This is a genomic window from Nocardioides sp. Root240 (genome assembly GCF_001428825.1).
Classification (GTDB): domain Bacteria; phylum Actinomycetota; class Actinomycetes; order Propionibacteriales; family Nocardioidaceae; genus Nocardioides.
Map to the genome: position 1 here is coordinate 176,343 of NZ_LMIT01000010.1, position 57,671 is coordinate 234,013.

Below are 57,671 nucleotides of genomic sequence, written 5' to 3' on the forward strand. Positions count from 1 at the left end.
AGGTTCCCCCACTGCACCAGACCAGCAGCCAGGTGCGACCTCGACCACGCCACCCCACACGGTGAGGGCGGACCCACGTGTCCGTGCAACCTCGTCCCCCTCTGCCGCCGACACCACCGCGCCAAGACCCACTCCGCGTGGGACTACGAGATCACCAGCCCCGGCCACTACCAGTGGACCCGCCCCACCGGCCTGACCTTCACCGTCACCCCCGACTCCTGACCACCCAGCCCCGCACCCCGCCGATCCGGCGGGGCCAGCGGCATCCCTGTGCCGGAAAAGCAGCGACCCGCAGGAGTGGTCCGGGAGGACCGCGCCCGGTGGATGGTCCGGGCTCACCTGCGGGTCGGGTGGCTGCTGTGGTTTCGCGACGCAGCCGAAGTGGTTCGTACTGCTGGGCTGCTAGCGGGCAGCCACCTCACGCATCCGATGAGAAATCATTCTTCGGACCACCTCCTTTCCCGTGTGCGACAACGGTAGGTCGCCGATCGCGGCCAGACAACGGATTAATCGACCCTTGTTGTGACCCAGCCGACGTACCTCCCGGGAATGTCGAGCAGTTTGGTGTCATTAAGTCAGTCATGTCCGACGAGATCCCCCTGATCGAAGCCCCCCGATCCCGCCGCCCACTGGTCATCGGCGTGGTCGTCCTCGTGCTCGCCGTCATCGGTGCGGTGGCCTTCCTCGCCACCCGCGGCGACGACACGCCCCGGGCGACCGGCGACGGCAAGTCCACCGACCTCTCCAAGGACGACCCGGTGAAGGTCGTCCTCGGCACCGTCGGCGCCAGCGACCCGTACTGGAAGACGCTGGAGGACGCCGCGGCCGACGCCGGCATCGAGCTGGAGATCCGCGACTTCGACTCGTACCCGCTGCCCAACCCGGCGCTCGCCGAGGGCGAGCTGGACGCCAACCAGTTCCAGCACATCGTCTACCTCGCCGAGTACAACGTCGCCAACAACGACGACCTCGTTCCGCTCGGCTCGACGGCGATCTACCCGCTCGGGCTCTACTCCCAGAAGTACGACGACGTGGCCGACATCCCCGACGGCGAGACCGTGATCGTCCCCGACGACGACTCCAACCAGGCCCGCGGCCTGCTCGTCCTCCAGTCGGCCGGCCTGATCCAGCTGAAGGACGGCGGCTCGATCTTCTCGACCGTCGCCGACGTCGACACCGCCGCGTCACGGGTCAAGGTCAAGGCCCTGCAGGCCGACCTCACCGCCACCTCGCTGCCCGACGTGGCCGCCGCCGTCATCAACAACGACTTCGTCGAGGACGCCGGCCTGAAGTTCGAGGACGCCATCGCGGTCGACGACCCGAGCGACCCCAAGGCGATCCCCTACGTCAACATCTTCGCCGTCCGGGCCGAGGACAAGGACAACCCGGTGCTGAAGAAGCTCGTCGAGGTCTACCAGCAGACCCAGGCGGTGCTCGACGGCGCGGACGAGGCGTCCGGCGGCACGGCGCAGTTCGTCACGATCAGCCAGGCCGACCTCGAGGCGAGCCTGCGCGAGGTCGAGGCGCAGATCCGCGACCAGAAGTGACCATGGCACTGGTCGAGCTGCACGACGTCGTCAAGGAATTCCCGGGCGCTCGTCGCGGCGACCCCGTCCACCGCGCGGTGGACGGGGTCGACCTGCGCGTCGAGCAGGGCGAGATCTTCGCGATCATCGGCTACTCCGGCGCCGGGAAGTCCACGCTGGTGCGGCTGGTGAACGCGCTCGAACCGATCACGTCGGGCCGCGTCGTCGTCGACGGCGTCGACGTGACGACCCTCCCCGAGCGCGGCCTGCGCGCGCTGCGCCAGGGCATCGGCATGATCTTCCAGCAGTTCAACCTGATGGAGTCGCGCACGGTCTGGGGCAACCTCGCGTTCCCGCTGACCGTGGCCGGCGTACCGAAGGCGGAGCAGCAGCGGCGGATCTCCGAGCTGCTGCACTTCGTCGGCCTCGCCGACAAGGCGCACGCCCACGTCACCGAGCTCTCGGGCGGACAGAAGCAGCGCGTCGGCATCGCCCGCGCGCTCGCGACGAACCCGCGGCTGCTGCTCGCGGACGAGGCCACCAGCGCGCTCGACCCCGAGACCACCCGCGACGTCCTCGACCTGCTGGCGAAGGTCAACCGCGAGCTCGGCACCACCATCCTGCTGATCACCCACGAGATGGACGCGGTACGACGCATCGCCCACCGCGTCGCGGTGATGGAGCAGGGACGGGTCGTCGAGACCGGCCCCGTGCTCGACGTCTTCGCGGACCCGCAGCACGCCGTGACCCGGCGCTTCGTCGGCACCGTGGTGGACGACCTGCCGCCGGCCGACGTGGTCGCGGCACTGCGCGCGACCCACCCGGGTCGCCTGGTCCGGCTGGCCTTCCGAGATCCCTCCGTCCGCCAGTCGGAGGCCTTCGCGACGCTGCTGCGCCACGACGTCTCCTTCGAGCTGGTCTTCGGCGGCATCGAGGAGATCCAGGGCAACAGCTTCGGCAACCTGACCCTCGCCCTCGACGGCGACGACGCCGCGATCGACGCGGCCCTGGCCGAGGTCGCCGTACCGTGGACGGAGGTCGCCCGATGAGAGCGCTCACATCGGACACCCGCCTGTTCGACCTGCAGCCGGAGTTCTGGTCCGCCGCCGGCGAGACCGTCGTGATGGCCTCGACCGCACTGCTGCTCGGCGGCGCGCTCGGCCTCGCGCTCGGCCTGGGCCTCCACCTCACCCGCAAGGGCGGCCTCTTCGCGAACCGCCCGGTGTCGGTGGTGCTGAACGTGCTCGTGAACTTCTTCCGGCCGATCCCGTTCATCATCTTCATCGCCGCGCTGCAGCCGCTCGCGCGCCACGTCGTCGGCACCGGCATCGGCATCCGCGCCGCCACCTTCGGCATCACGATCGCCGCGCTCTTCGGCATCAGCCGGATCGTGGAGCAGAACCTGGTGACCGTGAACCCCGGGATCATCGAGGCGGCCCGTGCCATGGGCGCCAGCCGGACCCGGATCACGCTGACCGTGCTCGTCCCCGAGGCGCTCGGCCCGCTCGTGCTCGGCTACACCTTCGCGTTCGTCGCCATCGTCGACATGACGGCGATCGCGGGCGTGATCGCGGGCGGCGGCCTGGGCTCGTTCGCGCAGCGCTTCGGGTTCCGGCAGTTCGACCAGGTCGTCATGTGGGCCGCGATCCTCGTGCTGGTCGCGATGGTGATGCTGATCCAGGTCGGCGGCAACCTGCTGGCCCGGAAGGTGCTGCGGCGCTGAGCCCGGAGGGAGCCCCGGCGAACCAAACGGCACCCGCCGGCATCACACCCCGCAGACGCCCCTCACCGTGACGGGCACCTGACTCGGGAGGTCCCGTGCTCCGCTTCGTCGTCCCCCTCGCCCTCGCTGCCGTGCTGACCGCTTGCGGCACCGACGACTCACCCGACGCCGAGGATCCCACGACCGCCGCGACCAGCCCGGTCACGACCAGCACGGCGGCGGACCCGACCACCGACCCGACCACCGACCCGACCACCGACCCGGCCACCGACCCGGCGTCGGGCTGGACCCCGCCGGCGGCGTACCCGACGCCCGTGACCATCCGCCCCGGGCAGGTCGGCAAGGTCCGCGTCGGCATGTCCCTGGCCGAGGGCCGGGCGACCGGACAGCTCGAGGACGGGGCCGCGCTGTGCGGCGAGCTGGTGCGCTGGACCGGCAACCCGGACGGCTTCCTCGTGCTGAACGACCGGAGCCGGCGGATCTCCCAGATCACGGTCAGCGTCCCCGGTCCACGGACCGAGCGCGGCGGGATCCAGGTTGGTTCGACGTACGGCGAGCTGCGCGCCGCCTTCCCCGGCCTCACCAAGCCGGTCGCCGACGGCTGGGACGGCGCGTCGGTGTACCCGCCGGGCGAGGAGGACGGCCGCGCGTACCTCGGCTTCCTCCTCCTCGTCCCGCCCGCGCAGGTCACCGACCGCACTCCGGTCATCGCGATCGCGGCAACCGGCGGCGACAAGCCCTACTTCCAGTACGACTGCTGATCCGGTCAGACCGAGGCGGCCGCGAACTGCGCGGCGTGCAGCCGGGCGAACGCACCGTCGCGCTCGAGCAGCTCGGCGTGCGAGCCCTGCTCGACGATCCGGCCGTGCTCCATGACGAGGATCAGGTCTGCGTCGCGGATCGTGGAGAGCCGGTGGGCGATCACGAAGGACGTCCGGTCGGTGCGCAGCGCCGCCATCGCCTGCTGCAGCAGCAGCTCGGTGCGCGTGTCCACCGACGAGGTCGCCTCGTCGAGGATCAGCAGCGCGGGCTGGGCCAGGAACGCCCGGGCGATGGTGATCAGCTGACGCTCGCCGGCCGACAGGTTCGAGCCCTCGTCGTCGACGCGGGTGTCGTAGCCCTCGGGCAGCGAGTGCACGAACCGGTCGACGTACGTCGCCCGTGCGGCCTCGCGGATCTCGTCCTCGCTCGCGCCCGGACGGCCGTAGGCGATGTTGTCGCGGATGGTGCCCTCGAAGAGCCAGGTGTCCTGCAGCACCATGCCGATCCGGCTGCGCAGCTCGGCGCGCGAGAGCTCCTTCACGTCGACGCCGTCGAGCGTGATCCGGCCGCCGTCGAGCTCGTAGAAGCGCATGATCAGGTTGACCAGCGTGGTCTTGCCGGCACCGGTGGGTCCGACGATGGCGACCATCTGGCCGGGGTGCGCGACCAGGGAGAGGTCCTCGATGAGCGGCTCGTCGGCGTCGTACGAGAACGAGACGTGCTCGAAGGCGACCTCGCCCCGCGTCGTGGTCGAGCGCTCCGGCTCGGTCGAGAGCGACGACGGATCGACCTCCTCCTCGGCGTCGAGCAGCTCGAAGACCCGCTCGGCCGAGGCGACCCCGGACTGCAGCAGGTTCGCCATCGACGCGATCTGCGTGATCGGCTGTGTGAACATCCGTGAGTACTGGATGAACGCCTGCACCTCGCCGAGACTGAGCGAGCCGGAGGCGACCCGCAGGCCGCCGACGACCGCGATCACGACGTAGTTGAGGTTGCCGATCAGCATCATCATCGGCATCACTAGGCCGCTGATGAACTGGGCGCGGTACGACGACTGGTACAGCTGCTCGTTGGCGTCGTCGAACTCGGCCTCGACCGTGCCCCGCTGGCCGAAGACCGTGACCAGCGCGTGCCCGGAGATCGACTCCTCGACCTGCGCGTTGAGCCGGCCGGTCTGGCGCCACTGGTTGATGAACTGGCCCTGCGACCGCTTCATCACGCGGCCGGTCGTGAACATCGCGATCGGCACGGACACCAGCGCGATCAGCGCCAGCAGGGGCGAGACCCAGAACATCATCCCGAGCACACCGACCACCATCAGGATCGAGGTGAGCAGCTGGCTCATCGTCTGTTGGAGGTTCTGCGCGACGTTGTCGATGTCGTTGGTGACCCGGCTGAGGAGCTCGCCGCGGGGCTGGCGGTCGAAGTACGACAGCGGGAGCCGGTGGACCTTCTCCTCGACGTCGGTACGCATCCGCCGCACCGTCGCCTGGACGATGTCGTTGACGAGGTAGCCCTGCAACCAGCCGAGCACCTGGCCGCCGACGTAGATCATCAGCGTGATCAGCAGGATGTGGCCGACCTTGTCGAAGTCGACGCCCTGGCCGGGCACGAAGTCGAGGCCGCGCAGGAAGCCGGCCATCCCGTCGTCACCCTTGGCCTCTGCCTGGGCGACCACCTCGGCCTTCGTGACGCCGGGCCGGATCTGGCCGCCGATGAGGCCGCTGAAGACCGCGTCGGTCGCCTTGCCCATGAGGTACGGACCGACCGCCACCGAGGCGACCGAGCCGATGCCGAGCACCAGGACGGCGATCGCGCGGCCGCGCGCGGGCCGGAGCAGCCCGAGCAGGCGTCGACCGGACGACCCGAAGTCGTCGGCCTTCTGGCCGACCATGCCACCCATCGGCCCCCGTCCCGGACCGCCCTGCTGGACGATCCGCTCGGTGGTCCTCATCGTGCCCTTCTGCTGACCCGTCTGCTCGGCCATCAGGCTGCCTCTCCCTCGATCACGCCCTGCGACGCGGCGATCTCCCGGTACGTCTCGTTGCCGGCCAGCAGCTCGTCGTGGGTGCCCTGGCCGACCACCTCCCCGTCCTCGAGCACGAGGATCAGGTCGGCGTCGCGGATGGTGGCGATCCGCTGCCCGACGATGAGCACCGTCGCGTCGCGGGTCACCGGCCTCAGCGCCGCTCGCAGCCGGGCGTCGGTGGCGACGTCCAGCGCCGAGAAGGCGTCGTCGAACAGGTAGATCTCGGGGCGTCGTACCAGGGCCCGGGCGATGGCGAGCCGTTGCCGCTGCCCGCCGGAGACCGTCGTACCGCCCTGGGCGACGGCGGTGTCGAGACCGTCGGGCATGTCGCGGACGAAGTCAGCTCCCTGGGCGATCTCGAGCGCCGCCCACAGCTCCTCGTCGGTCGCGTCCGGCTTGCCGTAGCGCAGGTTGGACGCGATCGTGCCGGAGAACAGGAAGGCCCGCTGCGGCACCAGGCCGATCTTCGACCAGAGCAGCTCGGGGTCGAGGTCGCGCACGTCCACGTCGTCGACGCGGACGACGCCCTCGGTCGCGTCGAGCAGGCGCGGCACCAGGTTCACCAGTGTGGTCTTGCCGGCGCCGGTCGAGCCGATCAGCGCGATCGTCTGGCCGGGTCGCGCTGAGAAGGTCACGCCCGAGAGGACGGGCGCCTCCGCGCCCGGATAGGTCAGCCCGACGCCCTCGAGGTCGAGGTGGCCGGACACGTGGACCTCGGTGACCGGGGCGGTCGGCGCCACGACGCTGGTGTCGGTCGCGAGGACCTCGCTGATGCGGTCGGCGCTCACGGCGGCGCGCGGCACCATCATCAGCATGAAGGTCCCCATCATCACCGACATCAGGATCTGCATCAGGTAGGAGAGGAACGCCGTGAGCGCTCCCACCTCCATCTGGCCGCTGTCGACGCGGTGCCCGCCGAACCAGATCACGCCCACGCTGGCGATGTTCGAGACACCCATCACGAGCGGGAACATCAGCGCCATCCATCGGCCCGCCCGCAGCGAGACCTCCGTCAGGTCGCCGTTGGCGTCGTCGAAGCGCTTGGTCTCGTAGGGCTCGCGGACGAACGCGCGGACCACGCGGATGCCCGTGATCTGCTCGCGCAGGACCCGGTTGACGTCGTCGAGGCGCTCCTGGACCGAGCGGAACGCCGGCACCATCTGCGAGACCACGATGCCGATGCAGAGGAAGAGGACGGGGACGACGGCCACGACCAGCCACGAGAGGCCGAAGTCCTCGCGCATCGCCATGACCACGCCGCCGACCATCATGATCGGGATGGTCACGGCCATCGTGCAGGTCATCATCGCCAGCATCTGCACCTGCTGGACGTCGTTGGTCGCGCGGGTGATCAGCGACGGCGCACCGAAGCCGGACACCTCGCGGGCCGAGAAGCTGCCGATCCGCGCGAACACGCGCTTGCGCACGTCGCGCCCGAAGGCCATCGCAGCCTGTCCGCCGAACCAGGCCGAGGTCATCGAGCACGCCGCCTGCACCAGCGCGATCGCCAGCATGACGGCGCCGATCCTCAGCACGTAGCCGTTGTCGCCCCGGGCGATGCCCTTGTCGATGATGTCGGCGTTGAGGTGCGGCAGGTAGAGCATCGCCACGGTCGAGGTGAGCTGCAGCAGCACGAGCGCGGTCAACCAGCCGCGGTACGGCGCGAGGTGGGTGCGCAGGAGTCGGATGAGCATCAGGCGTCGCTCCGGTTCGGGTTCCTCGCGACACCGTTCAGCACGGTGTCGACGATCTGGGCGGGGGTCAGCAGGTCGTTGTCGGCGATCTCCCGGTGGGAGCCGGCGAACGTGAGCAGGCGCCACACGTGCAGCACCTGCTCGGGGGGCATCGTCAGGTGCTGGGCGTCGGGCTCGATCAGGGCGAGCAGCCGGCGTCGTACCTCGGCGAGGCCGTCGGCGATCTCGGGTCGGTCGTGCAGGTGCCGCGGCGGCCCCACCGCCCCCAGCGCCCTCATCAGCTCGAAGATCGCGAGGAAGCGCTGCTGGAGGATCGACGTCATCGCCAGCATCCGGTCCCGCAACGGCAGGGCCGGGTCGATCTCGTCGAGGCGCGTCAGCACGTCACCGGGCTCGAAGGCCCGGGTGATCGTCGCGTCGATCAGGTCGTCCTTGGAGTCGAAGACCCGGAAGATCGTGCCCTCCGCGACGCCGGCTGCCTCGGCGATGAGCTTCGTCGTGACCCGCGTGCCGTGCTCGTAGAGGAGCGGTCGGGTGGCCCGGATGAGGGCCTCCCGCCGGTCCTCGGGGGACAACGGCGCGGCACGGGGTGGCATGGTCGCCAGTATGAATGAGTGAGCACTCACTCACAAGTGATTTACGGAGCGAGCGAGAGCGCACTCCCCGGCAGCACCGGCACCCGCAGCCGCGCGCCGTCCGCGCCACCGAGCCGCACCGTGTGCAGGGCGGGCAGCGCGAGCGGCGAGGCCAGCGACGTGCCGACCAGCTGCACCCGGATCCGGTGGCCCGCGCCGAAGCGGTTGCCGACCGGCCAGAGCTCGACCTGGTAGCGCCGGAACGCACCCGGAGCAGCCGGCGAGGCGTGGGTGTAGTCGCCGTACGGCTGGACGACGCGGCCCTCCTGGTCGACCAGGGACCGGGCCGCGACGATGCCGGGGTGGCTCGTCGAGAGGCGGCCGACGGTGAGCGGGTTCGAGGTGCCGTCGGGCGCGACGTCCGAGAGCACGGCCCACAGGGCCGAGCCGGGGGTCGTGGTCGCCAGCGTGACGTCGAGGGCGACCGGACCGGCAAGGTCCGCGGGCGAGGCGAGCGGCGCGGTCGTGAAGGTCTGGCCGGTCAGCCCGTCGATGCTCGCGAGGTTGGTCTGCGCGAGCAGCGGCAGCGCGCCGGTGAGAGCGTTCACACCGCCGGCCTCGAGCAGCGCGATGTTCGGGACGTCGGTCATGGTCGGCAACGACGGGAGCGTCAGGTACGACGCCAGGGACCGCGTGGCGGGCGGCGTCGTCGTGAGCGTCCTGCCCGGCGCGAGGGCCAGCTCCGCCCACTGCGTGCCCGGGACCGGCCAGTCGTCGGCCGTCACGGTCACGTGCGACCCGGCCAGGTACGACGCCCGCGAGCCCTGCGCGAGCGTCAACGAGACGCGGGGGCTGTCCTCGATCCCGTTGTCGACGCCGCGGACGAAGTGGTCGAGCCAGGCCGCGGCCTCGCCGGCACCACCGTCGGTGCCGGCCGGGACGCCGTCGTGGCCGCCCTCCATGACCAGGTGGGCGCCGTCCCCGCGCAGCGCCCGGAAGGCCTGGAACACACCGCGCGACTCCACGTCGTAGAAGCCGTTGATCATCAGCACCGGGATGTCGTTGGCGTCTCCGCGCCACCCCCGCTCCTGCCACCACCCGTCGAGGGTGGGGTGCGCGAGGACGCTCAGGCCGGTCGTGAACAGGCCGCCGACGACGTCGAGCGAGGATGCGGGATCCCGCTGGAGGCGGTCCGGGCCCTGGAGGAGTGCGGGCGCGCCGATCAGCGCCAGCACGCCCGCGCCGGGCAGCAGGTTGAGGACGCCGCCGGGGACGAGCAGGTCGCGGTAGAGCTCGAAGGTGCCCGACTTGAGGATCGCCGCGTCGACGCAGGGCAGCTCCTGGTGCCAGGAGTTGTAGAGCATGATCGCGCTCGCCGAGAACCCGTTGAGCGCGAGCCGGCCGTCGCTGAACGGCTGGTGGCACGCCCAGTCGAGCACCTCCACGACGTCCTCCTGGGTGCGCGGACCGAGCGCGTCGAACGACCCGTCGCTGTCCCCCGTGCCGCGGACCTGCACCAGCAGGAAGTTGTAGTCGGCGCTCACGTCGAGGGTCTCGCTCCCCCGGCCGTAGGGCGAGAACTCGACGACCGTCGGCCTCGCGGCGACCGGTCCGGTGCTGGTCAGCGTCGTCTGCAGCTCGACGCCGTCGGACGTCGTGAACCGCTGCTGGACGACCACCGGTGACGGGTCGTCGGCGAGTGCGGCGTGCGGCGCCGCCACCAGCCCCGCCGTCCCGATCGTCAGCACGAGGACGAGTCTGGTGAGGGTTCGCGGGGCCATGTGAGCACAACGACACCGCCGCCCGCGGGCTATGTGACCGGCCGCCCCGGAGAATGGAGGCATGGCTCGCGTCGCACTCGTCCTCGGCTCCGGTGGCGCGCGTGGCTACGCCCACCTGGGCGCCGTCGAGGAGCTCCGCTCCCGCGGCCACGAGATCGTCGCTGTGTCCGGTACGTCGATGGGCGCGCTCGTCGGCGGCCTCGTCGCTGCCGGCAAGGACCGCGAGTTCGCCGACTGGGCCTCGACCCTGACCGGTCGCCGCGTGCTGCGCCTGGCCGACCCGACCTGGGCCGGCGGGGGCGCCGCGACGGCCGAGCGGCTGATGACCACCCTCGACGAGCTGGTCGGCGACGTGATGATCGAGGACCTCCCGATCCCCTACACCGCGGTCGCCACCGACCTGGTCGCCCGCCGCGAGGTGTGGTTCCAGCGCGGCCCGCTCATCCCCGCGATCCGGGCGTCCATCGCGATCCCCGGCCTCTTCACCCCTGCGGTCGTCGACGGCCGGATCCTCGTCGACGGCGGTCTGCTCAATCCGCTGCCCCTCGACCCGACCGCCGCGGCCGCCGCCGACTTCACCGTCGCCGTCTCGCTGCAGGGCCCGCGCGAGCCCCACGAGCCGGCCTCCCCCGCCCGCGGCTTCTCGGTCCGACGCGCCGAGTGGGCCGCGGACCTGCGCCGCCGCTTCCGCCGCAACGAGGGTCTCGTCGCGGTCGACGAGGACACCGACCTGGCCGACGTGGTGCCGATCGCCGCGCCCGAGGCGCCCGCCGAGATCGGGCCCGACGTCGACGTACGCCCCGACGTACGGACCTCCGAGGTCGTCTCGCTGTCCTTCGACGCGATGCAGAGCCTGATCACGCGCTACCGGCTGGCCGCGCTGCCGCCCGACGTGTTGGTCACCGTTCCGCTCGGCGCCGCGCGCACCCTCGACTTCCACCGGGCCGAGGAGCTCATCGAGCTGGGCCGCCAGCTCACCAAGACCGCGCTGGACGACGCCGACCGGTAGCCGGACCGGATCCCGCGGCGCGGGAGTTTCACCGGCCGGCCGGTGTTTCTCCCGCACCTGGACGACGAAACTCACGCTGGGACGACGAAGCTTCATCGTCCCAGCGTGAGTTTCACCGGCCGGCCGGTGAAACTCATTCGCCCTCGCCCCGCCGACTATCCTCCGAACATGCCAGCCCAGTCGCCCGCTCGGGGGCCACGCGCGCTCCGCATCCTCGGCACCGGCGCGGCGGTGCCCGACGAGGCGCTCACCAGCGCCGAGCTCGACAGGCGGCTCGGCCTGCCGGCCGGGACGGTGGAGGAGAAGACCGGCGTCCGGGTCCGGTACGTCGAGCGCGGCAGCGCCGCCGAGCTGGGCGCCCGCGCTGCCCGCAAGGCCCTCGCCGCGGCCGGCATCGACCTCGACGACGTCGACCTGGTCATCGGCGCCAGCGCGACGCCCGACCAGCCGCTGCCCTGCAACGCGGCGCTGATGCACGAGGAGCTGGCGCCCGGCCGCCCGATCCCCGCGTGGGACGTCAACGCCAGCTGCATGAGCTTCCTCGTCGCCCTCGACCTCGCGGCGACGCTGGTCGACGCCGGACGCCACGAGCGGATCCTCATCGTCTCCAGCGACCTCGCGTCGGTCGGCCTCGACTGGAGCGACCTCGGTGCATCGGGGATCTTCGGCGACGGCGCCGCCGCCGCGGTCGTCGGCCACGCCGGGACGGGCGGCTCGGCGGTCCTGTCGACGGGCTTCCAGACCCACAGCGAGGGCGCGCACAGCTGCGAGATCCGCGGCGGCGGCTCGCGGTACGCACCCGACCGGGTCGAGGGCGAGTACGCCGACTGGGGCCGCTTCCGCATGGACGGCGGCGCCGTCTTCCGGCTGGCCTTCCGCCACCTGCCGGCGTTCGTGGACGGGCTGCTGGACGAGGCCGGTGTGACGATGGACGAGCTGCCCGTCGTCGTACCGCACCAGGCGAGCCACCACGGCCTGGAGTGGGTGCGCCAGCAGTTCGGCGTCGGCGAGCGCCTCGTCGACATCTACGCCGACCACGGCAACCAGGTCGCGGCGTCCCTGCCCTCGGCGCTGCACGCCGCGATCGAGAGCGGCCGGCTGCGCCGCGGCGACCGTGCGCTGCTGCTGGGCACCGGCGCCGGGATCAGCCTGGGCGGAGCGGTGCTGTGCTACTGAACGACCAGCCGGAGGTCGCCTTCCACTGGCTCCGCGTCGGCCACTGCAAGGGCCCGGAGGCGATGGCCCGCCAGGGCGGGCGGCTGCGGATCATCGAGTTCCCGTCGTACGTCGGCGCGCTGCACCACCCGACGCACGGGTGGACGCTCTTCGACACCGGCTACTCGCAGCACTTCTTCGACGCGACCAGCCGGATGCCGGAGCTGCTTTACCGCAACACCCTGCCGGTCTCCCTGCCCGACCACGAGCACCTGCCGCGCCAGCTCGCGGCGCTCGACATCGACCCCGCCGACGTCCGGCGGATCGTGGTCTCGCACTTCCATGGCGACCACGTCGGCGGCCTGCTCGACCACCCGCGCGCCCGGATCATCGCCGGGCTCGCCGGAGCCGAGCACGCCCTGTCGCTGCGCGGGTTCAACGCCACCCGGCACGCGATCCTGCCGGCGTTGCTGCCCGACGACCTGCGCGACCGGCTCGACCCCGTCGACGGCTTCCCGCGCGTGCAGGTGGGACCGCTGACCGCGTGGGACCTGCTCGGCGACCGCAGCCTGCTCGCGGTCGACCTGCCGGGCCACATGCCCGGCCACCTGGGCCTGCTGTTCACCTCGGGTGGCCGCCAGGCGCTCCTGGTCGGCGACGCGGCGTGGACCTCGCGCTCCTTCAAGGACCTCAAGCCACCGTCCCGGCTGGCCAAGGGGGTCATGCACGACTGGCCCACCACGGTCCGCACCCTCGGTGTGCTCCACGAGCTCGACGCCCGCCACGACGACCTGCTCGTCCTGCCGGCGCACTGCCCCGAGGGGCACGCGGCCTGGTACGCCGAGCGCTGATGGGCGGGTCCCAGGCGGCGGTGGCCGCCGCGTTCGCCCGCGAGCGCTGGCTCCTCCCACGCCGGTACGACGCCGCGCGGGCCCGCGCCCTCGAGCGCTTCCTGCGCGAGGACCTGCCCCGCGCGTCCTTCTACGCACCCCACGCCGGGCGCGCGCTGCACGAGCTCCCGGTCGTCGACAAGCGCACCGTGCTCGCGGACTTCGCCGCGTTCAACCGCTACGGCATCGGCCTGGAGCAGGCGCTCGCCGTCGCGGAGGCGGCCGAGCGCTCCCGCGACTTCACCGACACGCTGCCGGGCGGGGTGACCGTCGGCCTGTCGTCCGGCACCACCGGCACGCGCGGCGTCTTCCTCGTGTCGGAGGAGGAGAGCCGCCTGTGGGCAGGGATCCTGCTCGGCCAGATGATGGCGCCGGCGTCCCTGAGAGCGCTCACATCGCGTCCGCTCCGGGTCGCGCTCTTCCTGCGCGCCAACAGCAACCTCTACGAGACGCTCGACAGCCGCCGGGTCCGCTTCTCGTGGCACGACCTGACCCAGCCGGTCGAGGACCACCTGCCCGACCTGCCCGGCACCGACGTCCTCGTCGCCCCCGCGAGCGTGCTGCGCCGGATCGCCGCGGCGAAGCCCGCGGGGCTGCGCCCGATCCAGGTCATCTCCGTCGCCGAGACCCTCGAGCCCGACGACGAGGCCGTGATCCGCGCGGCGTTCGGGCGTCCCGTCGAGCAGATCTACCAGGCCACCGAGGGCCTGCTGGCCGTGAGCTGCCCCACCGGCCGGCTGCACCTCAACGAGGGCCACGTCCACGTCGAGCCGCAGTGGATCGACCACCGCCGCTTCCACCCGGTGGTCACCGACTTCACCCGCACCACCCAGCTCGTCGTCCGGCACCGGCTCGACGACGTGCTGCTCGCGGCGCCCGGCCCGTGCCCGTGCGGCCGGCCGGGCCGCAGCATCGCGGCCGTGCTCGGCCGGGCCGACGACGTGCTGCTGCTCGGCGACGTGCCCGTCTACCCCGACGTGCTGCGCCACGCGGTCGCGCTGGCCGGCGAGCTCGGCGACTACCGGATCGAGCAGCACGGCGACGAGTGGCGGGTCGCCGTCACCGGGGCGCAGGCCGGGATCTCCCGGGTCGGGGCGGAGGTCACCCGGCTCGCGGAACGCCTGCGCGCGGCCCCGCCCGTCGTCGTACCCATGGCGTGGCCGGCCGAGGCGCCGGACCAGAAGAGACGACGGATCAGGAGAGTGTCGTGAGCAGCTCGACGATGAGGCTGTTGGTGACCGGTGCGTCCGGCTTCGTCGGCGGACGCCTGGTGGAGATGGCGCGCGCCGAGGGTCACGAGGTGTTCGGCATCGGCCGCCGGCGACTCGACCGCGACGACTACGCCAGCGTCGACCTCGGCCGGGTAGCCGCCGCCGACCTGCCCGAGCTGCCCTGGCAGCCCGACGCCGTCATCCACTGCGCGGCCCGCGCGACGCCGTACGCCAGGCGGGCGGACTACGAGCGGGACAACGTCGTCGCCACCCGGACCGTCCTCGACTGGTGCGCACGGCTCGGCGAGCCGCGGCTGGTGCACGTGTCGTCGTCCTCCGTGCTCTACCGCGACGGCGACCAGCTGGACCTCACCGAGGACACCCCGCTGCCGGCGGACTTCGCCAACGACTACGCCCGGACGAAGGCGTCGTCCGAGCGCATCGTCGGTACCTACGGGGGTTCCTGGGTGATCGCCCGGCCACGCGCGGTGTTCGGCCCCGGGGACACCGTGCTCTTCCCGCGGATCATCGCCGCGGCGAAGGCCGGCCGCGTTCCGCGCCTCACCGGTCGCACCGAGCCCGCGGTCGGCGACCTCATCTACGTCGACAACCTCGCCGACCACCTGCTCCAGCTGGCCCGTCGGCCCGAGCTGACCGGTGTCTACCACCTGACCAACGCCGAGCCCGTCGAGATCCAGGCGATGCTGCTCGACGTGATCGCCCGGCTCGGGTTCGACCCGCCGTCGCGGGAGGTGTCGCTCACGACCGCGATGCGCGCGGCGACCGTGCTGGAACGGACGTGGCGGCTGCTGCGGCTGCCCGGGGAGCCGCCGATCACGCCGTACGGCGTCGGGGTGCTGAGCTGGTCGAAGACCTTCGTGCCGGACCTGATGCTGCGCGACCTCGGCGCGCCGAAGGTGTCGGTCGCCGAGGGCGTGGACCGCTTCGTCGCGTGGCAGAGGGAGAACCTGTGAGCCGGCGACTGACGACGCTCGCCGGGGTCGGCTACCTCGCCCTGCAGGCCGGCAAGGCCGCCGTCACGTTGCGGGCCGCCTCGCGGGCGCCGGCGGCCACGGCCCCGACCGACGAGGCGATCGCGAAGGTCGTCGTGGTGCAGCCGATCCTGTCGGGCGATCCCGGCCTCGAGGACGCGCTGCGCGACAACCTGCTCTCGCTCGACGGGGCCCGCTTCTGCTGGCTGGTCGACGAGGACGACGCCGAGGCGCAACGCGTGGTCGACCGGATCGGCGCGGTCGACCGGGTCGAGGTCGTGCTCTGCCCGCCCGCCCCCGACGGCGTGAACCCCAAGCTCGCGAAGCTCCAGCCCGCGCTCGATGCCGCCGCCCCGGACGAGGTGTTCCTGGTGCTCGACGACGACACCCGGCTGCCCCGGGAGAGCCTGGGCGCGCTGCTCGCCGGACTCGAGCGGGCGACGTTGGCGACCGGGCTGCCGGCGTACCTGCCGGGCGGGACGGTGTGGGCGCAGCTGGTCGAGCAGTTCGTCGACAACAACGCGGCGATGACCTACCTGACGCTCGACCCGGTGACGATCAACGGGATGACCTGGGCGATGCGGGTCGGCGACCTGCGCGAGCTCGGCGGCTTCACGCCGGTCCTGCGCAACCTGACCGACGACCTCGCCGTCGCGGGCGCGGTGCTGCGCAGCGGCGGGACGATCTGCCAGACCGCGTCGCCGCAGTGGATCACGACGACGGTCGCAGGCCCCGGCCCCTACGTCCGGCTGCTGCACCGCTGGATGCTGTTCGCCAACCTGCTGCTGCGGCGCCAGCCCCTGCGCACCGTCGCCGCGATCAGCGTCCTCCACGGCACCCACCCGAACCTGCTGTGGGCGACCGTCGTGGGGTCCGTCCGGACCCGCCGTCCCGCCTTCCTGCTCGCCGTCCTGTGCGGACGGGCGCTGCTCCTGCGGCACGTGCAGCGCCGGGTCTACGGGCGTCCGCTGCACCGGCCCGCGGTGTCGCTGGTGTCCGAGCTCGTGCAGCCGGCCCACCTCGGGCACGGCGCCGTGCAGCGCACCATCCGCTGGCGGACCCGGACCTACCGGGTGCGCTCCGACGACGACTTCTCCCCCGTCCGGTGAGCAGCCTGCGGCTCCAGGTGCTGCACCTGACCGGGCAGAGCGACCCGCGCAGCTGCGGCCTCTCGCCGGTCCAGCACGCCTTCCTCGACGCGCTGCCGGTCGCCGACGACGCCAGGGTCCGGCTGAACTTCCCGTACGACGCCACGCTGCGCCCCTACCGCCCGGTCCCGCTGTGGCTGGGCAGCCTGCGCCACCTCGGGCTCTTCGTACGGATCCGGCTGCGGCGCGCCGCCTGGGCCCGGCGGAACCGGTCGTCCGTCGAGTCGCAGCTGCGGCGGGCCGAGCAGACCCTCGTGCTCGCCGGCTCCATCGGCCTCGACCTGCTGGGCCGCCTCGACCTCCCCCGGGACCTGCTCGACCGCCTCACCGTGGTCGCGTACGGCGCTGTCGCCACCCGGCCGCCCCACTGCCGCACGATCCGCGTCGCCAGCCGCACCGACCACCTCGCGCGGTGGTGGGGATGTGACGTCGAGGTCACCTCGGGACACCTCGCCTACCTGGGCTCCCCCGAGCTGGCCGCGCTCTGCGCGCAGGTGGCGCGCGACCTCGCGGCGGAGGCCGCGTGAAGCGCGTCGACCTGGTCACGCCACCCATGGCCGGCCACCTCCACCCACTCCTCGGCATCGCGGCCCGGCTCGCCGACGAGCCCGGCCTCGAGGTCCGCGTGATCAGCACCGCGGCTGCCCTCGCCGTCACCGAGTCGGCCGGGTTGACGGGCGTCGCGCTGCTCACCGGTGCGGACGAGGTCATCGAGACGGTGGTCAACCCGCCGTACCGGATCGGGAGCCACCCGCGGAAGTTGTTGCGCCAGTTCCGCGCGGCCGTCGAGCTCCAGCGCGACTTCCAGGCCGAGCTGGCGGCGCTGTGGTCGGCGGAACCGCCCGACCTCGTGCTCGCCGACTTCACGATGGGTGCCGTCGGGCCCGCCGCCGACGCGATCGGCGTGCCGTGGTGGACGACCCACCCCTCCCCGTGCGCCATCGAGGGCCGGAGCGGCCCGCCGTCGTACCTCGGTGGGTGGCGGCCGGGCCGGACCGCGCTCGGACGGGCCCGCGACGCCGTGGGGCGCCGGTGGGTGCGGCGCTTCAAGCGGGTCGCCCCGCGGCTGGCGGGCGTCGACCTGACCACGGTGGGGCTCGGCCCGATCCACCGACCCGACGGCTCGGAGGCGATCTACTCCGCCGACCGGACCTTCGCGTTGACCCCGGCGTCGATCGAGTACCCGCGCGACCTGCCGAACGCCGTCCGGTACGTCGGACCGGTCCTGTTCACGCCGCCCTCGACCGCGTCGGAGCCGGCGCTCACCCCCGGGCACCGCCACGTGCTGGTCACCGCCGGCACCCACCTGCCGTGGCACAAGCAGGCCCTGCTGGACGCGGCGGGTCGTGCGGCGGCCGAGCTGCCGGCCGACGTGCGGGTGCACGTGAGCCTGGGCGGCTCGGACGGGGCGTTCACCGTGCCGGCGGGCGTCACCGCCCACGGGTACGTCAGCTACGAGCGCGACCTGGCCCGCTTCGACGCGGTCGTGCACCACGGCGGCGCCGGCGTGCTCGGCCACACCCTCGCCTCTGGACTGCCCGCCGTGGTGTGGCCGGTGGACTACGACCAGTACGACCACGCCGTACGGCTGGTCGACGCCGGGGTCGCGGTCCGGGTGTCGCGGGCCGACGGGCTGGCCGACGCCCTGCGCCGGGTGCTCGACGAGCCGTCGTACCGATCGGCGGCGGAGCGGATCGCCGCCACCATCGCCGCCGAGCCCGCCGTGGAGGCGGTCGCACGGGAGGTGCGAGCACGCCTGGAGCTGCCGGGAAGCAGGTGACCGGTTATCGGATTCGGCCACGAAATCGGTGGCCGACGAGGCATCATGCGCGCATGGACATGGGGGAACCGTCGATCGCGCGCGCCCAGCTGGACGCGCTCATCGCTGCGGCCGCACCCGCCCCGCTCCCGGCCCGCCAGGCCATCGCGCTGCTCAAGCAGCTGGGCGAGACGGACGCCGCAGTCCTCGGGAGACTCGCCTACCACGCACTGACCGGTGTCGCGCCCGGCGAGGGTGAGCCGGACTCACCGGTCGACGTGGCCCCCGGCTTCCCGCCGTTCGCGGCGGAGGTGCTGATGCGCGCCATCGCCGGCCCCGACCACCGCCGGCCGACCGCGCAGGCACTGCTGATCGTGCTCGACACCGTGCCCGCCGCGTCGTGGCCGACCGACGGGCTGCCCGAGGTCGAGCTGCCCGAGGTCGAGCTGCCCGACGACGAGCTGCCCGAGGTCGAGGAGGTCGAGGAGCCCGAGCCGGATCCGGTCGCGGAGACTGTCGACCCCGAGCAGGTCGCCGAGCCCGTCGCTGCGGCCGTCGAGGTCGTCGCGCCGGACCCCGAGCCCGTGATCGTGCCCGAGGTCGAGGTGGACGAGGAGGTCGAGGAGCACGCCCCGCAGCGCTCGGTGGCCCGGGCCCTCGAGCACCAGCAGTTCCGCGACCTGCTGACGCCCACCCGCTCGATCCCCCGCTTCGACCCGCTCACGGACCCGCTCACCGCGCCCTGGTACCCCGACAACGAGGACGGGCCCTTCACCCCGCCCGCGCGCGACCCGGAGCCCGAGCCGGAGTCCGTCGCCGAGCCCGTCGTCGAGGCCATCGAGCCGGTCGAGCCGGACCCGGAGCCCGAGGCCGTCCTCGAGGTCGAGCCGGAGCCCGTCGACGCGCCCGGGCCCGAGATCGTCGAGGAGCCCGAGACCGTCGAGGAGCCCGAGGCTGTCGTCGAACCGGAGGCCGTCGTCGAACCGGAGGCCGTCGTCGAGCCCGAGCCGGTCAGCCCGGTCCGGGGCATGCACGACGAGTTCCGGGACTTCGCGTCCCCGAGCTTCGCGGTCCCGCAGTTCGAGCCGCTCGAGGGCGAGCTGCCGGCCGGCAGCGACCGGGTCCGGCGCCGCAGGGGCCGCGACTCCTCCGACGTGCCGGCCGAGCCCGTCGCCGACGAGCCGAAGGTCAAGGCGCCGAAGGTCAAGGAACCGAAGGAGCCGCGGGAGCCCAAGGTCGCCAACGCGGCCTCGCACGATGACCGCCACCAGACCCTGCTGCTGGTCGCGATCATCGCGGTGCTGATCCTGGTCGGCGTGCTCTACGCGACGTCGCGTGACTCGGAGGAGACGCCGGGCGACGGCGGCGGCCCTCAGGGAGCCAGTCGGTCGATGGCCCAGCCCTCGTCGGCGGCGGTGTAGCGCAGCCGGTCGTGCATCCGGCCCGGCCGGCCCTGCCAGAACTCGAAGCGGGCCGGGACGACGCGGTACCCGCCCCACGTGGGCGGCACCGGCACGTCCTGCCCGGCGAAGCGCTCCTCGACCTCACGGTAGCGCCGGTCCAGCTCGTCGCGACCGGTCACCACCTGCGACTGCGGTGACGCCCAGGCACCGAGCTGGGAGCCCCGGGGTCGGGAGGCGAAGTACGCCGCGACGTCATCCTCCTCCAGCGGGACCGCGACGCCGTCGATCCGCACCTGGCGCTCGAGCGGGTGCCAGGGGAACAGCAGCGCGCAGCCCGGCTCCTCCGCGAGAGCCGTGCCCTTGCGCGAGGCGGTGTTGGTGAAGAACCGGAAGCCGTCGGGCCCGACCCCCTTGAGGAGCACGGTCCGCGACGACGGGCCGCCGTCGGGGTCGACGGTGGCGACGACCATCGCGTTGGGCTCGTGGATCCCGGCCGCGACGGCGTCGTCGAACCAGCGCCGCCACTGGACCCACGGGTCCGGGTCCGCACTGGTCTCGTCGAGCCCCGCGTCGCCGTACTCCCGCCGGAGGACGGCCAGGTCCGCCTGCTGCTCACTCGCCATGCGTCCAACCTAGATGCTCATCCAGGGGGACGCCGTAGCGCTGGTTACGTCGTGCGGCAGAATGCGGTTGGCCCGCGGCCTGCCGTGACCCGGCGGTGCCGCCCGAAGCACAGAAGGAGACGCCGATGGTTGAGGTACACCACGGACTGGAGGGCGTCGTCGCCTTCGAGACCCAGATCGCGGAGCCCGACAAGGAGGGCTCGGCGCTGCGCTACCGCGGCGTCGACATCGAGGACCTCGCCGGCCGGGTGCCGTTCGAGAACGTCTGGGGCCTGCTGATCGACGGCTCGTTCACCCCGGGCCTGCCGCCCGCCGAGGCGTTCAGCCTGCCGGTCCACACGGGCGACGTCCGGGTCGACGTGCAGGCCGCGATCGCGATGCTCGCGCCGGCGTTCGGCTTCGGGCAGACCTACGACATCACCGACGAGCAGGCCCGCGAGGACCTCGCCCGCGTCGCGGTCATGGTCCTCTCGTACGCCGGCCAGTCTGCCCGCGACCTCCACCTCCCCGTCGTCCCGCAGCGGCTGGTCGACGAGGGCAGGACGCTGGCGGAGAAGTTCCTGATCCGCTGGCGCGGCGAGGCGGACCCGAAGCACGCGCACGCCATCGACGCCTACTGGTCCTCGGCCGCCGAGCACGGCATGAACGCCTCGACCTTCACCGCCCGCGTCATCACCTCCACCGGTGCCGACGTCGCGGCTGCCTTCTCGGGCGCCATCGGCGCGATGAGCGGCCCGCTGCACGGCGGTGCCCCCTCCCGCGTGCTCGGCATGATCGAGGAGGTCGAGAAGTCCGGCGACGCCCGTGCGTACGTCAAGGGCCTGCTCGACTCCGGCGAGCGGCTGATGGGCTTCGGCCACCGCGTCTACCGCGCCGAGGACCCCCGCGCCCGCGTGCTGCGTCGGACCGCCAAGGAGCTGGGCGCCGCCCGCTACGAGGTCGCCGAGGCGCTCGAGCAGGCCGCGCTGACCGAGCTCCGCGAGCGCCGTCCCGACCGCGTGCTCGAGACCAACGTGGAGTTCTGGGCGGCCATCGTCCTCGACTTCGCCGAGGTGCCGGCCAACATGTTCACGTCGATGTTCACCTGCGCCCGCACCGGCGGCTGGTCGGCGCACATCCTCGAGCAGAAGCGGACCGGTCGCCTGATCCGCCCGTCGGCCGTCTACACCGGCCCGTCGACCCGCCCCGCGAGCGACATCGAGGGCTGGAACGACGCCTGGGCACAGTGAGCTGCCGGTGATCCGTCCGTAGGACGGACCATCCTGGGAGGGGGAGCTGCCGGAAGGCGGCTCCCCCTTCACTCATTTCCGGCGACCGGGCTGCGGTCAGCGCTCCGCCCGCGCTGGTCGTCCTCCGCTGGAGCGGGAGCCGAAGCTTTCGAAGCCACTCCTCTGTCTCTCCTGACACGCCCGTGGTCGGTTACGTGCTGGATGCCTCTAGGGCTGCGGTGTGGCGGGTTGTGGGGTTCTCAAGCGGCAGCGACGAGGGCTGGGAGCGTGGCTGGGTCCGCCGGTCGGGTGGCGGTCCGGCGGCGCGCGAAGACCCCCTCGAGTGGGCACGAACCGCAGATTTCGCGGCCGTTTTTCTGCGGTCTGTGACCAATCGGCACCCCATCCGATCCCAGCAGGAACCGTTCGTGCAGGGCGGCCGCGTCAGCGGCGGCCCGGACGAAGTCCGCGCCGACAACCGCGCCGCCCAGCCGACCGACAGGGCCCCGGGGTCAAGGCNNCAGCGAGCGCCTTGACGCCGGGGGTCGGTCGGCTACCGCGCGGCCGCCGGAGCCACCGCAAGGAGACCCCGAACAAGGAATTTCAGCCGCAGCAGATCCTCGGCCCCAGCGGACCCGTCCGCGCCTCCATCCGCGGCACGTACCAGGAGGTCAGCCCCGCAGCGCCCGCCCGCGAGATCGACACGTGCAGGTGGTCCTGGTGCCGCAGGGTGCGCGAGCAGCGTCGCAGCGTGGGGCAGGAGGAGCTGAGGTAGGGCTCGGCACGGAAGCCGTTCCAGGCCGACCAGATCCGGTCGTTCCAGATGACGTACATGATCCCCATCCGCCGTGCCCGCGCGTGCCGGTTGCCGGCGGCGTCGGTGGCGAACAGGTCGGCGAACAGGCGGCGGACGCGGGCCCGGTCGGCCGGACGTCGTACGTCGACCGTCCAGTCGAACGCGCGCCCCTCGTGGTGCTCCGACCGACTGCCGCCACAGGGCCGGACGGTCGAGCCGAAGCGGCCGCCGTACCCGCGGACGATCCAGCGGCCGAGCAGCACGGTGCCGGGCTGGGCCACGCGTCGGCAGGCGGTGGCGGGCTCGTACGTCGCGTAGTCCTCCACCGGGTTGGTGCGGGACCAGGCGGCGGGGACGAGGGCGAGCAGGACGGTCGCGGCGACGAGGACGACGAGGACGGGACGTGGCACGGGGACTCCAGATGGCGTGATCCCTGCCCATCGGCCCTGCCCCGGGCGACCTGAACGGTCAGCGCACGGGCACCCCGATCTGCGCGAGGAGGGCCGCCGCGGCGGGCGCCGGGCCGAAGCCGCTCCAGATCACGTGCTCGCCCCGCGAGGGCGCGCCCTGCACGGGCAGCGTGACGAGGTCGGGTACCTGCGCGACGTACCCGGACGGGAGCAGGCCGACCGCGAGCCCGGACCGGACCAGCCGGGCCATCAGCAGCATGTCCATCACCTCGAAGACGACCTCGCGCGCCAGCCCGGCGGCCGCGAAGGCGCGGTCCGACTGCTCGCGGCCCGCGGTGCCCGAGGGGAAGTCGACGAAGGGCTCATCGGCCAGGTCGGCGAGGCGCAGCCGGCGTCGTACGGCGAGCCGGTGGTCGGGCGCGAGGACGGCGAGGTGCCGGTCGCGGCTGAGCAGCTGGTAGCCGACCCCGGTCACCTCGCGCCCCTCGGGCAGCCCGAGGAAGGCGACGTCGAGCGCACCCTCGGCGACCTGGCGCAGGAAGTCGTCGCTGCCGCCGGTCTCCAGCCGCAGCCGGACCTGCGGGTGTTGCTCGCGGAACTCGCGGAGCACCACCGGGACGTCGATCGCGGCCACCGTCGGGACCAGGCCGACGGCCAGCGTTCCCCTGATCTCCCCCGTCGCGGCGGCGACCTCGGCGACCGCGCGCTCCGCGGCGTCCAGGCACTGCCGCGCGACCGGCAGGAAGGCCTCCCCCGCCGGGCTCAGCCGGACCTGGCGGCTGGTGCGGTGGAAGAGCCGGGTGCCGAGCTCCTCCTCGAGCCGTGCGACCTGGTGGGAGAGCGCGGACTGGACGACGAAGCACCGCTCGGCAGCCCGGGTGAAGCTCCCCAGCTCGGCGACGGCGACGACGTAACGCATCTGCTGCAGCTCCATGAGATCCATCGTGTATCACGATCGATCCCATGAAAAGCATGTGTTGGACTCATCGACCGCAACGGCGGACGCTGGACGCATGACCACCCGGACCACCGTCACCACGGCCCTCGCCCCCATGGTGTGGGGCACGACGTACCTCGTCACCACCGAGCTGCTGCCCGCCGGGCACCCGCTGTTCGCCGGCCTGCTGCGCGCCCTGCCTGCCGGCCTGCTGCTGCTCCTCGTGCTGCGGGTCCTGCCGCAGGGCGTGTGGTGGTGGCGCGCGCTCGTCCTGGGCGCGCTCAACATCGGCTTCTTCTTCCCGCTGCTGTTCATCGCCGCCGAGCGGCTGCCCGGCGGCGTGGCCGCGACGGTCGGAGCCGTCCAGCCGTTGCTGGTGGTCCTGCTCGCGCTGCCCGTGCTGGGTGAGCGACCGACGCTCGGCCGCACCGGTTGGGCGCTGGCCGGCGCCGGTGGCGTCGCGCTGGTGGTGCTGACGCCGCAGGCCGACCTCGACCCGGCCGGCCTCCTCGCCGGCGCGGCCGCCGCGCTGTCGATGGCGGCCGGGATCGTGCTGACGAGACGCTGGGGCCGCCCGGAGGGCGTCTCCTCGCCGGTGCTCGTCAGCTGGCTGCTCACCGCCGGCGGACTGGTGCTGCTGCCGCTCACGGCCCTGCTGGAAGGCGCCCCGGCGACCATCGACGCGGCCGCCGCCGGTGGCTACCTGTGGCTCGGCGTGGTGGGCGGGCTGGCGGCGTACCTCGTCTGGTTCCGCGGCCTCGGCCTGCTGCCGGTCACCTCGACCGCGCTGCTCGGGCTGCTGTCGCCGGTGGTCGCCGCGGGGCTCGGCTGGCTGGTGCTCGACCAGGCGCTGCGGCCGGTCCAGCTGCTCGGGTTCGCGATCGCGCTGGTCGCCATCGTCGGCGGTCAGCACAACGGCCAGCACAACGGCCAGCACAACGGCCAGCACAGCGGCCGGCGCAGCAGCGCGGCCTCAGCTCGCGACGTGGTCGAGCAGCTCGGTGCTGGCGTCGGCCGCACCGTCGGCGTCGCCGCGGCGGATCGCCTCCAGGACCGCGTCGTGCTCGGCGGTCATAGGGTCGTGCCCGTCGGCCGGGTCGGCGATGCTGGCGCGCAGGGTCTCGGCCAGGCCGTCGTAGAGCTCGGAGAGCAGCGGGTTGTGGGCGGCCGCGACGACCGCGACGTGGAAGGCGACGTCGGCGGTGACGAAGGCGGCGCCGTCGCCGGCATCGAGGGCGGCGCGGCGCTGGGCGGTCAGGTCGTCGAGGACCGCCAGGTCCGCGTCGGTACGACGACCGGCGGCCAGTGACGCGGCCCGTACCTCGATCGCGTGCCGCACCTCGAGCAGGTGGGCGAGGTCGACCCGCTCGGCCTGCCGGCGCATCAGGGCCTGCACCTCGGTGGCCGCCGAGACGTAGGTGCCGTCGCCGCGTCGTACCTCCAGCACGCCGACGTGGGCGAGGGCCTTGACGGCCTCACGCACGGTGTTGCGGCTGACGCCGAGCGACGCGGCGAGGACCGGCTCGGGAGGGATGCGGTCGCCGACGCTCCACTCGCCGGAGGCGAGCAGCGTGCGCATGCCGTCGATCGCCTGGTCGACCAGGGAGGCGGGGGCAGCAGGGGCTAGCGGCATCTTTCATCCAATCATCCGATGTCTGCAATACTAGGGGCCATGGTCGCCGTCGTCCACGCACACCCCAGCGGTGCCACCACCCCATCCTCGCAGTCGCGTCGGCGCGCGGGCGCGGGGCTGACCGTGGCGGTGCTGCTGGTCGCGTTCAACCTGCGGATCGCCGTCACCAGCCTCGGCGCGCTGCTCGACCACCTCGGCGACCTCGGCGTCTCGGCCACGACCCAGGGCGTCCTGACCTCGCTGCCGGTGCTCTGCTTCGCGCTCGTCGGCGCGACCGCGATGGTCGTGACCCGCCGCTTCGGCGTCGACCGCGGGCTCGCGCTCGCCCTCGTCGTGCTGACCCTCGGCCTGGTGCTGCGCGTCCTCGACGGCACCCCGGCCCTGCTGGTCGGCACCTTCGTCTCCTGCTCCGGCATCGCGCTCGGCAACGTGCTGATCCCCGCGATCGTGAAGGAGCACTTCCCCGGCAAGGTCGGCACGATGACCGGCGCCTACACCGCCGTGCTCTCCCTCGGCTCCGCCGCGGGCGCCGCCCTCACCGTCCCGCTCACCAACGCCACGGGCACCTGGCGCCTCGGCCTCGGCCTGTGGGCGGCCGTCGCCGTCCTCGCCGTGGTCGCGTGGGCGCCCTTCGCCCGGGGCGCCGTCGAGCGCCGTTCCACCGAGCGCGGTACGCCGCTGTGGCGCAACCGCACCGCGTGGGCGGTCACCGTCCTGTTCGGCACCCAGTCGACCTTCGCCTACGTGATGATGAGCTGGCTCCCGAGCCTGTACGCCGACGCCGGCTTCAGCGACGAGACCGCCGGCCTGCTGCTGGCCGTCAGCATCACCCTGGGCGTCCCGTTCTTCTTCCTCGCACCGCGCCTCGCCGGCCGGATGCACCAGCAGGGCCACCTCGTCGCCGCCTGCACCGTCCTCACGATGGTCGGCTGGGCCGGCCTCGGCCTCGCCCCCGAGGGCGGCGCGTGGCTCTGGGCCGCACTCCTCGGCGCCGGCGGTGCGGTGTTCCCGATCGTGCTGCTCTGCTTCGCGCTGCGCACGACGAGCTCCGTCGACACCGCCGCCCTGTCCACGATGGCGCAGAGCGTCGGCTACCTCCTCGCGGCGGGCGGTCCCTTCCTCGTCGGCAGCCTGCACGATGCGACCGACAGCTGGGCGCTGCCCTGCACGCTGCTCGTCGGCCTCGGGTTCGTGCAGGTCACCGCCGGCTACCTCGCGGGGCGTCCGGTCAAGATCGGCGCAGCCCACTGACCAGCGCGTCGAGCGCGAGGTCGAGCTCGTCGTCCGTCGGTCCCCCGAACCCGACGACCAACCCACTGAGCCGCGCCGTGCGGCAGTAGTCGCGCAGCAGGTTCACCCGGAAGCCCGCCTCCTCCGCGGCAGCACGCGCCCGCACGGCGCGCGCGTGCGGGAGCAGCCACGTGGAGTACATGCCGGCGACCGGCCCCGCGAGCTCGGCGTACGGCTCGAGGGCCGCGACCACCCGCGGCGCCCGCTCGGCGTAGGTCCGGCGCGCGGAGCGGACGACCGCGTCGACGTACCCGTCGCGGAGGAGGGTGACCAACGCTCGCTGGACGGGCCACGGCGGCGCGTCGTGGGTGAGCGCACGGTGGGCGTCGAAGCGGTCCAGCACCCGGTCCGGTACGACGGTCCAGCCCAGCCGCAGCGACGGCAGGATCGACTTCGAGGCGGTGCCCAGGTAGGCCACCCGGTCGCGGTCGAGGGAGGCCAGCGCGGGCACCGGCGCGACGTCGTAGCGGAACTCCGAGTCGTAGTCGTCCTCCACCACCAGCGCCCCGTCGCGCCGCGCGGTCGCGAGCAGGGTCAGCCGGTCGGCCGCCGGCATCACCCGGCCGAGCGGGTGCTGGTGGGCCGGGGTGACGTACGCCGCCGCGCAGCCCGCGAGGTCGGCGACCGGCTCCAGCGCGGGGAGGTCGCGCACCGACCGCCCGGACTCGAGGACCATCGCGACGGCCGCGCGGTAGCCCGGGTCCTCGACGGCCACCGGATCGCGCGGCAGCACCGCGAGCAGGTGGCGCAGCCCGGCGCCGGTGCCGCTGGTGATCCGCACCGCGTCGCCATCGACGGCCAGGCCGCGCGTGCGCCCGAGCCGCTCGGCGACGAGGGCCCGCAGCTCGGGGAGGCCGCGCGGGTCGTCGTACCCCCGCGGGGGCGTGGCGGTCGAGACCTCGCGCCAGGCCCGGCGCCAGACCGCCTCGTGGCGCGGGTCGATCCACGGCGTACCGGCGTCGAGCATGACCAGGGCCCGCTCCACGACAGGGGTACGACGCCGCGCAGGTCGCGACCGCGCCCCCGACCGGCCACCCGCGACCCACGTGCCCGCGCCCTGGCGGGCCTCGATCCAGCCCTCGGCGAGCAGCTGGTCGAAGGCCTGCTCGACGACGGACCGCGAGACGCCGAGGTCGGTCGCGAGGCGCCGCGACGCCGGCATCCGGTCGCCGCCCGCGAGCGCACCGGACAGCACCAGCGCGCGTATCTGGTCCGCGAGCTGGCTGCCGAGCGGACGGGGATCGGCACGGTCGAGCCGGACCGGAAGCATCGGAATTGGCCTGTTCAAGTCGATGAGAACTGGCCCGTGCGCACAGGCCACTTGTCACCCACGATAGACCCATGAGCGTTGCCGAAGCGGTGTGTCCCCGACCTGGTTTGCCTGTTCACGTGCTCAGAGTGCGTGCAGCGCAAGGCGGCGGCGCGCAGGCATACCGGGTCGTATTCCCAGCGTCGCCAACGCGGCGAGGTGCGTGCACTGGGCGCGTGAAGTGGTGAGCCAGGTCGGGGACGCGCCGCTTCAGCCCACCGACCGCACCCGGATCAACCGGGGCCGCAACCGCGCCGTCGCCGACCGCGCCGAGCTGCTGGCGCTGCTCGCCGACGGCCTGGTCGCGCACCTCGGCATCGAGGCCGGGGGCCACCCGGTCGTGCTGCCGACCGCCTACGCCGTCGACACCGACGGACCCGACGAGGGCGGCACGCTCTACGTGCACGGCTCCGTGGCGGCGCGGTGGTTGCTCAACTCGGTCGATCGAACGGTGTGCGTGACGGTCACCGAGCTCGACGGCCTGGTCGCCGGCCGCTCGGCCTTCCACCACTCGATGAACTACCGCTCCGCGGTCGTCATCGGCACGGCCCGGCTCGTCGACGACCCCGACGAGCGGCAGCACGCGCTCGACCTGGTCGTCGACCACATGCTCCCCGGCCGCTCCGCCACCCTGCGGCCCAGCACCCGCAAGGAGCTGGCCGCCACGGCGGTGCTCGCCGTACCCCTGCACGAGGCGTCGATGAAGGCGCGCTCGGGTGGGCCGGTCGACGAGCCGTCGGACGTGGAGGCGAGTGTGTGGGGCGGGCACGTCCCGGTCCGCCGGGTGATCGACGTACCGGTGCCGGCGGAGGACAACCTGCCGGGACTCAGCGTCCCGGCGGACGTCGCAGGCCGGACTCGATAGCGAACACCACCAGCTGCGCGCGGTCGCGCGCCTGCAGCTTCACCATCGCGCGGCTGACGTGCGTGCGGACGGTGTCCGGGCTGACCACCAGCGCCCCGGCGATCTCCGCGTTGGACATCCCGGTCGCCACCCAGCCCAGGATCTCCCGCTCGCGCTCGGTGAGGTCGCCCAGGCGCGGGTGCGGGCTCTCGGCGCGGCTGGCGCCGAAGTGGTCGATCACCCGGCGGGTGACCGACGGTGCGAGGAGCGAGCCTCCGTCGGCGACCACGCGGACCGCGTCGAGCAGCGCGGTCGGCTCGGCGTCCTTGAGCAGGAAGCCGCTGGCGCCGCTGCGCAACGCCTCGAACACGTACTCGTCGAGCTCGAAGGTCGTCAGCACGACGACCTTCACCCCGGCGAGCGAAGGGTCCGCCGCGACCTCGGCGAGCAGCGCGAGCCCGTCCATCACGGGCATCCGGATGTCACAGAGGACCACGTCGGGCTTCGTACGACGCAGCAGTGCCAGGCCCTCGCGCCCGTCGCCGGCCTCCCCCGCCAGCTCCAGGTCGGGCTCGGCGGCGACCAGCGTCGCCAGGCCCATCCGGACCAGCGGCTGGTCGTCGATCAGGGCGACCCGGATCGGCGCGGGACGGCTCATGCCGGCAGCACCGCGGTGACCTCGAAGCCCCCACCGTCCGCTGGGCCCGCGCGGAAGGTGCCGCCGATCGCGGCCACCCGTGCCCGCATCCCGCCGATGCCCATGCCCTCATCCTGCACCGCGCCGCCGCGTCCGTCGTCGGAGACGCGCAGCGCGACCGAGTCCGCGCCCCGCTCCCAGGTGATGGTGGCGGTGCTCGCGAAGGCGTGGCGCAGCACGTTGGTGAGCGCCTCCTGGAGCACGGCGTACGCCGTCTCGCCGACCGCCTGGTCGAGCACCCCCGGGTCGCCGAGGACCTCGATCCGCAGGCCCGCGGAGCGCACCCGGTCCACCAGCGCGGGGACCGACTCCGCCCCCGGGGCGGGCCGGCGCGGCGCGGGCTCCCCCGCGATCGTCGCCAGCTCGGTGCGCAGCGCGTCGAGCGCCTCGCGGCTGGTCGTCCGGATCGCCTCGAGGCTGGTGCGAGCCGCCGCGGGGTCGCGGTCGAGGACGTGCAGCGCGACCCCTGCCTGCATCGCGATCACGGCGAGGCCGTGGCCCACGCCGTCGTGCAGGTCCTGGGCCATCCGGAGCCGCTCCTCGGCGGCCGCGCGCGACGTGCGGTCCGCCCAGGCGGCGCGGCCCTCGCGCATCATCGTGCCGATCGCGGCGGCCGACGAGACCAGCGCGCCGATGCCGATCGACTGCCACATCCCCACCGACAGCTCGTCCCAGCGCAGGCCCCGCACCAGCAGGCCCGCCCAGATCAGCACCGCGGCGACGAGCAGCAGCGGGAACCAGCTGCGGAAGGGCCGGCGGGTGGCGAGCACGAAGGAGGCCACGATCAGGGCGAAGAAGATCGGGCCGTTCTCGCCGCCGACCGCGAAGTAGCCGCCGCTCAGCGCCCCGGTGCCGACCAGCGCGACCGGCCAGCGGTCCAGCGTGAGCAGCGAGAGCGCGGCCCCCGCGGCGAGGACGACGGACAGCACGCGGCCGAGCACGCCCGCGTCGACGCTGCCGTCGTGCCCGAGGTTGACCGCGACCGAGCCGCCGACGACGATCACCGCGACGGGGATCAGCCACCAGCGCCGTGCGAGCCAGATGTTGGTGTCCATGCCCCGAACCTAGGCGAGCACGACCCCTCCGTCGTACGACGACGAGCGCCTCCGGCGTACGCAGTCCTGCGTACACCGGCGCCTCCTGCGGACGGACGCGCGATCGCCCCGGCGGCAGCAGGGTGGGGTCCATGAACGCACAGGACACGGTGGCCTCCACCGAGAACCTCACCAAGGTCTACGGCGACCGCGTCGCCGTCGACAAGGTGACGATGACCGTGCGGCGCGGCGAGGTCTACGGCTTCCTCGGACCCAACGGCGCCGGCAAGACCACGACCCTGCGGATGCTGCTGGGCCTGATCCGCCCGACCTCCGGGTCCGCGTACGCCACCTCCCCGGTGGGCGCGCTGATCGAGGGCCCCGGCTTCTTCCCCTACCTCTCGGGCCGGGCGAACCTGCGCACCCTGGCCCGGCACCGCGGCTTCGCCGACGCCGAGGTCGAGCGGGTCCTCGAGCGCGTGGACCTCGCCGGCCGCGGCGACGACAGGTTCAAGGGCTACTCGCTCGGGATGAAGCAGCGCCTCGGGGTCGCCGCCGCACTGATGGGCGACCCCGAGCTGATCGTGCTCGACGAGCCGACCAACGGCCTCGACCCCGCCGGCATGGCGGACATGCGCGCGCTGGTCGTCGACCTCGCCCGCGGCGGCCAGACCGTGCTGCTCTCCAGCCACCTGCTCGCCGAGGTGCAGGAGATCTGCCACCGCGTCGGGGTGATCGACGACGGCCGGCTGCTGCGCGAGTCGACCGTCGCCGAGCTCCGCGGCGGCGTCTCGATCCGGGTCCGGGCCACCCCCGAGGACGCTGCCCTGGCCGTCGCCCTGCGCCTCGCCGGCGACGAGGGGGTCCGTCGTACCGATGACGGGGGGATGCAGCTCACCCTCCCGCCCGACGCGGCGCCACGCGTGACCCGGGAGCTGGTCGCCGCCGGTGTCGACGTCCACGAGATCACGGCTGCCGAGCGCAGCCTCGAGGAGGTCTTCTTCGAGATGACCTCCGGCCACGAGAAGGAGCTGTCGTCATGAGCACCCTGACCACCGTCACCAGCAGCACGGTCCGCAGCACGGTCCGCAGCACCCGCGCCGAGATGATGCGGCTGCGCGCCTGGCCCGCCGTGTGGATCACGCTCGGCGCCTGGCTCGCGCTGAGCCTGATGTTCGGCTACCTCTTCACCTACCTCTCCTACACGACGGGCGACGCGAGCTTCACCGACGAGGGCACCACCCAGGCCGAGCAGCTCGCTCAGCTGCTGCCGACCGCCGTACCGGACGTCTTCCTGCAGGGCATGCCGATGTTCGGCGGCGCGCTGATGATGGTCCTCGGCGCCCTCGTCGCCGGCAACGGCTACGGCTGGGGCACCTGGAAGACCGTCTTCTCCCAGGGCGTACGACGCGGCTGCGCCGTCCTCGGCGCCGTCGCGGCGCTCACCACCTTCGTCGTCGCGACCCTGCTGGTGACCCTGGTCTTCGACCTCGGCATCTCGCTGCTGATCACCGTCTCCGAGGGCCAGCCCGTCGAACTCCCGTCGGCCGGCTCGCTGGTCGAGGCACTCGGCGCCGGCTTCCTCGTCCTGGAGATGTGGGCGCTGCTGGGCTTCGCCCTCGGCACGCTCGCCCGCGGTCCGGCCCTCTCCGTCGGCCTCGGACTGGTGTGGGCCCTGGTCGTGGAGAACCTGCTGCGCGGTGTCGGCCAGCTGCTGTCCTGGGTCGACGCCCTGACCGAGGTGCTCCCCGGCACCGCCGCCGGCTCCCTGATCGGCTCGATCGTCGGCGCCGGCGGCAACGGCGACGGCACACCCGGCGTGCTCGACACGATCCCGGGCACCCGCGCCGCGATCACCGTCGCCGTCTACGTCGGCGCGGCCGTGGCGCTGAGCGTGGTGCTGGTCCGCCGACGCGACGTGACCTGAAGTCTTTACCTTCGGTCGTGTTTGCGCTGAGCGGCTCCGGGCATGGTCCGCGTGGGAGAACTGAGCGGCCAACCATCTCGGGGCCGCTCAGCCCGTTTTTGGACTCAGATCCGCTTCCCGAAGCACCGCGACAGCGGCTCGCCGGCGTAGAACCCGAAGCCCTCGATCTCGACGTACCCCTCCGCGAGGTAGAGCCCGATCGCCTCCGGCTGCTTGAGCCCCGTCTCCAGCACGACCAGGTCGTGCCCGGCCGCCCGCACCGACGCCTCCAGCGCGGCCAGCACCGCCCGGGCGAGGCCCCGCCCGCGGTGCTCGGGGACGACGTACATCCGCTTCACCTCGACCGCGCTCGACCCGCCCAGGGCCCGGACGGGCGAGACCCGCCAGGCACCGGTCGCGACCGGGACGGGGCCGTCGTACCCGACCAGGAACAATCCCTCGGGCGGGTCGAACACGGTCGGGTCGACCGGGCTCTCGTCGGGCGAGCCGTAGCGCTCGACGTACTCCCCCTGCACGCGCGCGACCAGCGCCACGGCATCGGGGTGGAGGTAGCCGACAGCACGGAGGTCGAGGGGCGCCTGCATGGCGAAACCGGTTGGGCTGGGCGGCAACACGCCTGTCACAATAGGGACATCTCTGACAACGTCGTCAGCCTCCCTTGCTCGCCCTCGATGAGAAGGTTGACCACGTGACCGACATCCAGATCCCCGCAGAGCTCAAGCCCGCCGACGGCCGCTTCGGCGCGGGGCCCTCGAAGATCCAGCCGAGCCACCTGGACGCGCTGGCCGCGACCGGCGACTCCCTGATGGGTACGTCGCACCGCCAGGCGCCGGTGCGGAACACGGTGGGTCGCGTGCTGCAGGGCCTCGCCGACCTGTTCACGCTGCCGGACGGCTACGAGATCGTGGTCGGCAACGGCGGCGCGACGGCGTTCTGGGACATCGCGGCGTTCGGCCTGGTGGAGAAGAAGTCGCAGCACCTGACGTTCGGGGAGTTCTCGAGCAAGTTCGCCTCGTCGGTGAAGGCCGCCCCGTGGCTGGACGCGCCGTCGGTGATCTCGGCCGACCCGGGCTCGCGGCCCGTCGCGGTCGCCGAGGCCGGTGTCGACGTCTACGGCTGGGCCCACAACGAGACCTCGACCGCCGTGATGGCGCCGGTCGTGCGCCCCGAGGGCATCGACGAGGGCGCGCTCGTGCTGATCGACGCCACGTCGGGCGCCGGCGGCCTGCCGGTCGACCTCACCGAGAGCGACGTCTACTACTTCGCCCCGCAGAAGTGCTTCGCCTCCGACGGCGGCCTGTGGTTCGGCATCTTCAGCCCCGCCGCGATCGAGCGCGCCGAGCGGATCGCCGCGTCGGACCGCTACATCCCGCCGTTCTTCGACCTCAAGACGGCCATCGACAACAGCCGCCTCAACCAGACCTACAACACCCCCTCGGTCGCCACCCTCTTCCTGATGGCCGAGCAGCTGGACTGGATGAACGGCCAGGGCGGCCTCAAGGGCATGGTCGAGCGGACCACCGCGTCCTCGGACGCCCTCTACGGCTGGGCCGAGCGCACGTCGTACACGACCCCGTACGTCGCCGACCCGAGCCACCGCTCGCTGGTCATCGGCACGATCGACTTCGACGACGCCATCGACGCCGCGGCGATCGCCAAGGTGCTGCGTGCCAACGGCATCGTCGACACCGAGCCCTACCGCAAGCTCGGCCGCAACCAGCTGCGCATCGCGATGTACCCCGCCATCGACCCGGCCGACATCGAGGCGCTCACCCGCTCGATCGACTACGTCGTCGAGCAGCTCGGCTGAGCTGGGCCTGCTTGGCGGGAGTTTCACCGGCCGGCCGGTGAAACTCATGCTTGGACGACGAAGTTTCCTCGTCCAAGCGTGAGTTTCGTCGTCCAAGCACGACAGATTCACCGGCCAGCCGGTGAATCTTGTGACAGGAGTGACGACGGTCCCGCCCAGATCCGTCAGGCGAAGACGTCGACCCGCGGGGCGCCGAGCGCGACCATCAGCTCGCGCCGGGCCTCGCCGGTGACCGCACCGGGCGTCGAGAGCGCCTCGGCGACCGAGCGCTGCAGGTCCTTGTGCTCGTGGAAGTGACGCAGGGCCGCGGAGCGCCACTCGTCGGTGCTCGGCACGTTCGCCGCCAGCGGGAGCACCTCGACCACGTCGTGGGAGCGGGCCACCCAGGCAGCGCAGAAGAACGCGACGAGGGCCAGCAGGGCTGCTGAGGTGAGCTCGATCGACATGGTCCGCGCCTTTCGTGAGGGCCTGGTTGGTTCGGTGACGGACCAACGACGCCCCCTCGGGCGCGGTGACGTTCGATCAGCGGAATCGGGACGAAGTCCCGCTCACAGCCGCCCGGCGATGAGGTCGTACGCCGGGCGCCCGAAGGCCACCATCCGCACCAGCTCCACGTGGGTCGGGGTGCCGCGCAGCGTCTCGAGCGCCGCGTCGACCGCGTCCTCCTTGGGCGAGCCGTAGGAGCCGGCGCTCACCAGCGGGAAGGCCAGGCTGCGCGCGCCGAGCTCGTCGGCGACCTCCAGTGCGCGGCGGTAGCACGACGTCAGCAGGGAGCGGTCCCGCTCGCCGCGGTGGTGGTTGGGGCCGACCACGTGGATCACCCACCGCGCCGGCAGCAGCCCGGCCGTCGTCCAGCCCGCGTCGCCCGTGGCCAGGCCGTTCGGGAACCTCCGCCGGCAGTCCTCGAGCACCGCGGGCCCGCCGGCCCGGTGGATGGCGCCGTCGACGCCCCCGCCGCCCCGCATCGCCCGGTTGGCTGCATTGACCACGGCGTCCACGTCCTGCTGGGTGATGTCGCCCTCGACGACCTCGATGTCCATCAGCCGACGGTACGGAGGCGGACCCGGCATGGTCCACCCTCAGTGAGCCCCTCGGCGGTCCGGACCGCCTTCTTCACCGGCAGCACGTAGGTCTTCTCCTCGGCGCTCGGGAACACCGAGGTCCGCCAGGTCGAGGACCCGATCGTCACCTCGATGCGGACACTTCCGAAGCCCTTGCCGGGAACCCGCCGGGCCTCGATGTCGTCGGAGGCGTCGAAGGGCAGGCTGACGAAGAACCACGCACCGCCGGACTCCTCGTCGCGCGCGGTCCAGCGCCACAGCTCCGCGGTGAACTCGTGGTCGGTCACGCGCCGATCCTGTCAGCGACCTCCGACAAGGCGCAGCGTCGCCCGCTCCAGCGCCGCGCGGCGGGCGTCGGCATCGACCTCGCCGGAGGTACGACGGACGGCCGCCCGGATCGTGCGTCCCTCCTCGTACGCGTCGACCACCCGCGGGTCGACGTACGCCGAACGCGCCAGCGCCGGGGTGTTGCCGAGGAACTCGGACACCTCACGCATCGCCGCCGCGACGGCCCGCTTCCGGGCTGCCTTCGACACCTCGGGGGCCGGCGGGCCGTCGGCGAGCGCGGCCGCTGCCAGCACCGTGCCGTGCCACGTGCGGAAGTCCTTCGCCGAGACGTCGAGGCCGCTGATCCCGCGCAGGTACTCGTTGACGTCCGCGCCGGTCACGTCCAGCAACCGCTGGTCGGTACGCCGTCGCCGGCGGCGCCGCTCCAGCGCACCGACCGCGACCTCGTCGTCGATCTCGACGTGGTGCTCGACGCCGGACTTGCCGACGAACTCGAAGACCAGCGTGTCACCGGACCGGCGCACGTGCTGGCGCTCCAGGGTGGTCAGTCCCACCGATCCGTACTCCTCGGCGTAGATGTCGTTGCCGATCCGGAAGCAGCCCAGGTCGATCAGCCGCACCGCGAGCGCACAGGTCGCGCGGGTCCCGAGGTCGTCCTCCCCGAGGTCCGCGAGGACTTCCTCCCGCACCCGCGGCAGCCGCCGTCCGAGCGCGACCACCCGCGCGTGCTTCTCGTCGCTGCGGCGGGCCACCCACGCCGGGTGGTAGAGGTACTGCCGCCGTCCGGCGTCGTCGGTGCCGACGGCCTGCAGGTGCCCGTTCGGGTACGGGGAGATCCACACGTCGCGCCAGGCCGGCGGGATCACCAGCGCCTTGCAACGGGCCACGTCCTCCGGCGGCAGCGGGCTCCCGGACTGGTCGAGGTGCACGAAGCCCCGTCCGGCGCGGCGCCGGGTCCACCCCGGCTGCTCGGGTGAGGTACGACGCAGGCGGGCCACGGCTCCCCGGTATCCCGCGGCGGCCGGACCAGACCCCTCAGCGGGGGCGCAGGGACCGCAGCAGCACGCCGACCATCACCAGGCCCGCCACTCCGCCGAGGGCCCACGGCCACCACACGCCCTGGTCCTCGTAGGCGTCCGTCGGTGCTTCGTCGGCGGCTTCGTCGGGGGCTTCGTCGGCGGCCGCCGGCACCTCCGCCAGCGCCGCCCGCACGTCGGCCGGGAGCTCCACCCGCAGCACGTCGGACTCGGCGCCCTCCGAGCTGAGCAGCACCTCGCCGTCCTCCCGCACCGCGATCCCCTCGCCCTGCTGCTGGGCAGGCAGGTCCATCAGCGCGACCCGGCCGAGTGCGGGCCAGGTGTAGATCGCGGCCTGGTGGTAGTTGCGGACCACGAGGTGCCGGCCGTCGGGGAGGAAGGCGCCGTCGGTCGCGATGCCGAGCACCTCGTCGACCGGCGTCAGCTCGTTCGTGCCGTCCGGGTCGAGCTTCGCCGGAGCGGCGAAGACGCGGCCGATGAAGCCCTTGGTGACGACGTAGAGCCGGCCGGTCGCCGGATCGGTCATCAGGGTCTCGGCGTCGTGGGCGCCGTCGGGATAGGTCAGCCGGTACGTCGTGGCGCGCACCTCACGGTCACCCCGGCCCACGGGGACCTCCGTGACCCGGATGCTGTCGCGGTCCTCCATGTTGTCACCGGTGTCACCGACCCAGACGTGGCCGGCCGACGCCGGAGCGAGCGCCTCGATGTCCGTCGCCTCGCCCTGCCAGCGGGTCACGCCGACGGTGTCGCCGGTGGCCGGGTCGACGGTGAAGACCCGGTTGCTGTCGCCGGAGTCGTTGACGGTCACGACCAGCCCGTCGCGCGCGACCAGCCCGCTCGACTCGACGATCTCGGGATCGGTGAAGTGGAAGGCGGCCTGCGACGCGATCGGCTCCTGGGCCACGCCGGGCGTGAGGAAGCCGATGCCGAAGGGCAGGGGCAGCAGGAGGAGCAGGATCTTCTCGATGCGCGTCACTTCCCCAGGAGCTCGCCGAGGCGGGGGCGGACGCCCCACGCGGCCACCAGGTCGTCGTACTCCTGCGCCGACTGCGCCCCACCGGTGCGCACGGCACGCAGCAGGGTGTTGCGCGGGGTGTGCTGGCTGTCGACGAACTCCATCACGTCGACGCGGTAGCCGCGCTGGCGCAGCAGCAGGGCCCGCAGCGCATCGGTCAAGGTGTCCGCGAAGCGCTCGCGCAGGATGCCGTCACGCACGAGCGAGGTGTACGGCGCCGGCGGCTCGCCGCGGCGCAGCTGGGCCGCGATGTCGTGGTGGCAGCAGGGGGCGGCCAGCACCAGCGCCGCCTCCCAGCCGACCGCGCGCGCGAGCGCGTCGTCGGTCGCCGTGTCGCACGCGTGCAGGGCGAGCACCACGTCCGGCGGCTCGGGCAGCTCGGCCTCGCCGATCGTGCCGGCGACGAAGTGCGCGTCGATGCCGAGCCCGGCGGCGACCGAGGCGTTGTGGTCGCGCGACTGCTCCTTCACGTCGACCCCGGTCAGCCGGACCGGGATGCCGCGCTGCTCGCTGAGGAAGCGGTGCGCGGCGAAGGTGAGGTAGCCGTTGCCGCAGCCGAGGTCGACGATGCGGAGCGGGTCCGATTCGGTCGGCCGGCGCAGGTGGCCGCGCGCGCGTGCGTCGGCGACCGAGCGGTCGAGGATGCGCAGGAAGTCCTCGACCTGGCGGTACTTCGCCATCCGGCTCGGCTTGATCCGGCCCTTCGCGTCAGCCAGGCCGAGCGCCGCGAACAGCGGGTCGTCCTCCGGCAGCATCCGCTCCTTGGCGCGGTCGTGGCTGCGCTCGGGCACGGGCTCGTCGGCCGCACGGGCGGCGGTGTGGACCGCGGCGTCACCCTTCTTGGTGACCCGCAGCGACAGGGTCTGCGTCGTGGTCTCCACGGTCCAGTTGCCGTAGGCCTCGGCGAGCAGGCCATCGACCTCGGCCGCCGCGTCCTCGCCCCGGGCGTGGTTCGACGTGTGCGCCTGGGTGGCGTCGTAACGGACGACCTGGAGGTGACGTCCGGCCTTGAGGTCGACCCACCGCAGCTCCACCCGCCGGTACGGCGGCACGCCGGTACGACGCCGGCCGCTCGCGACCGCCCGCACCAGGCGGTCGTCGGCGAGCAGGTCCCCGCGGACCCGGGCCAGGCCCGCGTCGAGCGTCTCGGTGCGGCTGGTCACTTGGACAGGGCCGCCACGAGGACGATGAGCAGGAGGATCACCAGCGCAGCCGGGATGATCAGTCGACGGTGGCGCGGGTTCACGCCCGAATCCTACGGCCCCGCCCCCGGCCCGCTCATTTGCCCAGAACTGCCACGTCACCCTCCGGCGCTGGCTAGAGTGCCGACGACGTTGTCGCCTCGTGGGGAGGGGGACAAGGAGGTCCGCCGTGCGGACCCTGCTGCGAACCGTGGTCGCCCTGCTGCTGGGGTGCACCGCGTCGCTCGGCCTCGCGGCGGCGCCCTCGACCGCTGCCGCCACCGTGACCGTGCGGTCCCTGACTGCCTACCCGCAGGTCGGCGGCGAGCTGACCCTGCTCGCGCGGGCCGACGGCACCACGGCGCCGTCGCCGGCGGACGTCCGCGTGGAGCGCTGGAGCGTCGGCCCGACCTGGACCCGGGTGGACTCCGATGCCCGGGTGCTCTCCGACGGCTCGCTCGCGATCGCCGTTCCCCTGAAGGGGGCGATGGGCGTCACCGCCACCGCTGGCCTCCGCGTGGTCACCCCGGCCGCCACCTCCGACCGGCTCGACGTCTACGTCTTCGCCGACGGGTCACCGACGATGACGAGCGCGCCCGCTCCGGTGGTCACCGGCACCCTGACGGTGGGCTCCGTGCTGACCGCGACGACGGGCACCTGGGCCCCGACCCCGTCCTTCATCGGCCTGCAGTGGAACCGCAACGGCGTGAAGACCTCGACCGGCGGCCCGACGTACACGGTGACCGCGGCGGACCTCGGCCAGCTCATCACCGTGACGGCCGTGGCCTTCCCGCCAGCCGGCAGCGGCGGCAGCTTCACAGCACGGGACAGCCGACCGACCCAGCCGATCACCCGGGGGACGTTCACCGCACCGCAACCACTCGTCGTCGGCCGCGCGGCGGTCGGGGAGACGCTGCGCGCGGACACCAGCGCCTGGCGGCCGACGCCGGTCACCACGTCGTACCGCTGGACCCGCAACGGTACGGCGATCGCCGGAGCGTCCGCGCTGACCTACACCGTCACCGCCGCGGACGCCGGCGCCGGCCTGGCCGTCAGCGTGCGGGGCGAGGCCGAGAACGTGGAGCCCGTCGAGGTCACCAGCGCGACCGTGACCGTCCCGGCGGTCCCGCCGGGGCCACGGCTCGGCGACCTGATGAGGCCTGCCACGGCCAGCCCGCTCCCCGCCGACGCCGTGCAGTTCACCCACGGCACGACGGCTCCGGGCTGGACCAGCACCGTCCGCACCCGCTGGGACGACCGGACCGCGTTCACCCACGCCGGCGCGCCGCAGCCCTTCCTCACGATGACCAGCGCGGTCACCGGCCAGGACCTGGCCGACCCGACCCGCGGCGGCGAGTACGACGGCACGAACGCCTCGGTCAAGAACATCGACGTCGCCTTCACCATCACCGCGCGCCGGTTCGCGATCGCCTACCGCGCCACCCGCACCCACGACGCCATGGTGTGGCTCGACGACCGCCCGATCAGCGCCCGGCCGATCGTGGCCCAGAGCGCGAACGACACCACCTACACCGCCAACTGGGTCGTCATCGAGCTGCCGGCCCGCGCGACCACCCGGGTGCGCTTCGCCGGTCCCCTCAACTTCGTCGGCGTCGACGTACCGGCCGCGGAGGCCGCCGTCATCAAGGCAGCTCCCCCGCGCCTCACCGTCGGCGTGCTGTCGGACTCCTACTTCGACGTCTGCGCCCAGAGCGTGTGCATGAGCCGCGCCGCGGTCCCCACGCTCGGCACGCAGACCGGTTGGCGGGTGTGGAACCTCGCCGAGGTCGGCACCGGCTACCTCTCGGCGTCGAACGGACCGACGTACGGCAGCTTCAAGCCAGGGCCGTTCGGCGGGAGCCGCCGGCTGGCCGCGGTCGAGAGGGCGCCGCTCGACCTGCTGCTGGTCAACGGCTCGATCAACGACGCCTCCACGCCGTCGTACTCCGCCGAGACGCACCGCGCGGCCGTCGACAAGCTCCTCGACGACCTCGCCCGCCTCCGGCCCGACCTGCCGGTCGTCCTGATCGGCATCGAGCCGCTGGGCCGCTTCCAGACCGGGATCTGGGACGAGCGCAGCCGCTCGATGAACGCCACCCTCGCCAGCATGGTCGGTCGGCACGCCAACGTGATCGCCTTCATCGACCCCTTGACCGACCGCTGGCTCACCGGCACCGGGTCGATCAGCGAGCCCAAGGGCGACGGCAACCAGGACGAGTACATCGGCACCGACGGCGTGCACCCCAGCATCGCCGGGGTGAGCTACTACGTCGGCCGCGTCGTCGCCGGCCTGAAGGACGTCCGGCTGCCCTGACCGGGCCGGGAGCGCTACCGTGCGGATCGTGCCAAGGGTCGTGCCAAGGGTCATGATCGCCCTGCTGCTGGGCCACGTGACGACGCTCGCCCTCGCCACCGCGCCTGCCGTTCCCGCCGCGGCCACGACCCCTGCCGCGCCGTCGACGACGTCCACCGACGGTCCCCGCCTCGGCGACCTGATGCGCCCCGCCGGCCTGCCACTGCCGACCGGCGCGGCCCGCGTCACCATCGGGCGGACCGCGCCCCGCTGGCCCGACCTGAGGCGCACCCGCTGGGACGTGAGGTCGGCCTTCACGCACGCCGGGGCACCCGTCCCCTACCGCACCCTGTTCGACGCGCGGACGGGCCAGCACCTGGCCGACCGGGCCCGCGGCGGTGAGTACGACGGCACCGACGCCTCGCTCAAGAACATCGACGTCAGCTTCACCATCACCACGCGCAGGTTCGCCATCGCCTACCGCGGCACGCGGGTCCAGGACGTGATGGTCTGGCTGGACGATCGTCCCGTGCGCGCCCGGCCGCTCTTCGCCCGGAGCTCGACCGACACCGCCTATGCCCTGAACTGGATCGCGATCGAGCTGCCCACGCGCCGCACCACGCGGGTCCGCTTCGCAGGCCCCCTCAACTTCGTCGGCGTCGACGTGCCCGCCGCGCAGCGTGCCGTGGTCCGCGCAGCCGCGCCGCGACTGACCGTCGGCGTCGTGGCGGACTCCTGGTTCGACCGGTGCGCACAGGCGGCCTGCAGGAGCCGTGCCGCGGTCCCGACCCTCGGCACCCGGACCGGTTGGCGGGTCTGGAACCTGGCCGAGAACGGCACCGGCTACCTGGCGGCGTCGAACGGACCGACGTACGGCAGCTTCCGGCCGGGGCCGTTCGGGTGGAGCCGCCGGCTCGCCGCGGTCCAGAGGGCGCCGCTCGACCTGCTGCTCGTCAACGGCTCGATCAACGACGCGTTCGCCGCGTCGTACTCCCCCGAGGCCCACCTCGCGGCCGTCGACAAGTACCTCGACGACCTCGCGCTGATCAAGCCCGACCTGCCGGTCGTGCTGATCGGCATCGAGCCGCTCAGCCTGTTCCGGACCGGGGTGTGGGGCGATCGGAGCCGCGCGATGAACGACGCCCTCGCCAGCATGGTCGGGCGGCACGCCAACGTGATCGCCTTCATCGACCCCTACACCGACCCGTGGCTCACCGGCACCGGCTCGATCAGCGATCCGAAGGGGGACGGCAACCAGGACCGCTACATCGGCACCGACGGCGTGCACCCCGGAATCGCCGGCGTGGGCTACTACGTCGGCAGGATCGTCACCGCGCTCCAGGACGTCCGGCTGCCCTGACCCACCGGCTCACCAGTGCTCGAGCGAGGCGTCGATGATGCCGGCGAGGTCCTCACCGGTCACCTCCTTCGGCGCGGTCGCGAGCAGGCGCTGCTGCTTGAGGGCGCCGTCGACCAGGTCGTCCACGTCGGCCTCGCCGTACCCGACCGCACCGAGGCCGTTCGGGATGCCGATGTCCTGCATCAGCCGCGCCAGCACGTCCGGCAGTACGTCGGGCCCGGTGCCGCCGGCCGTCGGGTCGAGGAGACGGGCGGCCCGCAGGTGGCGGTCCGGCGCGGCGTCGTAGGTGAACCGGAAGGCCTCGGGCGCGGTCAGCGAGACGGCCATGCCGTGCGGCACCATCGGCTCGTCCTGCGGATAGTCGGCGGGCGTGAAGTCCCGCACCCGACCGGCGATCGGGTAGGCGTTCGCGTGCGGGATGTGGACCCCGGCGTTGCCGAACCCGAGGCCCGCGAAGGTCGCGGCCAGCGCCATCTCGTCGGCCGCGGCGGCGCCCGCCGGGTCGGCCGGGTCGCGGTGCACGGCCGCGCGGAAGGCGGTCGACAGCAGCCCGAGGGCCTTCTCGGACCAGAGGTCCGCGATCGGGTTCGACCCGCAGTAGGGGACGCGCTGCTCGGGCGTCTTGGCGTCGAAGTCGGCGTACCAGCGGGCGGTGTAGCTCTCGAGCGCGTGGCACAGGATGTCCATGCCCGCCGCGGCGGTGACGCCGGCCGGCTGGGTGGCCGACAGCGCCGGGTCGACCACCGCGAGCCGCGGCCGGAGCGCCGCGTGGCTGATGCCGGTCTTCACCTTGAGCGAGAGCACGTCCATCACGCAGATCGTCGTGGACTCGCTGCCCGTCCCCGTCGTCGTGGGCACCGCGACCAGCGGCAGCACCGGGTTCTGCGGCGCCCGCGCCCTGCCGACCGGCGCGTTGATGTAGTCCATGAGCTCGCCGGGGTTGGTCACGAGCAGCGCGACCGCCTTCGCGGTGTCGATCGACGAGCCGCCCCCGACCGCCACCACCGCGTCGAACGGCCCCTCGGACCGGGCGAACGCGACCGCCTCCTCGAGCGAGACGTCGGTCGGCTCCACCCGGGCACCGTCGAAGACGACGACCTCCAGACCGCTGCGCCGCAGCGAGTCCGCCACGTCGTCGGCGTGCCCGGCCGCGGCGACCCCGGCATCGGTCACCAGCAGGACGCGGCGCGCACCCCACCCGCTGACGTCGTACCCGATCTCGCGGGAGGCTCCCCGGCCGAACTTGAGTGCGGGCGCGGCGTACGTGAAGACGGTCTCGAGGCTCACCCGGTCACCGTAGGGCATCCTCGCGCGGGTTCCGTCGGACGCCGTCGCTAGGGTCTGCGCCGTTCGACCAGTCCTGACCCCGGAGGTCCCTCAGCATGTCAGTCCTCATCCGGAGGCTAGTCCTCCTCGCTGCCGCGATCGCGTGCGCCGCTGCCGGCATGACCGTCGTGGCCGGTCCGGCCCGCGCCGCGACGCCCCCCGTCCTCGTCGCACCCGTCGACGGCAGCCAGGTCGAGCTCGGCTTCACCGGCCCGGTCCAGCTCGACCTGGGCGGCTCCGGCGACTGGTTCGACGTCCGGGTCGCCGGACCGAGCGGCGTGATCGCAGAGACCTCGCTCTACGGCTACGACACTGTCGAGGGCTTCGACGTCCCGGCCCTCGTCGAGGGCGGCGACTACCGCGTCCAAGTGTGGTCCTACGAGATCGACGGATGGGCCACGATCGGGTCCTTCTCCGCCGACTGGGCGCCCCTGACGCTCAGCGATCCCGTCGTGTCGCCGACCACCTTCTACCCCCTCGTCCGCGACGGCTACCGCGACCGGGTCCGGTTCAGCATCACGCTCAACCAGCACGCCGACGTCACCACGATCGTGCGCAACTCCGCCGGACGTACCGTCCGGATCTTCTCCAGGGGGCTCCACCGCGGTCGGCGGTCGGTCGAGTGGAACGGCCTGACGACCACCGGCGCCAAGGTGCCGGCGGGGCGCTACAAGATCACCGTCGAGGCACAGAACGGAGCGGGCGAGTCCCGCTCGATCAGCCGGACCGTGACCGCCGCGACCGCCGTGGTGACGAAGACCGCCACCAAGCGCCGCGGTGCCGCCCAGGCGTCCCCGTCGACCCGTGGCAGCTGCTACATCACCTGGGAGGACGGCTCGGCGGAGCTCGACTGCTGGGGCGGCCGCTACGCGCGGATGTCCTTCGGCTTCGCCATCCCGGCGAGCGCCTGGGACCTGCACTGGTCGGTCAGCGGGGAGCGCTCCTCGCTCGACCGCTGCTGCAACGGGACGATCCGCAAGACAGGCACCCGCCCGAGCAGGTCTCGCTACGTCGTGACGACGACCGTCTCCGGCTGGCGCGCCTTCTGGGTGCACTCGGCGACGCTGCGCTACAAGTACCGCGCCCGGATCTGAGCCCGCACGGCCGGGGTCGCCGGGTCACGCCTGAACGGTGTCCCCGGCGGCCTCGATCGCGGCGCGGACCGAGCCGTAGACCTTGAGCCGGCCGGCGGCGACGTCGGCGAGCGGCACCCAGGCGACCTCGTCCGTCGTACCGCCCTCCTCGACGACGCGCGGCTCCCCCGGCCCCACCTCGGCGCGGTAGATGATCCCGATCGCGTGGAAGTCCTCGGCGCGGCCGTTGGGCGCGGTGCCGGTGAAGTGGTGGTCGAGCACGGTCAGCAGCTCGGTCGCCGCCCCCTCGAGCCCGCACTCCTCCCACAGCTCGCGCCGGATGGTGTCGGTCGGCGTCTCGCCGTGGTCGATCCCGCCGCCCGGCAGGTGCCAGGTGCCCGGGTCGGGGGCGAGATCGGACGTGCGGGTCAGCAGGATCGCGTCGTCGCGGACGACGTAGGCGTAGGCCGCCGTGCGCTGCCGCTGCCGGATCCGGTACGACGCCAGCGCCTCCCCCACGAGCCCGACCGTCGGCACGGTGCCGTCGAGCACGTCCGCGATCGGCTTCCACGCGGCCTCGGCCGTGCTCCCGTCGACCTCGGTGACGTGCGGCTCGGGCGCGTCGGCGGGCACCCAGCCCTCGTAGACGATCCGCACCGAGTGCGCGTCGACACGGCGCCCGCGGCGCCAGGAGTCGGCGACGTGGAGGGAGTAGACGTGGGTGGTGCCGTCGACCTCGGCGTGCAGCCCGGTCTCCTCGTAGACCTCGCGCACCACCGCGTCGCGCGGGTCCTCGCCGTGGTCGACGCCGCCACCGGGGAGCGACCACAGCTCCTTGCGGGTGACCTTCTCGGAGAGGCGCGAGAGCAGGATCTGGTCCCCGCGGACGATGACGGCGTACGCCGCCAGTCGCTGCACCCGCTGCCCCATCACCGTCTCCTCGTCGTCGCTGTCCACCCTAGTGTCCTGTCCGGTTGAAGCGGTGCCCTGGGCGGTGGTTCTGGTGCGTGCATCGCAAGGCGGCCGTGCGAGGGCATACCGGGGCGTCTGTCGAGCGCGGCCAACGCCGCGAGGTGCGTGCCAGGGCCGCCGAGCAGGGCGGCGAATCAGCCGGCCAGGACACTCAGCGGTCGGGGCATCAGGAGAAGGGCGGGCGGGCGTCGCGGGCCAGCGAGCGGCGGCCGGCCCAGCGCCACACGCGCGCGGAGCGGTCGCGGTCCTCCTCGGTGACCAGGTTGCCCATCCAGCGCAGCGCGAGGGTCATCAGCAGGTCGGAGCGCATGCCGACCGGGCCGAGCGCCGGCAGCAGCCGCGGCACGGTCACCAGGCCGGCGAGGCGGCGCGCGATCGAGAAGGACTCGCCGTAGTGGGCGCGCAGGATCTCCGGCCACACCGCGCCGAGGTCGACGTCGGGGGTCTCGGCGAGCAGCTCGGCGACCAGGCGGCCGGTCTCCAGGCCGTAGTCGATGCCCTCGCCGTTGAGCGGGTTCACGCAGGCGGCGGCATCGCCGATCAGCGCCCAGTTGCGGCCCGCGACATGGGAGACGGCGCCACCCATGGGCAGCAGTGCCGAGGTCGGCATCCGCAGCTCGTCGCCGAGGCCGAACTCCTCGCGGAGGCCGTCGGCGTAGAGCTTCATCAGCGGCTTGATCGCGACGTCGGTCGGCCGCTTGGCGGTCGCCAGCGTGCCCGCGCCGAGGTTGACCTCGCCCGCGCCCCCGCCCAGTGGGAAGATCCAGCCGTAGCCGGACAGGATCTCGTTCTGCTCGCCGCGCAGCTCGAGGTGCGAGCTGATCCACGGGTCGTCGGCCCGGGTCGACTTCACGTAGCAGCGGCCGGCGACGCCGTAGACGGTGTCGCGGTGCCACTCCCGTCCGAGCACCTTGCCCAGCGGCGAGCGGACGCCGTCGGCCACGACCAGTCGCTGGCAGGCGATCTCGCGGCCGTCCTTGAGGACCACCGCCGCCACCCGCTCGCCGTCCATCCGTACGCCGACCGCGCGGGCGTCCTCGAGCCCCGTGGCCCCCGCGTCGAGCGCCGTCGTACGCAGGTGGTCGTCGAGCTCCGTACGGGCCACCGCACTGCCCCAGTCGGGGAGGTGGCCTCCGGGCCACGGCAGGTGCAGCGTCTGTCCGAAGCCGTGCGCGCGCAGGCCCTGGTTGACCGTGTGCGAGCGCACCCAGTCCCGTAGCCCGAGCCGCTCCAGCTCGCCGATCGCACGTGGCGTGAGGCCGTCGCCGCAGGTCTTGTCGCGCGGGAACACCGCGGCGTCCGCCAGCATCACGTCCGCACCGCTGCGCGCGGCCCAGGCCGCGGCCGCCGATCCGGCGGGGCCGGCCCCGACGACCAGGACGTCGGTGCGAAGAGCTGGCGCGGCGGTCATGGGGTCATCCTCTCAGCCGCCCGGGGACGGTCCGAAATGCGGTCCGCCCGCCCCTCCCCGGAGGGAGGAGCGGGCGGAACCTGAGGCTGCGACTCAGTTCTGGTAGGAACCGAAGTCGAAGTCGTCCAGCGCGACGGCCTGGCCCGAGGCGTTGCCGAACTCGTAGTCGTAGGACTCGTAGCCCGTGACGGCGTACGCCGCGGCGCGCGCCTCCTCGGTCGGCTCGACACGGATGTTGCGGTAGCGCTCCAGACCGGTGCCGGCCGGGATCAGCTTGCCGATGATCACGTTCTCCTTCAGGCCACGCAGGCTGTCGGAGCGGCCGTTGATCGCGGCGTCGGTGAGGACCCGGGTGGTCTCCTGGAAGGAGGCCGCCGAGAGCCACGACTCGGTCGCGAGCGAGGCCTTCGTGATGCCCATGAGCTCCGGACGACCCGAGGCCGGCTTGCCGCCCTCGGAGACGACGCGACGGTTCTCCGTCTCGAACCGGGCGCGGTCCACCAGGTCGGAGGGCAGCAGGTTGGTCTCGCCCGACTCGAGCACCGTGATCCGGCGCAGCATCTGCCGCACGATGATCTCGATGTGCTTGTCGTGGATCGACACACCCTGGCTGCGGTAGACCTCCTGGACCTCGTCGACGAGGTGCTGCTGCGTCCGGCGGACACCGAGGATGCGGAGCACCTCCTTCGGGTCCGGCGTGCCCTTGGTCAGCATCTGGCCGACCTCGATGTGCTGGCCGTCCGCGACGAGCAGGGCCGAGCGGCGGCTGACGACGTACTCGATGACCTCGGAGCCGTCGTCCGGGGTGACCAGGACCTTGCGGGCCTTGTCGGTCTCCTCGATCTCCACGCGGCCGGCGGCCTCGGAGATCGGCGAGACACCCTTGGGCGTACGGGCCTCGAAGAGCTCGACGACGCGGGGCAGACCCTGCGTGATGTCGTCGGCCGACGCCACACCACCGGTGTGGAAGGTACGCATCGTCAGCTGCGTGCCGGGCTCACCGATCGACTGGGCCGCGATGATGCCGACGGCCTCGCCGATGTCGACGAGCTTGCCGGTGGCCAGCGAGCGGCCGTAGCACTTCGCGCAGGTACCGGTCTTGGCGTCGCAGGTCAGGACCGAGCGGACCGTGACCTCCTCGATGCCGGCCTCGATGAGCTCGGCGATCTTGACGTCGCCCAGGTCGTCGCCGGCGCCGGCGAGGATCTCGCCGGTCTCCGGGTGCGGGATGTCCTTGGCAGCGGTCCGGGCGTACGCCGCGGTCTCGGCGTTGTCGTCCTTGACGACCACGCCGTCCTCGCCCCGGACACCGATGACCTTGGGCAGGCCACGCTCGGTGCCACAGTCGTCCTCACGGATGATGACGTCCTGCGAGACGTCCACCAGACGACGGGTCAGGTAGCCCGAGTCGGCGGTACGCAGCGCGGTGTCGGCCAGACCCTTGCGGGCACCGTGGGTCGAGATGAAGTACTCGAGCACGGAGAGACCCTCGCGGAAGTTGGCCTTGATCGGCCGCGGGATGATCTCGCCCTTCGGGTTCGCCACCAGGCCTCGCATGGCGCCGACCTGGTTGATCTGGTTGAAGTTACCCGAGGCACCCGAGTGCACCTGCACGTAGATCGGGTTGGTCGGGTTGGCCTCGAACGTCGACCGCAGCGCCTTGCCGACCTCCTGGCTGGCCTTGGTCCAGATCTCGATGAGCTCCTGGCGGCGCTCCTCGTCGGTGACCAGACCACGCTCGAACTGCTTCTGGATCTTCGCGGCCTGGGCCTCGTAGACCGAGAGCAGCTCGATCTTGTTCGGCGGCGTGATGACGTCGTCGATCGAGACGGTCACACCCGAGCGGGTGGCCCAGTGGAAGCCATTGTCCTTGAGCGCGTCGAGCGACGCGGCCACGACGACCTTGGGGTAGCGCTCCGCGAGGTCGTTGACGATGGCGCCGAGGCGCTTCTTGCCGACCTCCTCGTTGACGTACGGGTAGTCCGCCGGCAGCGAGTCGTTGAAGATCGTGCGACCCAGCGTGGTGTCCAGCAGGACCGGCTCGCCGGCCTCGACACCCTCGAACGCGTAGTCCGTCAGCTTGATCCGGACCCGGTCCTGCAGCGTGATCTCGCCTCGGTCGTAGGCCATGATCGCCTCGGACGGGGACGAGAAGGAGCGCAGGCGGGTCTCGCCGCCGGCCTCGACCGTCGCCTGACCACGCTCGGTGGTGAGGAAGAACAGGCCGATGATCATGTCCTGGGTGGGCATGGTGACCGGGCGGCCGTCGGACGGCTTGAGGATGTTGTTGGTCGACAGCATCAGGATCCGGGCCTCGGCCTGCGCCTCCGCGGAGAGCGGCAGGTGCACGGCCATCTGGTCACCGTCGAAGTCCGCGTTGAACGCGGTGCAGACGAGCGGGTGGAGCTGGATGGCCTTGCCCTCGATCAGCTGCGGCTCGAAGGCCTGGATGCCGAGGCGGTGCAGCGTGGGCGCACGGTTGAGCAGCACCGGGTGCTCGGTGATGACCTCTTCGAGGACGTCCCACACGACCGGGCGGTGACGCTCGACCATCCGCTTGGCGGACTTGATGTTCTGCGCGTGCGACAGGTCGACGAGCCGCTTCATGACGAACGGCTTGAAGAGCTCCAGGGCCATCTGCTTGGGCAGACCGCACTGGTGCAGCTTCAGCTGCGGACCCGACACGATGACCGAACGGCCCGAGTAGTCCACGCGCTTGCCGAGCAGGTTCTGGCGGAAGCGACCCTGCTTGCCCTTGAGCATGTCGGAGAGCGACTTGAGCGGGCGGTTGCCCGGACCGGTCACCGGACGGCCACGGCGGCCGTTGTCGAACAGCGAGTCGACGGCCTCCTGGAGCATCCGCTTCTCGTTGTTGACGATGATCTCCGGCGCGCCGAGGTCGAGCAGCCGCTTGAGGCGGTTGTTCCGGTTGATGACGCGGCGGTACAGGTCGTTGAGGTCGGAGGTCGCGAAGCGGCCACCGTCGAGCTGCACCATCGGGCGCAGGTCCGGCGGGATGACCGGGACGGCGTCCAGGACCATGCCGACCGGCTTGTTGCCGGTCTTGCGGAAGGCCTCGACGACCTTGAGGCGCTTGAGGGCGCGGACCTTGCGCTGGCCCTTGCCGGTCGCGATGGTCTCGCGCAGGCTCTCGACCTCGGCGTCGAGGTCGAAGTCCTGCAGGCGCTTCTGGATCGCCGTGGCGCCCATGTGGCCCTCGAAGTACTTGCCGAACCAGTTCTTCATCTCGCGGTAGAGGACCTCGTCACCCATGAGGTCCTGCACCTTGAGGCTCTTGAACGTGTCCCAGACCTCGTCGAGGCGGTCCAGCTCGCGCTGGGCGCGGTCACGCAGCTGCTTGAGCTCGCGCTCGGCACCGTCGCGCACCTTGCGGCGCTGGTCGGCCTTGGCACCCTCGGCCTCCAGGGCCGCGAGGTCCTCCTCGAGCTTCTTGGTCCGGTCCTCGAGGCCCGCGTCGCGGCGCTTCTCGATGGACTGGCGCTGCAGCTGGATCTTGCCCTCGAGGTCGGACAGGTCGCGGTGACGCGCGTCCTCGTCGACGGAGGTGATCATGTAGGCCGCGAAGTAGATGACCTTCTCGAGGTCCTTCGGCGCCAGGTCGAGCAGGTAGCCGAGCCGGCTCGGGACACCCTTGAAGTACCAGATGTGGGTGACCGGGGCGGCGAGCTCGATGTGGCCCATCCGCTCGCGGCGGACCTTGGACCGGGTCACCTCGACGCCGCAGCGCTCGCAGATGATGCCCTTGAAGCGCACGCGCTTGTACTTGCCGCAGTAGCACTCCCAGTCCCGGGTGGGACCGAAGATCTTCTCGCAGAAGAGGCCGTCACGCTCGGGCTTGAGCGTGCGGTAGTTGATGGTCTCCGGCTTCTTGACCTCGCCGTGGCTCCACGTGCGGATGTCGTCCGCGGTGGCCAGGCCGATCTGAAGCTGGTCGAAGAAGTTAACGTCGAGCACGATGGCTGCTGTCCTTCGTTAGTTCTGTGAAAGGTGAGGCTGGGGACTGAGGGCCGTCCTCCCCCGGCGCACGAGGCGCCGGGGAAGGAACGTCACGCTCAGACTTCTTCGACGGAGGGGTTCTCGCGGCGGGAGAGGTCGATGCCCAGCTCCTCGGCCGCGCGGAAGACGTCCTCGTCGGAGTCGCGCATCTCGATGGGGGTGCCGTCCTGCGACAGGACCTCCACGTTGAGGCAGAGCGACTGCATCTCCTTGACGAGAACCTTGAACGACTCCGGGATACCCGAGTCGGGGATGTTCTCGCCCTTCACGATGGCCTCGTAGACCTTGACGCGACCGGGCACGTCGTCGGACTTGATCGTCAGCAGCTCCTGGAGGGCGTACGCGGCGCCGTAGGCCTCCATCGCCCACACCTCCATCTCACCGAACCGCTGGCCACCGAACTGGGCCTTACCGCCCAGCGGCTGCTGCGTGATCATCGAGTAGGGGCCGGTCGAACGCGCGTGGATCTTGTCGTCGACCAGGTGGTGGAGCTTGAGGATGTACATGTAGCCGACCGAGACCGGGTCCTTGAACGGCTCGCCGGAGCGACCGTCGAACAGGCTCGCCTTGCCGGTCTCCTTGACCATCCGGACACCGTCGCGGTTGGGCAGGGTCTGGCCGAGCAGGCCGGTGATCTCGTCCTCGCGGGCACCGTCGAAGACCGGCGTGGCGACCTTCGTGTTCGGCGCGGCCTCCTCGACACCGATCGAGGTCAGGCGCTTGGCCCAGTCCTCGTTCTTGAGGTCGGCGTCGATGTGCCAGCCCTGCTTGCCGAGCCAGCCCAGGTGCAGCTCGAGGATCTGGCCGATGTTCATGCGTCGCGGGACACCCAGCGGGTTGAGCACGACGTCGACCGGCGTGCCGTCCTCCATGAACGGCATGTCCTCGACGGGCAGGATCTTCGCGATGACACCCTTGTTGCCGTGACGGCCGGCGAGCTTGTCACCCACGGAGATCTTCCGCTTCTGCGCGACGTAGACGCGCACCAGCTGGTTGACGCCCGGCGGCAGCTCGTCGCCCTCCTCGCGGTCGAAGACCCGGACGCCGATGACCGTGCCGGTCTCGCCGTGCGGGACCTTCATCGAGGTGTCGCGGACCTCGCGCGCCTTCTCACCGAAGATCGCGCGGAGCAGGCGCTCCTCAGGGGTCAGCTCGGTCTCGCCCTTGGGCGTGACCTTGCCGACGAGCAGGTCGCCGTCGCGGACCTCGGCGCCGATGCGGATGATGCCGCGCTCGTCGAGGTCGGCCAGCATCTCCTCGGAGACGTTCGGGATGTCCCGCGTGATCTCCTCGGGGCCCAGCTTGGTGTCGCGGGCGTCGACCTCGTGCTCCTCGATGTGGATCGAGGTGAGGACGTCCTCCTGCACCAGGCGCTGGCTGAGGATGATGGCGTCCTCGTAGTTGTGGCCCTCCCACGGCATGAACGCCACGAGCAGGTTGGTGCCGAGCGCCATCTCCGCGTTGTCCGTGCAGGGACCGTCGGCGATCGGCGAGCCGACCTCGAGGCGGTCGCCAGCCTCGACCAGCGGGCGCTGGTTGATGCAGGTGCCCTGGTTGGAGCGCTTGAACTTGGCCAGGCGGTACGACGAGTAGCTGCCGTCGTCGTTCATGGTCTCGACCAGGTCGGCCGAGACCGACTTGACGACACCCGCGGCGGTGGCGACCACGACGTCACCGGCGTCGACGGCGGCGCGGAACTCGATGCCGGTGCCGACGATCGGGCTGTCGCTGCGGATCAGCGGAACGGCCTGACGCTGCATGTTGGCGCCCATGAGCGCGCGGTTGGCGTCGTCGTGCTCGAGGAACGGGATCAGGGCCGTCGCGACCGACACCATCTGGCGCGGCGAGACGTCCATGTAGTCGACCTCGTCGCCCGGGATCTCGGAGACCTCGCCCTGGCGCAGGCGCACCAGCACGCGGTCCTCGGCGAACTTGTTGTTCTTGTCCAGGACGGCATTCGCCTGCGCGATGACGTACTTGTCCTCGTCGTCGGCGGTGAGGTAGTCGATCTGGTCGGTGACCGTGCCGTTGACGACCTTGCGGTAGGGCGTCTCCACGAAGCCGAACGGGTTGATCCGTCCGTACGAGGCGAGCGAGCCGATCAGACCGATGTTCGGGCCTTCCGGCGTCTCGATCGGGCACATGCGGCCGTAGTGCGACGGGTGGACGTCACGGACCTCCATGCCGGCGCGGTCGCGGGAGAGACCACCCGGGCCGAGCGCGGAGAGGCGACGCTTGTGCGTCAGGCCCGCGATCGGGTTGGTCTGGTCCATGAACTGCGACAGCTGCGAGGTGCCGAAGAACTCCTTCAGCGCCGCGACGACCGGGCGGATGTTGATCAGGGACTGCGGCGTGATGGCCTCGACGTCCTGGGTCGTCATCCGCTCGCGCACCACGCGCTCCATGCGGGCCAGACCGGTGCGGAGCTGGTTCTGGATCAGCTCGCCGACCGTGCGCATGCGGCGGTTGCCGAAGTGGTCGATGTCGTCGGCAGAGACCGGGAGGTCCTTGTCGTCGCCGTCCTTGCGGACCTCGCCACCGATGGCCTGGACGAACTCGTCGCCGTTGTGCAGCTGGACGATGTACTTGATCGTCGCGACCATGTCGGCGATCGTCATCGTCTGCTGGTCGAAGGCTTCCTGCTGACCGAGCTTCTTGTTGACCTTGTAGCGGCCGACCTTGGCGAGGTCGTAGCGCTTGGGGTTGAAGTAGTAGTTGCGCAGCAGCGTCAGCGCGGCCTCACGCGTCGGCGGCTCGCCCGGGCGCAGCTTGCGGTAGATGTCGAGCAGCGCGTCGTCGGGGCCGGACGTGTTGTCCTTCTCCTCGGTCAGCTGGATCGACTCGTACTGGCGCAGGTCGGCCATGACGGCGTCGTAGTCGTACTCCTCGCCGGTGTCCTCGGCGATGGCCTGGAGGGCCTTGAGCAGGACGGTGACGTTCTGCTTGCGCTTGCGGTCGAGGCGGACGCCGACCATGTCGCGCTTGTCGATCTCGAACTCGAGCCAGGCACCGCGGCTCGGGATGAGCTTGGCGGTGTAGATGTCCTTGTCGGACGTCTTGTCGGCGGTGCGCTCGAAGTAGACGCCCGGCGAGCGGACGAGCTGCGAGACGACGACGCGCTCGGTGCCGTTGATGACGAAGGTGCCCTTGGGCGTCATGAGCGGGAAGTCGCCCATGAAGACCGTCTGGCCCTTGATCTCACCGGTCTCGTTGTTGGTGAACTCGGCCGAGACGTAGAGCGGCGCGGAGTAGGTGAGGTCCTTCTCCTTGCACTCGTCGACCGTGTACTTGGGGTCGTAGAAGACGGGGTTCTCGAACGAGAGCGACATCGTCTCGGAGAAGTCCTCGATCGGGGAGATCTCCTCGAAGATCTCCTCGAGACCGGACTTGAAGGTGGCATCCACACCAGAGGCGATACGAGCCTCGATACGAGCCTTGTGGGCCTCGTTGCCGACCAGCCAGTCGAAGCTGTCGGTCTGGAGCGAGAGGAGCTGCGGCAAAGCCAGCGGCTCCGAGATCTTCGCGAAAGAGATGCGGGACTTACCGGGGGTGGTGCGCGCGGCCAAGAGTTGTCCTTCGACGGGTTCGACTCTTCGAGAGCGCCCTGTCCCACCACGTCATCGGCCACCGGGCAGGCCGAAGCGCATCTGAGGGCAGGCGCAAGGAGCCACGATACCTGAATCTGGCGCGCTCCACAATGTCGGCTGCGCAACTTCTCGCAGCCGAGGAGCGGCTCGGCACTCCAGCCGTCGAACCGGTGCGCCGATCATCCTCGCGAGGGGTGCCCGAGGTCAAGCGGCCCCGCCGGGCGCCGGCCCGTCACTCGGGCCGGTTGCACCCCGCCTGGATGCAGGCGTCCTCGATGATCCAGTCGTCGGACGTGCCGTCCTTGAGCTTCAGGTCGAGCGAGATCGCGTTGTGCAGCGGCGTCTGCTTCACGCCCTTGCTCGTGCTCTCCTGGACGAGGAAGACGAGCACCGTGGCGGTGCGACCGTCGGCGCTCACCCGGGTCAGCGCGGTGCCCTCGGCCTTCGCCGTGACGACCAGCTGCTGCTTCTCGGCGTCGGCGCGCAGGGTCGGCCAGATCTTGGCACGCTTGTCGGCCATGTCGGTGCCGAGGTGCTCCTGGGAGCGGGCCAGGTCGGCGTCCATGGTCTTGTAGTCGTAGGAGAAGACCGGGCCGACGATCCGCTCGGCAGCGCCCTCGGCGGACAGCGCCGCCTTCTCGAAGCGCGCGTTGGCCTCGGCGACCTTCTTCGGAGAGTCGTCGGAGAACAGCTTGCCGCCGGGCTGGAGCAGCAGGACGACCGCGAGGACGAGGGCGGCCAGTGCGGCGACGCCCACGACGACGAGCGACCAGGTGGGCGGGCCCACCGGAGCCGCACGGGGTACGACGGGCGCCGGCGCGTCCGCGGGCACGGCAGCCGGCTGCTCCTCGGCGAGCGTGGCCGTGGGTGCCGGAGCAGGCACCGCTTCGGCGGCCTCGGCGGCCTCGGCCTCGCGGGCCGCGATGAGCTCGGCGTCGTAGGCAGCGCGCTTCTCGTCGTCGAGCAGCACGCTCGCGGCGTCGCTGTAGGCGCGGAACCGGCGGTCGGTCGGGTCGAGGTCGGCGACCGCGGCCTTCCAGGACGCGCGGATCTCGTCGGACGAGGCCGACTCGTCGACGTCGAGGAGGTCGTAGAGGTTGGCACTCACGGCGCGGTGCTCCCCTCGGTCGTGGCCTGGTCGGAGGGCGAGGAGGACGGCGTGGTGGCCGCGTCCGACGGCGCGTCGGATGCGGAGCCGGAGGGCGACTCGGAGGGCGTGGCGCTCTGGCAGCCGCGCGGCGGGAGCTGCGGGCTGTCCTGCGACGTCCCGAACGAGGCGAGGCCGTCGTCGACGTCGTCGAGGTCGTCGACCAGCCAGGCGCCCTGGTGGTAGACGAGCGAGATCTGGTAGCGGAAGCTCTGCGGCTCCAGCTGCACCTTGTCGTCGGGGTAGGACTGCTCGACCGTGCTGCTGGCCAGGACGGTGGCCGAGTCGGTGTCGATCGCGGAGATGCCGATGCCGTCGACGCTCGCGACCCGGTCGATCCCGGTCTGGGTCACGGTGCTCTCGGCGATCACGACGTTGTTGGCGAAGATCGTGCGGAACTTGGCGGTCATCAGGTCGCCGACCGCGGCGTACTCCGGCATCTTGCAGTCGTCCTTGACCAGCGCCGGGCCGTAGGAGTTGAACCGCACGACGAACTCCCGCGCGGCGGCGAGTACCTTCTCGCGGTCCTGGGCCAGGTCCGCCGGCGGGTCGAAGACCGACGACAGCCGGCTCTCGTCACCCGAGGCGTCGCCGTTGCCGAACACCACGGCGGCGGAGACGGTCAGCCCGGCCACGAGCACGCCGACCAGCAGGGCGAGCACCGCCCAACGCCGGCCCGCCGTGGGGCCGCCCGTCACCGGTTCGTGCTCAGCATCGGTTGGAGGTACAGCCACTTCCACGAGTCCTCTCCGAGGTTCGGAGAGGACACCGTACCCGGGGCACCTGAGGAGTCCTCGGGGACGTCCCAGGTCAGTCCGGTCCTCGGGTCGTAGTGCGCCGCGATGTCGTACGACGTGCCGCCCGGGGCGACGCGGCGCAGGTTCTGCGGACCACGCGGGTTGCTCTTGGTGATCGGCTCGTTGCAGCGCACGTCGGGCATCGCCGGGTCGTCGCTGCGCTCGGACTCGGGGTTGCGGCGCTTCTTGAGGTAGCCGTCGTAGCAGGGGGTCGACGTCGGGTTGAGGATCAGGCCGAAGTGCGCGTCCCAGTGCCCGTTGGGGCTCTTGCCGACGACGACCTGGCCGGCCGCGACGGCGTAGGGGTAGACCACGAGCAGCTGCTTGATGCCGGGCAGGTGCTTGACGACGATCCGGCCGGTGGTGACCAGGTTGGACAGCAGCTCGCTGAGCTCGACGCCGTTCTGCTCGAGGAAGGTCCGCAGCTGGGTCGCTGCGATCGAGCCGGAGTCGATGACCTTGCGCAGGTCCTTGTCGGAGCCGGCGAGCGACGCGGTGAACTTCGACAGCTGGTCGGCGAAGGTGCGCAGCGAGGTCTGCGAGGCCAGCTGGCCCTGCAGCACCGTGTTGCTGTCGCGGATCAGCGCGGTGGTGACGTCGAAGTTGTCGTTGGCGGTCTCGATGAACGAGTTGCCGGTGTCGATGATCTTCTGCAGGTCGGGGCCGGTGCCGGCGAACGCCTTGCCGAGCTCCTCGACCGTGGTGGCGAGGGAGTCGCGGTCGACGCTGGAGACCGTGGCCGACAGGTCGCCGAGCAGCTTCTCGGTGGCGATCGGCGTCGCGACGTCGTCGATCTCCGAGCCCTCGACGAGGAAGGGGCCGTCGTCGGTCTGCGGCTGCAGCTCGACGTACTGCTCGCCGACCGCGGAGCGGTTGCCGACGAGCGCGATCGTGTCGCGCGGGATCTTGTCCCACTTGTTGTCGATGTCGA

The 57,671-nt window shown here is 72.3% G+C and carries 49 protein-coding genes and 1 pseudogene (1 of these 50 only partly in view); 24 read left to right on the plus strand and 26 right to left on the minus strand.

Annotated features, from left to right (window positions below; all coding sequences use genetic code 11):
* From ASE20_RS25535 to ASE20_RS10970, 5 genes are all read left to right on the plus strand, one after another.
* Nucleotides 1–222 (plus strand): HNH endonuclease signature motif containing protein (locus tag ASE20_RS25535; protein ID WP_235538810.1); only part of this gene is annotated, 222 nt, incomplete at its 5' end.
* A gap of 359 nt (nt 223–581) precedes the next feature.
* A complete protein-coding gene (locus ASE20_RS10955) occupies nt 582–1,547 on the plus strand; it encodes a MetQ/NlpA family ABC transporter substrate-binding protein (protein ID WP_056894592.1) in 966 nt (321 codons plus the stop codon).
* Between the two features lie 2 nt (nt 1,548–1,549).
* Complete coding sequence (locus ASE20_RS10960; RefSeq protein ID WP_056894593.1) at nt 1,550–2,575, plus strand: methionine ABC transporter ATP-binding protein; 1,026 nt, start codon at nt 1,550–1,552, stop codon at nt 2,573–2,575.
* Nucleotides 2,572–3,249: a methionine ABC transporter permease gene (locus ASE20_RS10965; protein ID WP_056894594.1), complete on the plus strand. Its 678-nt coding sequence runs from the start codon at nt 2,572–2,574 to the stop codon at nt 3,247–3,249. Before ASE20_RS10960 ends, ASE20_RS10965 begins: the two co-directional genes overlap by 4 nt.
* Before the next feature lie 95 nt (nt 3,250–3,344).
* Nucleotides 3,345–4,010, plus strand: a complete 666-nt coding sequence (locus ASE20_RS10970; protein WP_056894595.1) for a hypothetical protein — start codon at nt 3,345–3,347, stop codon at nt 4,008–4,010.
* Between the two features lie 5 nt (nt 4,011–4,015).
* Here the strand turns inward: ASE20_RS10970 and ASE20_RS10975 are convergent, their stop codons facing one another.
* The 4 genes from ASE20_RS10975 to ASE20_RS10990 are packed head-to-tail and all read right to left on the minus strand — an operon-like array spanning nt 4,016 to nt 10,057.
* On the minus strand, nt 4,016–5,998 hold the full coding sequence (locus tag ASE20_RS10975; protein ID WP_056894596.1) for an ABC transporter ATP-binding protein: 1,983 nt from the start codon (nt 5,996–5,998) through the stop codon (nt 4,016–4,018).
* Nucleotides 5,998–7,734: an ABC transporter ATP-binding protein gene (locus ASE20_RS10980; RefSeq protein WP_056894597.1), complete on the minus strand. Its 1,737-nt coding sequence runs from the start codon at nt 7,732–7,734 to the stop codon at nt 5,998–6,000. The genes ASE20_RS10975 and ASE20_RS10980 overlap by 1 nt, the downstream gene beginning before the upstream one ends.
* Nucleotides 7,734–8,330, minus strand: a complete 597-nt coding sequence (locus tag ASE20_RS10985) for a TetR/AcrR family transcriptional regulator (protein WP_056894598.1) — start codon at nt 8,328–8,330, stop codon at nt 7,734–7,736. Before ASE20_RS10985 ends, ASE20_RS10980 begins: the two co-directional genes overlap by 1 nt.
* Before the next feature lie 41 nt (nt 8,331–8,371).
* Entirely contained in the window at nt 8,372–10,057 is a 1,686-nt protein-coding gene (locus ASE20_RS10990) for a CocE/NonD family hydrolase (protein ID WP_162261009.1), read from the minus strand.
* A gap of 94 nt (nt 10,058–10,151) precedes the next feature.
* Here ASE20_RS10990 and ASE20_RS10995 point away from each other — a divergent pair, with 94 nt between their 5' ends.
* From ASE20_RS10995 to ASE20_RS11035, 9 genes are all read left to right on the plus strand, one after another.
* Nucleotides 10,152–11,099, plus strand: a complete 948-nt coding sequence (locus tag ASE20_RS10995; RefSeq protein WP_056894600.1) for a patatin-like phospholipase family protein — start codon at nt 10,152–10,154, stop codon at nt 11,097–11,099.
* A 168-nt stretch (nt 11,100–11,267) separates the two neighbouring features.
* The gene (locus ASE20_RS11000; protein ID WP_056894601.1) at nt 11,268–12,275 is read left to right on the plus strand and encodes a 3-oxoacyl-[acyl-carrier-protein] synthase III C-terminal domain-containing protein; all 1,008 of its coding nucleotides are present in this window, start codon (nt 11,268–11,270) and stop codon (nt 12,273–12,275) included.
* On the plus strand, nt 12,266–13,105 hold the full coding sequence (locus tag ASE20_RS11005; RefSeq protein ID WP_056894602.1) for an MBL fold metallo-hydrolase: 840 nt from the start codon (nt 12,266–12,268) through the stop codon (nt 13,103–13,105). Before ASE20_RS11000 ends, ASE20_RS11005 begins: the two co-directional genes overlap by 10 nt.
* Nucleotides 13,105–14,355, plus strand: a complete 1,251-nt coding sequence (locus ASE20_RS11010) for a F390 synthetase-related protein (RefSeq protein WP_056894603.1) — start codon at nt 13,105–13,107, stop codon at nt 14,353–14,355. Before ASE20_RS11005 ends, ASE20_RS11010 begins: the two co-directional genes overlap by 1 nt.
* Nucleotides 14,352–15,329, plus strand: coding sequence for an NAD-dependent epimerase/dehydratase family protein (locus ASE20_RS11015; protein ID WP_200952777.1), 978 nt, complete (start codon nt 14,352–14,354; stop codon nt 15,327–15,329). Before ASE20_RS11010 ends, ASE20_RS11015 begins: the two co-directional genes overlap by 4 nt.
* Nucleotides 15,326–16,456 carry a glycosyltransferase gene (locus ASE20_RS11020; RefSeq protein WP_056894604.1) on the plus strand — a complete coding sequence of 377 codons (1,131 nt, stop codon included), beginning with the start codon at nt 15,326–15,328 and terminating at the stop codon, nt 16,454–16,456. Before ASE20_RS11015 ends, ASE20_RS11020 begins: the two co-directional genes overlap by 4 nt.
* On the plus strand, nt 16,453–17,022 hold the full coding sequence (locus tag ASE20_RS11025; RefSeq protein ID WP_056894605.1) for a hypothetical protein: 570 nt from the start codon (nt 16,453–16,455) through the stop codon (nt 17,020–17,022). The genes ASE20_RS11020 and ASE20_RS11025 overlap by 4 nt, the downstream gene beginning before the upstream one ends.
* Nucleotides 17,019–18,275, plus strand: coding sequence for a glycosyltransferase (locus ASE20_RS11030; protein WP_056894606.1), 1,257 nt, complete (start codon nt 17,019–17,021; stop codon nt 18,273–18,275). Before ASE20_RS11025 ends, ASE20_RS11030 begins: the two co-directional genes overlap by 4 nt.
* Before the next feature lie 53 nt (nt 18,276–18,328).
* A complete protein-coding gene (locus tag ASE20_RS11035) occupies nt 18,329–19,675 on the plus strand; it encodes a hypothetical protein (RefSeq protein ID WP_056894607.1) in 1,347 nt (448 codons plus the stop codon).
* On the opposite strand, the gene pdxH is transcribed toward ASE20_RS11035, so the two are convergent.
* Nucleotides 19,627–20,280 carry a pyridoxamine 5'-phosphate oxidase gene (gene pdxH, locus ASE20_RS11040; protein WP_056894608.1) on the minus strand — a complete coding sequence of 218 codons (654 nt, stop codon included), beginning with the start codon at nt 20,278–20,280 and terminating at the stop codon, nt 19,627–19,629. The two genes, ASE20_RS11035 and pdxH, sit on opposite strands and share 49 nt — an antisense overlap.
* Before the next feature lie 125 nt (nt 20,281–20,405).
* On the opposite strand from pdxH, the gene ASE20_RS11045 reads away from it, so the two are divergent.
* Complete coding sequence (locus ASE20_RS11045; protein ID WP_056894609.1) at nt 20,406–21,509, plus strand: citrate synthase 2; 1,104 nt, start codon at nt 20,406–20,408, stop codon at nt 21,507–21,509.
* 582 nt (nt 21,510–22,091) lie between these two features.
* On the opposite strand, the gene ASE20_RS11050 is transcribed toward ASE20_RS11045, so the two are convergent.
* Both ASE20_RS11050 and ASE20_RS11055 read right to left on the minus strand, forming a co-directional pair.
* Nucleotides 22,092–22,694, minus strand: coding sequence for a hypothetical protein (locus ASE20_RS11050; RefSeq protein WP_056894610.1), 603 nt, complete (start codon nt 22,692–22,694; stop codon nt 22,092–22,094).
* A gap of 58 nt (nt 22,695–22,752) precedes the next feature.
* Nucleotides 22,753–23,628 carry a LysR family transcriptional regulator gene (locus ASE20_RS11055; protein ID WP_056894611.1) on the minus strand — a complete coding sequence of 292 codons (876 nt, stop codon included), beginning with the start codon at nt 23,626–23,628 and terminating at the stop codon, nt 22,753–22,755.
* Nucleotides 23,629–23,707: 79 nt separating this feature from the next.
* Between ASE20_RS11055 and ASE20_RS25540 the strand changes: the two are divergent.
* A pseudogene (locus ASE20_RS25540) lies at nt 23,708–24,520 on the plus strand (EamA family transporter); the annotation flags it as partial.
* An 84-nt stretch (nt 24,521–24,604) separates the two neighbouring features.
* On the opposite strand, the gene ASE20_RS25545 reads toward ASE20_RS25540, so the two are convergent.
* Nucleotides 24,605–25,264, minus strand: coding sequence for a FadR/GntR family transcriptional regulator (locus ASE20_RS25545; RefSeq protein ID WP_082612326.1), 660 nt, complete (start codon nt 25,262–25,264; stop codon nt 24,605–24,607).
* Nucleotides 25,265–25,303: 39 nt separating this feature from the next.
* On the opposite strand from ASE20_RS25545, the gene ASE20_RS11070 reads away from it, so the two are divergent.
* Nucleotides 25,304–26,515, plus strand: a complete 1,212-nt coding sequence (locus tag ASE20_RS11070; RefSeq protein WP_056894613.1) for an MFS transporter — start codon at nt 25,304–25,306, stop codon at nt 26,513–26,515.
* Here the strand turns inward: ASE20_RS11070 and ASE20_RS11075 are convergent.
* Nucleotides 26,493–27,824: a PLP-dependent aminotransferase family protein gene (locus ASE20_RS11075; protein WP_225869080.1), complete on the minus strand. Its 1,332-nt coding sequence runs from the start codon at nt 27,822–27,824 to the stop codon at nt 26,493–26,495. The two genes, ASE20_RS11070 and ASE20_RS11075, sit on opposite strands and share 23 nt — an antisense overlap.
* 223 nt (nt 27,825–28,047) lie before the next feature.
* Between ASE20_RS11075 and ASE20_RS11080 the strand changes: the two genes are divergently transcribed.
* Nucleotides 28,048–28,728, plus strand: coding sequence for a pyridoxamine 5'-phosphate oxidase family protein (locus tag ASE20_RS11080; RefSeq protein ID WP_082612404.1), 681 nt, complete (start codon nt 28,048–28,050; stop codon nt 28,726–28,728).
* Here the strand turns inward: ASE20_RS11080 and ASE20_RS11085 are convergent.
* Nucleotides 28,691–29,365 carry a response regulator gene (locus ASE20_RS11085; protein WP_056894615.1) on the minus strand — a complete coding sequence of 225 codons (675 nt, stop codon included), beginning with the start codon at nt 29,363–29,365 and terminating at the stop codon, nt 28,691–28,693. The two genes, ASE20_RS11080 and ASE20_RS11085, sit on opposite strands and share 38 nt — an antisense overlap.
* Complete coding sequence (locus ASE20_RS11090; protein ID WP_056894616.1) at nt 29,362–30,459, minus strand: sensor histidine kinase; 1,098 nt, start codon at nt 30,457–30,459, stop codon at nt 29,362–29,364. The genes ASE20_RS11085 and ASE20_RS11090 overlap by 4 nt, the downstream gene beginning before the upstream one ends.
* 131 nt (nt 30,460–30,590) lie before the next feature.
* Here ASE20_RS11090 and ASE20_RS11095 point away from each other — a divergent pair, with 131 nt between their 5' ends.
* The gene (locus ASE20_RS11095) at nt 30,591–31,481 is read left to right on the plus strand and encodes an ABC transporter ATP-binding protein (RefSeq protein WP_056894617.1); all 891 of its coding nucleotides are present in this window, start codon (nt 30,591–30,593) and stop codon (nt 31,479–31,481) included.
* Nucleotides 31,478–32,365, plus strand: a complete 888-nt coding sequence (locus tag ASE20_RS11100) for an ABC transporter permease (protein ID WP_056894618.1) — start codon at nt 31,478–31,480, stop codon at nt 32,363–32,365. Before ASE20_RS11095 ends, ASE20_RS11100 begins: the two co-directional genes overlap by 4 nt.
* Nucleotides 32,366–32,469: 104 nt before the next feature.
* Here ASE20_RS11100 and ASE20_RS11105 read toward each other — a convergent pair whose 3' ends face one another.
* The gene (locus ASE20_RS11105) at nt 32,470–32,949 is read right to left on the minus strand and encodes a GNAT family N-acetyltransferase (RefSeq protein WP_056894619.1); all 480 of its coding nucleotides are present in this window, start codon (nt 32,947–32,949) and stop codon (nt 32,470–32,472) included.
* Between the two features lie 104 nt (nt 32,950–33,053).
* On the opposite strand from ASE20_RS11105, the gene serC reads away from it, so the two are divergent.
* Nucleotides 33,054–34,175: a phosphoserine transaminase gene (gene serC / locus ASE20_RS11110; RefSeq protein ID WP_056894620.1), complete on the plus strand. Its 1,122-nt coding sequence runs from the start codon at nt 33,054–33,056 to the stop codon at nt 34,173–34,175.
* 164 nt (nt 34,176–34,339) lie between these two features.
* Here the strand turns inward: serC and ASE20_RS11115 are convergent, their stop codons facing one another.
* The 6 genes from ASE20_RS11115 to ASE20_RS11140 all read right to left on the minus strand — a co-directional run bounded on the left by ASE20_RS11115 (nt 34,340) and on the right by ASE20_RS11140 (nt 38,739).
* Nucleotides 34,340–34,621, minus strand: a complete 282-nt coding sequence (locus ASE20_RS11115) for a hypothetical protein (protein WP_056894621.1) — start codon at nt 34,619–34,621, stop codon at nt 34,340–34,342.
* 102 nt (nt 34,622–34,723) lie between these two features.
* On the minus strand, nt 34,724–35,218 hold the full coding sequence (locus tag ASE20_RS11120; RefSeq protein WP_157538567.1) for an O-acetyl-ADP-ribose deacetylase: 495 nt from the start codon (nt 35,216–35,218) through the stop codon (nt 34,724–34,726).
* Nucleotides 35,215–35,523 carry a DUF1905 domain-containing protein gene (locus tag ASE20_RS11125; protein WP_056894623.1) on the minus strand — a complete coding sequence of 103 codons (309 nt, stop codon included), beginning with the start codon at nt 35,521–35,523 and terminating at the stop codon, nt 35,215–35,217. Before ASE20_RS11125 ends, ASE20_RS11120 begins: the two co-directional genes overlap by 4 nt.
* A gap of 12 nt (nt 35,524–35,535) precedes the next feature.
* On the minus strand, nt 35,536–36,522 hold the full coding sequence (locus tag ASE20_RS11130) for a DNA topoisomerase IB (RefSeq protein ID WP_056894624.1): 987 nt from the start codon (nt 36,520–36,522) through the stop codon (nt 35,536–35,538).
* A gap of 37 nt (nt 36,523–36,559) precedes the next feature.
* Nucleotides 36,560–37,537: a hypothetical protein gene (locus ASE20_RS11135; protein ID WP_056894625.1), complete on the minus strand. Its 978-nt coding sequence runs from the start codon at nt 37,535–37,537 to the stop codon at nt 36,560–36,562.
* Complete coding sequence (locus ASE20_RS11140) at nt 37,534–38,739, minus strand: class I SAM-dependent methyltransferase (protein WP_056894626.1); 1,206 nt, start codon at nt 38,737–38,739, stop codon at nt 37,534–37,536. The genes ASE20_RS11135 and ASE20_RS11140 overlap by 4 nt, the downstream gene beginning before the upstream one ends.
* Nucleotides 38,740–38,947: 208 nt before the next feature.
* Between ASE20_RS11140 and ASE20_RS11145 the strand changes: the two genes are divergently transcribed.
* Together ASE20_RS11145 and ASE20_RS11150 are read left to right on the plus strand one after the other, a co-directional pair.
* Nucleotides 38,948–41,071 carry a hypothetical protein gene (locus tag ASE20_RS11145; protein ID WP_056894627.1) on the plus strand — a complete coding sequence of 708 codons (2,124 nt, stop codon included), beginning with the start codon at nt 38,948–38,950 and terminating at the stop codon, nt 41,069–41,071.
* A 52-nt stretch (nt 41,072–41,123) separates the two neighbouring features.
* On the plus strand, nt 41,124–42,410 hold the full coding sequence (locus tag ASE20_RS11150; protein WP_056894628.1) for an SGNH/GDSL hydrolase family protein: 1,287 nt from the start codon (nt 41,124–41,126) through the stop codon (nt 42,408–42,410).
* A gap of 9 nt (nt 42,411–42,419) precedes the next feature.
* On the opposite strand, the gene ASE20_RS11155 is transcribed toward ASE20_RS11150, so the two are convergent.
* Nucleotides 42,420–43,697, minus strand: coding sequence for a hydroxyacid-oxoacid transhydrogenase (locus tag ASE20_RS11155; protein WP_225869081.1), 1,278 nt, complete (start codon nt 43,695–43,697; stop codon nt 42,420–42,422).
* A gap of 95 nt (nt 43,698–43,792) precedes the next feature.
* Between ASE20_RS11155 and ASE20_RS11160 the strand changes: the two genes are divergently transcribed.
* Nucleotides 43,793–44,830 (plus strand): FlgD immunoglobulin-like domain containing protein, encoded by a 1,038-nt coding sequence (locus ASE20_RS11160; RefSeq protein ID WP_082612329.1) that lies wholly within the window; start codon nt 43,793–43,795, stop codon nt 44,828–44,830.
* Between the two features lie 24 nt (nt 44,831–44,854).
* On the opposite strand, the gene ASE20_RS11165 is transcribed toward ASE20_RS11160, so the two are convergent.
* From ASE20_RS11165 to ASE20_RS11195, 7 genes are all read right to left on the minus strand, one after another.
* A complete protein-coding gene (locus ASE20_RS11165) occupies nt 44,855–45,766 on the minus strand; it encodes an NUDIX domain-containing protein (RefSeq protein WP_225869082.1) in 912 nt (303 codons plus the stop codon).
* A 181-nt stretch (nt 45,767–45,947) separates the two neighbouring features.
* Nucleotides 45,948–47,192: a geranylgeranyl reductase family protein gene (locus ASE20_RS11170; protein ID WP_056894631.1), complete on the minus strand. Its 1,245-nt coding sequence runs from the start codon at nt 47,190–47,192 to the stop codon at nt 45,948–45,950.
* A 93-nt stretch (nt 47,193–47,285) separates the two neighbouring features.
* Nucleotides 47,286–51,167, minus strand: coding sequence for a DNA-directed RNA polymerase subunit beta' (locus tag ASE20_RS11175; protein ID WP_056894632.1), 3,882 nt, complete (start codon nt 51,165–51,167; stop codon nt 47,286–47,288).
* Between the two features lie 98 nt (nt 51,168–51,265).
* Nucleotides 51,266–54,775 (minus strand): DNA-directed RNA polymerase subunit beta, encoded by a 3,510-nt coding sequence (rpoB, locus tag ASE20_RS11180; RefSeq protein WP_056894633.1) that lies wholly within the window; start codon nt 54,773–54,775, stop codon nt 51,266–51,268.
* A gap of 253 nt (nt 54,776–55,028) precedes the next feature.
* Nucleotides 55,029–55,904, minus strand: a complete 876-nt coding sequence (locus tag ASE20_RS11185; protein WP_056894634.1) for a J domain-containing protein — start codon at nt 55,902–55,904, stop codon at nt 55,029–55,031.
* On the minus strand, nt 55,901–56,641 hold the full coding sequence (locus tag ASE20_RS11190) for a hypothetical protein (protein ID WP_056894635.1): 741 nt from the start codon (nt 56,639–56,641) through the stop codon (nt 55,901–55,903). The genes ASE20_RS11185 and ASE20_RS11190 overlap by 4 nt, the downstream gene beginning before the upstream one ends.
* Nucleotides 56,638–57,671: the 3' portion of an MCE family protein gene (locus ASE20_RS11195; protein ID WP_056894636.1), read on the minus strand. The gene runs 244 nt beyond the window's last position; only the last 1,034 of its 1,278 coding nucleotides appear in the window; its start codon lies off the right edge, out of view; it ends in the stop codon at nt 56,638–56,640. Before ASE20_RS11195 ends, ASE20_RS11190 begins: the two co-directional genes overlap by 4 nt.

Coding starts and splice junctions, on each gene's coding strand:
- ASE20_RS10955 (WP_056894592.1), top strand. CDS start 582: ATGTCCGACGAGATCCCCCTGATCGAAGCCCCCCGATCCCGCCGCCCA.
- ASE20_RS10960 (WP_056894593.1), top strand. CDS start 1,550: ATGGCACTGGTCGAGCTGCACGACGTCGTCAAGGAATTCCCGGGCGCT.
- ASE20_RS10965 (WP_056894594.1), top strand. CDS start 2,572: ATGAGAGCGCTCACATCGGACACCCGCCTGTTCGACCTGCAGCCGGAG.
- ASE20_RS10975 (WP_056894596.1), bottom strand. CDS start 5,998: ATGGCCGAGCAGACGGGTCAGCAGAAGGGCACGATGAGGACCACCGAG.
- ASE20_RS10980 (WP_056894597.1), bottom strand. CDS start 7,734: ATGCTCATCCGACTCCTGCGCACCCACCTCGCGCCGTACCGCGGCTGG.
- ASE20_RS10985 (WP_056894598.1), bottom strand. CDS start 8,330: ATGCCACCCCGTGCCGCGCCGTTGTCCCCCGAGGACCGGCGGGAGGCC.
- ASE20_RS10995 (WP_056894600.1), top strand. CDS start 10,152: ATGGCTCGCGTCGCACTCGTCCTCGGCTCCGGTGGCGCGCGTGGCTAC.
- ASE20_RS11000 (WP_056894601.1), top strand. CDS start 11,268: ATGCCAGCCCAGTCGCCCGCTCGGGGGCCACGCGCGCTCCGCATCCTC.
- ASE20_RS11010 (WP_056894603.1), top strand. CDS start 13,105: ATGGGCGGGTCCCAGGCGGCGGTGGCCGCCGCGTTCGCCCGCGAGCGC.
- ASE20_RS11035 (WP_056894607.1), top strand. CDS start 18,329: ATGGACATGGGGGAACCGTCGATCGCGCGCGCCCAGCTGGACGCGCTC.
- pdxH (WP_056894608.1), bottom strand. CDS start 20,280: ATGGCGAGTGAGCAGCAGGCGGACCTGGCCGTCCTCCGGCGGGAGTAC.
- ASE20_RS11045 (WP_056894609.1), top strand. CDS start 20,406: ATGGTTGAGGTACACCACGGACTGGAGGGCGTCGTCGCCTTCGAGACC.
- ASE20_RS11055 (WP_056894611.1), bottom strand. CDS start 23,628: ATGGAGCTGCAGCAGATGCGTTACGTCGTCGCCGTCGCCGAGCTGGGG.
- ASE20_RS25545 (WP_082612326.1), bottom strand. CDS start 25,264: ATGCCGCTAGCCCCTGCTGCCCCCGCCTCCCTGGTCGACCAGGCGATC.
- ASE20_RS11070 (WP_056894613.1), top strand. CDS start 25,304: ATGGTCGCCGTCGTCCACGCACACCCCAGCGGTGCCACCACCCCATCC.
- ASE20_RS11075 (WP_225869080.1), bottom strand. CDS start 27,824: ATGCTTCCGGTCCGGCTCGACCGTGCCGATCCCCGTCCGCTCGGCAGC.
- ASE20_RS11085 (WP_056894615.1), bottom strand. CDS start 29,365: ATGAGCCGTCCCGCGCCGATCCGGGTCGCCCTGATCGACGACCAGCCG.
- ASE20_RS11090 (WP_056894616.1), bottom strand. CDS start 30,459: ATGGACACCAACATCTGGCTCGCACGGCGCTGGTGGCTGATCCCCGTC.
- ASE20_RS11095 (WP_056894617.1), top strand. CDS start 30,591: ATGAACGCACAGGACACGGTGGCCTCCACCGAGAACCTCACCAAGGTC.
- ASE20_RS11100 (WP_056894618.1), top strand. CDS start 31,478: ATGAGCACCCTGACCACCGTCACCAGCAGCACGGTCCGCAGCACGGTC.
- ASE20_RS11105 (WP_056894619.1), bottom strand. CDS start 32,949: ATGCAGGCGCCCCTCGACCTCCGTGCTGTCGGCTACCTCCACCCCGAT.
- ASE20_RS11115 (WP_056894621.1), bottom strand. CDS start 34,621: ATGTCGATCGAGCTCACCTCAGCAGCCCTGCTGGCCCTCGTCGCGTTC.
- ASE20_RS11150 (WP_056894628.1), top strand. CDS start 41,124: ATGATCGCCCTGCTGCTGGGCCACGTGACGACGCTCGCCCTCGCCACC.
- ASE20_RS11160 (WP_082612329.1), top strand. CDS start 43,793: ATGTCAGTCCTCATCCGGAGGCTAGTCCTCCTCGCTGCCGCGATCGCG.
- ASE20_RS11170 (WP_056894631.1), bottom strand. CDS start 47,192: ATGACCGCCGCGCCAGCTCTTCGCACCGACGTCCTGGTCGTCGGGGCC.